The sequence below is a fragment of the Archaeoglobus sp. UBA230 genome (assembly GCA_002507545.1).
Classification (GTDB): domain Archaea; phylum Halobacteriota; class Archaeoglobi; order Archaeoglobales; family Archaeoglobaceae; genus Archaeoglobus.
In genome coordinates this window covers 1-43,586 of the sequence record DAVR01000019.1, presented here as the reverse complement: position 1 = coordinate 43,586, position 43,586 = coordinate 1, and the positions used below count along the sequence as shown (strand labels likewise).

The window sequence follows — 43,586 nt, the reverse complement described above, 5'->3', positions numbered from 1 at the left end:
CAACCATTTCTAACCACCTCCTTCAATCCTCCAAAAACTTTTTAACTCTCCCGAATGGAGAGTACTCCTTTCCTCCACCTTCAAAAAACTTAGTGAAGAACTCTACATAGTGCAATCGCAGTGACTGTAACCCAGGATCGAGTATTCCGAGCAACAGGTTTCCTGCATGTCCTATCAGCAGCAGAATTATTGCAACTGGTAGCAGCGCCATTCCTGGTGGTGTTCCTATTTTAACGCTGAGATAGTTTATAACAAAGGCTATGTAAACCGATGATAGACCAATAGCGAGCAATCGAGCGTAGCTGATAATCTGTCCAAACCACGTCAATAGCTCTACTGCCATTATAATTCCAAAAATGCCCATCTTCGGTATCTCTGCCTTCAGAAATATCACGAACCAGACGATGAGCAGGGGTAGTGCCAATACATAGAAGATATTGACTCCTGCCTGCCATCCATCCACCAAACCCGGAATTGGCAGTGGAACTTCTTTTCCTTCCTCAACCGTGTAGCTTCCCAGCATGTAGAGGTTGTCTGGAAGCAGATGTCCGAAGCCCTCTTCTGGTGGAGATGTGAAAATTCCGAGGTTGTAGCTAAATCCGAATATAAGCATCACCAAGCCAAGAACACCGATGAACCAGCACCCCTTTTCATAAATCGCCTCCTTCATTCCATGTTCTACGTAGACATTGTAGAAGCCAAGTGCGAAGCCCCATAGCATCTTGAACATACCGATAAGAAGCACAATGAAGAGCAGCGCCTTGACGCCGAATTCCTCCACTCTGTCGAACAGTGGGTGGTGGTGATTGAACGTGTAGAGCGCTGAAAGGGCGTCACCGAGGAAGTGTATCTTTGATGGTTCCTCTATTCCGGGAATTATGAACGGTCCAAAGAACTCTCCGTAGATGAAACCGAAGAGAATGGACGAGAGCCCACAATAAATAGCAATATTCAGCAGTTTCTGCCAGCCCTCTGTCCTGAAGACCGTTTTGAGATAAAGAGCAAGTATTGTTATTAGCAGGCCGTAACCCATGTCTCCGAGCATCATTCCGAAGAATATTGTGAAGAAGACAGCCATTATTGCACTTGGATCAAGCTCTTTGTACTTGGGTGTCGCATACGTTGTGGTAAGCAACTCGTAGTCCCTGACTATCGCAGGATTGTCGAGTTTGGTTGGCGGAACATCCTCCTCTTCTTCCTCAATGACTTCAACCACGATTTTGCCGTTCCTTTCTACTTCACTCCTGAATTCATCCAGCTGTTTGGCTGGAACGTATCCGACGATTACAAATGCGTATTTTGAAACGAGTGCCCTTAGGGGCAGCTCAGACTTGTCGAGTTCTGAACTCAGATACTCTTCAATGGCGAGTAAGAGCTCGGCTTCTTTCACCTTAATTTCCTCAATCTCTGTCTCAAGCTGCTTCTTCCTGTTTAGAAGCTCCTCTTTCTCCCTCTCAATCTCATTTATTCTGACATCGTAGTCGTCAATGTCCGGAACTGGCAGCTCTCTATACCCAAAGCCCTGAAGTGTTCTGAAGAACTCATCCCCGTATTCTGCCTTTACGAAAATTGCAACCAGCAACTCCTTCTGGTATTCTTTGATTACAGCATCAAACTGGTCTGTTATTTTACTCAGTTCCTCAACTGGATTCTCTTTGACGAGTCCAACAAAGCACCGCAAGTTCTTGTAGCCCTTCAGAAGTCTTGAGGGTATTCCCAGCACCTTTAAAGGTTCGATTATTCTCAGTTCGTCCTCTAATCCTCTTATTTTCTCATCAATGCTTCTGTTCTCTTCAATTTTCCTTCCAATTTGTTCTTGGTATTCCTCAAGCTTTTTGCTGAGCTTATCTTCAATTTCTTTTGACCTATACTTTCTCTTTGGAACAATTCTGCTTGGATCAATTTTCAGATAAGATATGTAACTCCTGAGCTGCACCAAACTGCGAGATATCAGAGATGCTTTTTCAAGCGGCTCGCCAATTCTGAAATACTCTGCCTCTTTTGGGTCTTCAATGTGGAGAAGGTTTACTTTGTATAAGGTTTCTGACGCATACTCAAGCTGCTCCTTTGGTCCCACTACTGAAATTTTAACCATCTTTTCCGGCTTAAGCATGCTCCACCATCCCTACAAACTCGTTATAGAGAAAATCTACAGCTTTCATTATGTTGTCTTTTCCGCTTTTCTCGAACTCCTCTATTTCCTTTGCTTTCTTTTGCTTTATTTCTTCTTTCTCTTTCTCTATCTCTGCTTTTACATTGTTGAGTATCTCCTCTTTGACTTTAGCAGCTTCAGCCTCGGCACTCTCAATAATTTCCCTTGCCTTCATCTTTGCTTCGAGAATTTTGTTTTTCTTTTCTTCCTCAGCAGCCCTGATACTTTCTTCAACTTTAATCTCTGCATCTTTAATTCTCTCAAGAATTTCTGTCCTATCCATGGTAACCACCTTGACTAAATTCTACACTTCAAAGACATCGAAAGCCTAACCGTAGCCTATTTAAGTTTTGTTATTTTTACGCAGGTTCTATTTGTAATTAAAAACGCATATTAATTATTTCATAAATTAGAAACCGAAAACGGAATATAATGGAGGAGATAAAAAATACCATGAAGGTTCTCGTGGTTGATGCTGGTGGTAGAGGTAACGCAATTGCTCATGCTTTCTCAAGAAGTGCAAGAGTTAAGGAAGTTTACGTCGCTCCCGGAAATGGTGGGAGCGAGTTTTTTGAAAAATGTAAAATTGCGAAGCTGAATGGAGAAAAGATACCTTCAATCAGGGCCATCAGCGAAATCGTAAAATTCGCCAAATATGCTGAAGTTGACCTTGTTTATATTGGACCCGAAGAGCCCCTCAGCCTCGGTTTGGTTGACAGGCTTGAAGAGGAGGGAATTGTCGCAATAGGGCCAAAAAAAGAGGCTACAATACTTGAGGCGAGTAAGTGCTGGGCAAAGGACTTTTTGAAAAAAATTGGAGTTCCAATCCCAGAATATACGAACTTTGATGATCCAGAGGAGGCTAAGGAGTATATCAGGGAAAACTTCGAAGATGGAATCGTCGTAAAGGCTGATGGGCTTGCAGCAGGAAAGGGTGTTTACGTCTGCGAGTCCATCGAGGAAGCTTTTAGGGCTGTGGACGAGATAATGGTTCAGAAGAAGTTTGGAGAGGCTGGAAACAGAATCGTCGTTGAGGAGAGGTTGAGGGGGATAGAGGTAGCCTTTACTGCTGTTAGTGACGGAAAAACCGTTAAGCCCTTTGGACATGCGAAGGACTATAAGAGAGCCTTCGACAGTGACGATATAGAGGGTCTGAGAGACTTCTACATTGGCCTTACAAGAAAATTCTACACGAAAGCACAGATCGAGCAGCTTTTCAGGGAAGGAAAGCTTGTCAATCCTAACACCGGGGGTATGGGCGCAGTAAGCCCTCATCCAGATGTGGATGCGGAGATTGAGAGCAGGATAATGGAGATTGTGGTTGAGCCAATAGTAACAAAATTCAGGGAGCTTGAAGGGGTTGAATTCAGAGGTGTGCTTTATCCGGTCATAATGCTTGTGGAAGAGGAGGGGGAGCTAATCCCAAAGGTTTTGGAGATAAACGTAAGGGATTGTGATCCGGGTGCTGAAGCAAAGCTTCCGAGACTTGAGAGTGATATAGCTGAGATTTCGATGGCGATAGTCGAGGGAGAGCTCGAAAACGCTGATATAAAGTTTAGTAGCGACTGGTGCGTTGCTGTGTGTGCTGTGAGCGGTGCGTTGAAGGGTAGAGAAGGGTTGAAGCCCGGTTATCCTGCTAATCATTACACGAGCCAGCCGATAAGTGGTTTGGAGGATGCAATGAAGGAGGCGATAGTTTATGCAAATGGTATCGAAAAGACTAACGGGTATGTTACTACGGGGGGTAGAGTTCTGACAGTGGTAGGGATGGGGAAGAGTATAGAGGAGGCGAGAGAAAGGGCATATGCAGCTTCGAGCAAAATCAGCTTTCCGGGTATGAGATATAGAAAAACGATCGGTCTTGATGTTGAGGAATGACTAAATTATCTTCTTTAAGTCTCTCAAGCTTCCGAGGTATAACACCTCGTCTTCAACAGCGTAGATTTCAATTCTTTTTGCTTTGTTTAACACAGGAGAAAGAAAAGAATTTTGAAGGACATCGCTACCACTCATTAGCGGTGAGAAGGCAGGTAAGACTATTTTGGCATCATCTGCAACGAGATAGCACGGGAAGTTATACAGACCCCCTCTTACCCTGACCTTGATCGCAGGATGCTCATGCCCTATTATAACTCTTTCAAATTCCAAATCCTTGTGACCATGAATAACGTAGTATTTGTCAACCTTAACGTGCTCCCTCAACTCTATCCCATACTCTGCCAGAATAGCAGCCAGAAAATTGTCGTGGTTCCCTCTCACGACTTCAAGTTCTACATCAACAGACTCAATGAATTCTCTCACATCCTCCCACTCGTATGGTAAATTCTTGCTAAATTCGTGTTTGAGGTCTCCCGCAACTATCAGTCTATTGATGTTGTGTCTATCAATTATTTTCTTTACATTCCTTACAATCTCCTTAACTTGCATTCTCGGAATGGCAACGCCTTTATTCTGCATCACATTTTCAAATCCAAGATGAAGATCAGCAATAATTGCAGTGTTACCGATAATCGCGGCTTTTTCTGGAGTTAGAATTACGTCATTAATAACAACTCTTCTCATCATAAAATATTGAATCGCAAAAGTTTAAAATCCCTTTGAGCACCATAGTCAACATTTACGCGGGGAGTACCAAATGACTCATTTACTGATCAGTGGACCACCGGGAACTGGAAAATGCAAAATACTTGAATCAGTGTCAAATGAATTTGACAATGTAGTGTGGGTTACAACATTATCCAGTGCCGAGTTTGTCAGAAAAAGGCTTGGAAGAGAGGACGTATGGATTATTGACACCTTCACTTGGGGCAAAAAAAATGGTGGAGGGGAGAGAGATATTGTAGTTTCCAACCCGCTAAACCTGAACGAGGTCAGCCTTGCAGTGAATAAGGTCCTTGACAGTATTGATGGGAAGTATCTCCTCGTTATGAACTCGATTTCTGGTCTTTTGATCTATCACAGCTACCAGAGGCTTTTACACTTTTTAAGGACAATCCTCGTAAGGGTTGAGAATGAGGAATCTCACAGCATATTCTCTCTCGTTAAATATGCCCACGAAAAAAGTGTTGAGGTCTCAATCTCCATGTTTTTCCCGAATATTGTCGAGAATGAGGGCAATTCTGTCAGGGTCGTCAAATCAAGCATCCCGCTTGAGAAAAACGAATTTGGTTTTGAGGAGGCGAAAGATATTATAAGGAGGATGTTGCTTGAAAGTTTATGAGCAACGTTTTTTATGTAAATCCAAGGGCGGAAGTTACCGACCCTGCGAAGTGGTATCAGCCTCAGCTCAGCATGGTTAGCAAGCTCAATAGGTTGATTGATGAGAGTGGCGTTCTTGATATAATTTCAAAAGGCGATCTGGTGGCTGTAAAAACACATTTTGGTGAGAGAGGAACTACGAAAACAGTAAGGAGTGTTTTTCTCAGGGCGGTTGTTGAGAAGGTTAGAGAGTTGGGAGGGCGACCCTTTGTCACCGAAACAACGGGGTTGGGGCTGACAAGGCTGAGAAGTTCAGCATTTGGCAGGTTGGAGATAGCAGAGGAAAACGGATACACCCAGCAGACAGTTAAAGCTCCGATATTGATTGCAGACGGATTGTTGGGGTTTGATTTTGTTGAAGTGCCTGTAAATGGAAAATATATCCGTAAAGTTTGCGTGGCGAAGGCAATTGCTGAATGTGACGCAGTGATTTGCGTTACACACTTCAAGCTCCACATGCAGGCAGGGATTGGGGGGAGCATTAAAAATGTTGGCGTGGGGTGTGTGGCAAAACCATCAAAATTTGACATACACATGTCGAGATTCCCGGAGATAAACGAGAATTGCACGAAATGTGACAAATGTGTTGAAATCTGCCCGACAAAGGCAATCGAAGATTACAAGATCGTGGAGGAAAAATGTTTGAAATGCACAGGCTGTGCGGAGGTATGTGAGGATGATGCCGTCAATCTTTACTGGGTTTTTGGCAGAGAGGTTGGAGAGAGGGTGGTTGAATGTGCAAGGGGCGTTCTGAATGCCAACAGCAAATTTGCCTACCTGAATTTCCTTGTGGAAATTACACCCCACTGCGACTGTCACCCCTTCAGCGATATCCCTGTGGTTTCTGATCTGGGTATAATGGCATCAAAGGATATGGTGGCAATTGACAAGGCAAGCGTTGACCTGTATAGAAAAGCGGAGGCTGTCAGTGGTGCTCTGCTTGAAAAGGAAAGGTTCTGGCCATGGACTGATGTTGACAGGATGCTGGAGTATGCAAGCGAGATGGGGCTTGGAAACCTCGATTACTCGCTTGTAGAGGTGGAGTAAGAATCAAAAACATCTATAACGTCGAGTTTTTCAACCTTACAGTTTATTCCAGTAACCGAAGATAGACTTGGACGAGTCCTCCCTTCATCTCCACTTACCAATTCCTTAATGTACAGTCCGGCATCGGCTTCAATCTCCATAACCGCAACTTTTTCCCTGTGGAAAAGGAGCTTTATGTCGTAAACTTTCCTCACCCTCACCTTATCCGCTCTTCTGTGAGCAACCCTCTTTGGTGTTCTCTGCCTGATTTCCACTCCCCTAAGCCCTTCAATAGCATTCAGCAGGTTTTCAGTATCAATGTCATCTTCAAACACGACCTTGGCTCTATACTTCTTCCTGTGCCTTTCCATCTTAACCTCTCTAACCCTTTTCGAGTCAGCATATTCCAATCCAAAAACCTTAACCTTCCCTCCTGCATACTCGTTGATCGCCTTCTCTACCTTACTCAGCTCAACAAACCTCTTTCTTGGCTCTATCAACTCAAGCACGAAGGGTCTACCTCTGCCAAGCATTCTGGCATCAACATCTTCACGCCCGGCACCATGCAGCTTCGCATCCTTTGCCTCGAAAATTCTGGTAGCTGGAGTTGAGATTATTTCCTCCACAGATGTTCCATACTTCTTTCCCGTAAAGTTGCACATCTCACATCCCTTACCCCCACAAAAACCACATATCCACCTTGTCTGCGAGATGTTCCTGACTCGCTTGATGTACCTTCCATAAATGTAAACCGATCCTATCTGGAGTTCGAAATCGAAAGTTTCCAGATCGAAAATTACATTTATTTCCGGGTTTAGGCTTCTGACTTTGCCACTCAACTCTGAAATTTTTCTTCCAAGACGCTCGTTAAATTCCTTCTTTAGGTCGTATTCAACCCCTTTCCTCTCCATCAGCTCGTGTAAAGCCTTTGCACTTCCCCATTCTCTACTTCCAATGTTGAAAGTCCTAAACTCATACTCTGAGAGCTTTTGCACTATTTTTTCTGCAAACTCATTGATCCTGTTGAATACGTTGCAGCATGCCTCACATTCTTCCGAAAGTTCTCCTTCTCCAATCGCTGAGAGACAGTGCCTGCAGAGGCGCACGTGTTTAGTTTGGAAAATGAATTTAAAACTGCTTTTATCAGATTGGACATGGGGTTGAAAGAAACGCTGCTTGACCTATACGATATAGCGAATTCCAAAGACTGGAAGCCATGGGAGCTTCAGAGCAGATTGAGGGAGAGTTGTGGGAATGTTATAGCCGTGGGCGATGATCTATCTTTCACTGTAAAGCTGGACAAAAGTTTGAGAGAGAGTGATCTCAGGAGCTTTGGTGGAAGAAAATGCAAAGTACATCCCTTCAAAACTGCTTGGCGATTTAGCAGAGGATTCGTTGCCTTTGAAGGAAAATTTTTGAGGATAAGCAGAAATATTGACAAAAAATTGCTTTCAGAAATCCTCAACGCTATCCTGCCTGAGGACTGAGCATACTCTGGAGCTTCTTCTGCGTTTCTGCAAATCTCTCTCTAAGCTTTTCCTCCTGTCTCTGGAGGGTCTTTATCCTTATCTCGTAGGTTTCCTTTTTCTCAGTTAGCTCCTTTATCACATCTTCTCTCTTCTCCTTAACCAGCACGTTGCCAACTGCCTTGTAAACCGGCGAGTCATCATCTACCTTCTGAAGCTCCTCTAAAGCCTGCTCAGCATCCCTCAGCAATGCTTCAACCTGCGCTCTCTGAGTGATTACAGCCTGTAACTGCTGCTGCAACTGCTGGAGCTGTGCAACCAGATTCTGAACCTGCGGGGGAAGTTCACCCATTTCTCAACACCTCGTTTATCTCTACACACATTTTGATTAGTCGCAGCCAAGAGTTTATGGCTGCTCTTAAATCTGAAACATCCTCAGCTTCAATTTCTAATATCAGCTTTTCTCCAGATTGATAAACCTTTGCCCTGCTTATGGATCTCTTTTCCTCCTGCCTTATGCTTTTAAATATAGCCTCATCAATCCCGTCAATTTTGATCTCAGCTTTCACGTTCGACCTTGGTTTTTGGGTTTTAAAGGTTTAGCTTTGATTTAACTCACTTCCACCCCATGAACTTTTCCGAAAATGGCTCTGAGTTCCACCAGTCTATCTCGTCCATAGTCCACTTTGGATAGCCGGGGTACATTATGTCGTTCATGAAGCTGATCGCTTGCCCCGGATTCTCGTACAACTTTGGAGGATTGTAGTAATAGCTGTTCTTAGCGTCAATGATCCCCGGAGGGTTGTAATGGTTCTTCGTCAGCATTGTAGTCTCAACAGCAATCCGATCACCGTTATCAAGTTCGACTGTATGTGCTTTCGGTGCACAATCTCCGGCAGCCTCGTAGTAGCCTTCCGGAAGAAATGCCTCGCCGCTTATATTATAGTATTATTTTATAGTATTAAGGTGTATAACATGAAAAGAGTAAATTGACACCAGAAGTAAATATTTAATACCCCTTATAATATCCATAATACTTGTTTACGAGATTATATTTAAAAATTTATTTTAAAAATTTATCTGGGTTAAGGGTAAAAGAAAGGGTAAAAGAGTGGGGTAAAGAAGCAGCGGAGTCGGTTGAGCTAAAAAAGCAGCTTAAACGCTAATTTCTGAATCCCTTAAGTTTGAAGCTGGATAGAGTGCAAGTTGGAGGTGGGAATTAACACAATGATGGAACGGCCAAGTTTTTATACTCTCCTGAAACTTTAATACTATGGCGGATGAGGTTGAAGTTAAGATACCAAGAGATGTTTACGATAAAATTGAGGAAAGAATAAGAGACACAGAGTTCAGCTCAGTTGACGAGTATGTAACTTACGTGCTCAGAGAAGTTCTCGCAAGCTTGGAGGAAGAAGAAGAGAAAGTATTTACGGAAGAGGAGGAAGAAAAGGTTAAGGAAAGGCTTAGAGCCCTTGGATATTTGGATTAAGCATGAAACTCCTCGTTGCCGGTCTGGATTCCGCCCCACCTGACTTGCTTTTCAGCAGGTTTATTGATGATTTGCCCAACATAAAGAAGCTCCTGTCAGAATCAATCTACGGCCCGATGAAAAGCAGCATTCCGGCAATAACGATTCCTGCGTGGATGTGCATGGCTACCGGAAAAACACCGGGTGAGCTTGGTCTTTACGGTTTCAGGCACAGAAAGAAGAACGACTACAAAGACATATGGATCGCACACAGCTTAACTGTGAAGGAGAAGACTGTGTGGGACTATCTGGGGGAGAAGGGGTATAAGTCAATAGCCATAGGCATCCCTCCATCGTATCCTCCAAGAAAGATAAACGGGATAATGGTTGGCTGCTTCATTACTCCCGACTCATCCGTTAACTACACCTATCCCCAGAACGTTAAGGGTGAAATTGAGAGGGTTGTTGGGGACTACATTTTCGATGTGGTCTTCAGGAAAGATGAGAGGGATGAAGTTAAAGAGAAGATATGGGAGATGACTGAAAAGCGATTTGAGCTGATCAGACACTTTATCCAGACTCAAGACTGGGATTTACTTTGGTTTGTAGAAATTGGACTTGACAGAATTCATCATGCCTTCTGGAAGTATTTCGATGAAAATCACCATCTGCATGAGCCAAACAGCAGATACAAAAATGTCATCCCCGATTATTACAAGTTGCTGGACAGGGAGCTTGGTAAGACCTTAAAAATGCTCGATGAGGATACAGCAGTGATGATTGTTTCCGATCACGGCATTAAGGCGATGAAGGGTTGCTTTGCCGTCAATCAGTGGATGATTGATGAGGGCTTGCTTAAGGCCGAGTATGGCAATGGAGTTAGGAAATTTGAGCAGCTTAACGTCAAGTGGGACGAAACAATTGCATGGTCGTGGGGTGGGTACTACGCAAGGGTATTTCTAAACGTTAAAGGTAGGGAGAAGAAAGGAGTGGTTAGACTTTCGGAATATGAGAAAATTAGGGATGATGTGGCGGAGAAGATAAAATCCATCAGAGGGCCAGAGGGAGAGAAATGGAGAACTGAGGTTTACTATCCTGAAGAATTATATCCTATCGCTAATGGTGATAAGCCCGATATCATGGTCTACTTCGACAATCTGTCGTGGAGGTCTGCTGGAACAGTGGGCTGGGAATCGTATTACCTGCTGGAAAACGACACCGGTCCAGATGATGCCGTCCACTCTCAATACGGCGTTTTTTCCCTGAAAATGCCCGGTGTAGAGGCTGGTAAGATTGCGGAATGCGAGATATACGATGTTACTCCCACCATACTTAAGATGTTCGGCATTAAAGCGGATTTAATGGGCAGGAGTCTCGTATGAGCTTCGTTATATGGTTAACTGGGCCGAGCGGAGCGGGAAAGACAACTCTCGCTAAGGCGCTCGTTGCAAAACTGCAGTCCATGGGCTACAATGTTGAACACCTCGACGGAGATAAGGTGAGGTCGAAGCTCTATCCTGATCTCGGATTCAGCAAGGAAGAGAGGGAGATGCACAATAAGGTTGTTGTCGAGATGGCGAATTTGCTTGCAAAAAATGGTGTTATTGTTGTCGTTTCTGTGATCTCACCATACCGGGATTGGAGGGAGTTTGCGAGGAGAGAAATCGGCAGGTTTGTGGAGGTTTATCTGAGATGCTCACTTGAGGTGAGGATTAAAAGAGACCCAAAGGGCCTCTATGCCAAGGCGTTGAGGGGAGAGATCAAAGACCTCACAGGTTTTGATGGCGTTTACGAAGAACCGGAAAATCCCGAAGTTGTTCTCGATACCGATAAGATGAGCGTTGAAGAGGAGGTTGATGCAGTCGTAGGGAAGCTCAAGGAGATGGGATATTTGTAAATTTCAAATTAACCCCAAAACTTCCTTGTCCTGACGTAATTTCTCTCAGCCTCGATCAGAGCCTTGAAGAAGTCATCTTCTGTTGGATAAAACCTCGACAGAATTCTTGCTGCAGTATCAGCCCCTATCCCGTAGGTTGAAAGGGCGTAAACAGCCCTCTTTCCATGACCCATAACAAGATTTGCCAGTTTAAAAAGCTCCTCCTTCCTGAACTCTTTGATGTCTCTCCTTGAGTTGAAAACCGCAATCATCCTTGAACCACATCTTATACACTTAAATTGATTGAAATTTTCCACTTTTTCTGTGTAACTCGCCTTGCAGTTTAAACAGTGAATCCTGCAAGTCTCATTCTGGAGCCTTTTCTTGAAGGCCTTCAGTATAGCCTCAGATGATCTGACTGCGAGTATATCTGCAACTCTATGCCTCGATGCCGTGCTAATGGGACTCAGTTCATTGTAAAGGGATATGTCTATTTCTCCGCTTCGTATGTCCTCAAAAATTTTTTCTGCCCTTTCAATATCCATCTTTTCAAGGAAAATCTCTCTGAGTGCTTCTCTGTAAACCGGGGTGTCTCTGAGCTTCAGAACGAGATTCCTCAGGTTGATCCTGCTAAGTTCTTCCTCCTTGTCAATGAGCCCGAACTTCCTCGCAGCATTGATGATTTTCCACTGCATCAATCTGGTATCGAAAACAGCCCTTTCACCCAGAAACTCCACGCTTTCTGGTTCTACAACTTTAAGGACATTCAAAACCTCATCAGGCTTTGCAGGGGATAACTTTATCCGATAGGGATCAATCTCAACTGATACACTACCTCCTCTCCTTGCTGATAGCAGCAGAGCGAGTATTCTACCGATTGACTCGTTAACCTTGTGCCCAAAGCAGGCATTGATGACAGTTACGCCTTCCGAACCGTCTATAACGATGTGGGAGTCGGTTGGAATGGAAAAGCCCTTCTCCATATGTCTGGAGATAACATCAACGACAAATTTTGCGGCATTCTCATTCGTGAATTCTCGGATTGCCTCAACCGCTCCTTTCTCTCCTTTAGTTCTGATATTTCCTGCAATCCAGTTCCTCAGAACTCCGACATCCTGAGCAACCTCAAAGGGCACAGGAATCTCTTCTCCTGCCCATGAGGGAATCTCGCCCTCAACTGCTACTGGTTCAACTTTCACCACATCCTCAACGCTGAGAACTCTCCAGAGTTCTCCCTTCATCGCAAAAATCTCGCCACTGAAGGTTGAGAGAAAACTCTCGTCGAGAGAACCTATTGTTCTGCCGGATGCGACATCAACAACCTTGTATCTTTTTTCATCGGGAATCATCGAGATGTTGCTGTAGAAGTATCTCCTCGTATTTCTCCTTGCCCCGATTTCTCCATCATCGTAGAAGATTTTTCCGATCTTGCCCAGATACTCACAGATTTTCTCAAAATCCTCAAAACTCAGATTTCTATAGGGGTAGGCTTTTCTTATAATTCTGTAAACTTTTTCAGCGTCAATTCTTCCGTATTCGAGAGCTATGGCACATATCTGGTTGGCAAGAACATCAAGGCTGCCGAAGTGTATCTCAGCATCCTCAAGCAACCCTTCCTTAGCCCTTCTGAGTATCACAATAGACTCAAGAATATCGTCGAAGCTGCTTGCCACAATATATCCTCTCGAAACCCTCCCCAAGCCATGTCCGCTCCTCCCAACCCTCTGAACGAGTCTGACAGCCTGTCGCGGGCTGCCGTATTGCACAACCACATCCACATGTCCGATGTCAATTCCGAGTTCCATTGATGACGTGCAGATGAGAGCTTCAAGCTCACCCCTTGCGAACTTATCCTCTGCCTCAACCCTTGCCTCTCTTGAGAGGCTTCCATGATGAACTTCAGCCTTGACGAGCTTTTTCAGCTTTACACCCAGTGCCTCTGCCGTCTGGCGAGTATTCACGAATATCAAAGCCGAACCGTACCTTTTCACAACATCAGCTATGAACTTAAGTTCTGCCGCAATCTCCTTTTCAACCTCAAGCTCATCAGCAATCTCACCATCATATTCAGGCTTTACGACCCATACATCGTATTCCTTCTCAGCTTTCCATTCCACAACCTCTGCATGTGACCCAAGAAATCTCGAAACAACCTCTGGCCTGCTGACCGTCGCTGAGAGGCCTATGGTCTGGAACTTTGCAACCTCTCTCAGCCTCTCGATGGCGATGCTCAGCTGCACGCCTCTCTCGCTGTCTATAATTTCGTGAATCTCGTCTATGATCAAAAACTTAACATTTTTCAGAGCCTTCTTCAGCTTTTTTCCGAGAAAGAGAATCTGGAAGGTCTCAGGTGTTGTGATGAGCACCTGAGGCGGCTTCTTTGACTGCTTTACCCTCACACTTTCTGGTGTGTCACCGTGTCTAACGTCCACTGTTATCCTGAGCATCTCTGTTATCCTCTTTATCCTTCTTAGCATATCTCTGTTCAACGCCCTCAGAGGAGTTATGTAAATGGCAACAATTCCTTCTCTCCAATTCGTCTCGATGATTTTGTCAAAAACGGGAATTAAAGCTGCCTCCGTTTTCCCGCTGCCTGTTGGAGCTACGATAAGCACGTCCTTTCCCGTGACTATCTTTCTGTATGCCTCTCTCTGCAGATCGGTCAGCCTCCTAATTCCTGCAGCCTTCAGTGCATCCATTAGCTCCTTACTAACCATCGCAGAGGTAAGCTTGGTCAAAAGGGAAAATAAATTTTTGGCATCGGCAAAAATTATAAACATTGCACCCATACTGCAAGCATGGGTGAAAGAACGGAAGCTCTCCTAAGAATTCCTCTTGGCCTTTTTTACGGGATAATTCTGGATGTGCTCGGAATAGCTGTGGTTTTTGTCTGGATATTCAATTTCTTCTATACCCTGATTCTCGGAAAAAGACATAAAGGGGTTGTGGAGTTTATGAACGGCTATGTCTCTCTTATGTATCGCGTTTACAGATACATGGCTTTTGCGACAAACGAGAGGCCGAGATTAAACCTTCAGCCCCTTGAGCCATGCGATTTCGAGATGTAAGCAATCTCTCAAAACAGTGAAAAAGGACGAACGATAGTTAACTTTTTAACGATATATGCCATTCTGAATTTGTGCAGGCAGTAATTCTCGCAGCCGGAGAAGGGACGAGAATGCGTCCCCTCACATACACAAAACCGAAGGTAATGCTACCCGTTGCGAACAAGCCAATTCTCGAGCACCTTATAATCGAGCTGAAAAAGGCTGGGATTGATAACTTGATTCTCGTTGTCGGGTACAGAAGTGAGACCATCCGGGGTTATTTTAGTGATGGCAGCAGGTGGGGAGTAAAAATAAAATACATCGAGCAGAGGAGGCAGCTTGGTACAGCAGACGCTCTAAAGTCTGCCACTCATTTGATAAACTCAGACTTTATAATGCTGAATGGAGACAACATTGTGAGTGCAGAGGACATTGCAAAAATTGCTTCCAGTAAAAGGGCTCTGGGAGTTTACAGCGTTCCCAAACCACAGGATTTCGGTGTAGTTGTTGTTGAAGATGGAAAAGTCAAAAGAATAATTGAAAAGCCATCGCAGCCACCAACCAACACCATAAACGCCGGTGTTTACAAGTTCGATACAGCCGTGCTGGACTATCTGGAGAAAACGGGAGTTTCTGAGAGGGGAGAATACGAGGTGACAGACACAATTCAACTTGCCATCAGCGATGGCATTGTGTTTGAGGCTGTAGAGCTAAATCGCTGGATTGACGTGGGCTATCCTTGGGACCTTTTAAGGGCAAACGAGGCCCTTCTGAAGGATGTAAAGCCGGAGATTAAAGGAGAGGTTGAAGACGGTGCTGTTATAAAAGGAAATGTTTTCATTGATGAGGGGAGTGTTGTGATGTCTGGCAGCTACATCATTGGACCCGTGGTTATAGGAAGGAATTGCAGAATTGGTCCGTGCTGCTTCATTCGCCCCTTTACATCAATTGGTGATAACTGTCACATTGGAGCCTTTGTTGAGGTAAAGAATTCAATCGTAATGTCCAACACCAATCTGCCCCATCTCAACTATGTGGGCGATTCGGTGATTGGAGAGGGATGCAACTTTGGTGCGGGAACAAAGGTTGCCAATCTAAGGTTGGATGAGAGGGAGATTAAGGTTCCTGTGAAGGGCAAGATCGTTTCAACGGGTAGAAAAAAGTTTGGGGCAGTGGTGGGCGATGGTGTTAAGACTGGTATAAACGTTTCCATAAATGTAGGAGCGATGGTGGGTAACGATGTCTTTATCGCGCCGGGCAAGGTTGTTGGAGGCACTGTTGAGCCCGGCACCTTTCTGAGGTGATTTTATGCAGGCAGCAGTTCTTGCAGCAGGAGAGGGACAGAGACTGAGGCCATTCACAGTGAACAAACCGAAGGTGATGATAAAGATCGGAAACAAGCCAGTTTTGGAATACGTCATTGAATCTCTCAGAGAGGCTGGAATCAGAGATATCGTTCTGGTTGTGGGATATAGAAGAACCAGAGTTATGGATTATTTTGGAGATGGAAGCAGGTGGAGTGTAAATATAGAATATGCGATTCAGGAAAAGCAGCTCGGGACTGCACATGCACTAAAGCAGGCAGAGAAATTCTTAAGCGACGATTTCGTTGTTGTTTCGGGAGATAATATCTTTGATGCTGAAACTTTAAAGAGGCTTGAAAAGTGGAGCGTAGCATTCAAGAGGGCGGATGAGGTTTCGAAATATGGGGTTCTGGAAGTTGTCGAGGGCAAGGTAAGGAGAGTGGTTGAGAAGCCTGAGAAGCCCATTTCCGCCTTAATTAATACGGGGATTTACAGATTTGGCAGCGAAATTTTTGAATTCATCAATGACATCACTGACATACCCACAGTCATAAACAGAATGACTGAAGCTGGGTATGAATTTTCGGCCGTAGAAGCTGAAAAATGGCTCGATATTGTGTATCCATGGGACATACTGAAAATAAATGAGATTGCAATGGATTTCAGAGGGGTAACAGTTTCTGGCAAAATTGATGACGCTGAAATAGTAGGGGATGTTTCGATAGGGATGAACTCTATCGTAAAGCACGGTGCGTTCATCAGAGATGCTGTGGTTGGTAGAAATTGTGAAATAGGGCAGAATACCATCATTAAAGGCCGAACGTCAATAGGAGACAATGTTAGAATTGGAGCTTTATGTTATATTGAGAATTCCGTTATCGGAGATAATGTTGTAGTCGGTCCTCAATCGTACATCAAAGATTCGGTTATTGACAACGGCTGCGTGATCGGAGCAAAGTTTACGACGATAAGCGATCAGGCTTCGGTAATCGTTGAAGGAGAAGTGCATAAAATCGAAGCAGGGGCGTTCATCGGTGAAAACTGTAGTGTTGGCAGCAATGTTGTAATCGAGGCAGGGAGCATAATTGGTAACAGGTGCAAGATATCTCCCGGCAAGGTAGTCTTTGGAAGAATTCCGGACGACTCGATGGTGGTATAGCCTATGTGTGGAATAGTTGGCTACGTCGGCTTTAGGAATGCTGATGAAGTTGCGATTTCAGCACTGAGAAGACTTGAATACAGGGGTTACGACTCGTGGGGAGTGGCTATCGCGAAAGATGGCGAGATTGTGGTTAAGAAGAATGTTGGAGCTATAGGGGACATCAAAGACTTCAGTCTCGGCGGGGGGAAAATTGGACTGGGACACACAAGATGGGCAACTCACGGAAAACCTTCTGAAATAAACGCCCATCCCCATCTCGACTGCAAGGGCAGAATTGCTGTTGTTCATAACGGGATAATATCCAACTTTAGGAGTCTGAGGGAGAGACTGGAGAATGAAGGGCATACGTTCAGGTCAGAAACGGATACAGAAGTAATTCCGCACCTGATAGAGAGTTGGGTTGAGAGAGGAGAGGACTTTGCCGATGCGGTAATGAAGACCGCCGAAGAGCTTCAGGGATCGTATGCCTTTGTCGCAATGAAGGCGGATGATGCGAGGCTTGTGGCAGTGAGATACAAAAGCCCCCTTGTTCTTGGCGTGGGAGATGGAGAATTCTTTCTGGCGTCTGATATACCGGCAATGCTGGAATACACGAACAGGGTTGTCTATCTCGACGATGGAGAGAGTGTTATTGTCAGTAAAGATGGATACAGAATACTCAAAAATGGTGTTGAAGTCGAGAAGGGGATTGAGATAGTTCCATGGAGCATCGAGGACGCTGAGAAGGGGGGATACGAGCACTTTATGCTGAAGGAAATTCATGAGAATCCGAGGGTTGTTGAAGATACCCTTCTTGAGTATCTGGGAGAGGATATAGAGATAGACAGCAGAATTTTTGCAGGAATATCGGATATCCTGTTTGTTGCATGTGGAACCTCCTTCCACGCATGCCTTATAGGTAAATACCTCATCGAGGAGCTCGCCGGAATTCCGGTGAGGGTGGAGTATGCATCAGAATTCAACTACAGCAATCCTCCTCTGTCCAGAACACTCGTTGTGGGAATAACCCAGAGTGGAGAGACTGCAGATACGCTTGAGGCTATGAGGAAGGCTAAAAAGCTCGGAATGAGAGTTCTTGCGATAACAAATGTTCTCGGGAGTACTGCAACAAGGCTGGCAGACCATGTTATTTACACGAGAGCGGGACCCGAGATAGGAGTTGCTGCTACCAAAACCTTCATCGCTCAGCTAACAGTCCTGTATCTCATTGCAGCCAAGATTTCCAACCTGCCGCCAAAGGAGATAGAGGAGCTTTTGAATGAACTCAGAAGCATTCCGCAGAAGATCAGACAGATACTTGACATGGAGGATGAAATTTCATCCATCTCGGAAACCTTTGCCGGATACGAAAACATGATGTATGTGGGCAGAGGTATTGGCTATCCGATAGCTCTCGAAGGTGCTTTAAAGCTCAAGGAAATTTCCTATATTCACGCCGAGGGCTATCCTGCCGGTGAGCTTAAACATGGTCCATTTGCCCTATTGGGGGAAAAAACGCCAGTGGTTGCATGTATTGTTAGAGATAAAACCTATGACTCAATGCTGGGGAACATCAAGGAGATCAAAGCCAGAGAATCTCCGGTAATCGCAGTTGCGAATGAGGAGGATGACGAGATAGAGAAGTTTGTAGATTATACCATCCGGGTTCCATCAACTAATCCAATTCTAACACCATTAACCTACTCCGTTGCATTACAGCTTTTTGCCTACTATGTCGCAAGATTGCGGGGCTGCGAGATTGATAAGCCAAGAAATCTGGCAAAGAGCGTGACGGTCGAGTGACCGAGAACTTTATATTTTTCCTGCAAAATTCGTAACATGAAGGTTGCAGCGATCAAAAATCATCCGGCAGAGGGGCTTGGCTACTTTGAGGAAGTTTTTGGAAACAGGGGTATTGATTACTATTACGTTGAGGCATACAGAGAAGCGAGAGTAGGGGAGTTCGACGCTCTTGTAATTCTCGGTGGCCCAATGGGTGTTTACGAGGCAGAGAAGTATCAGTTTCTCAAGTGGGAAATGGACTTGATTAGAGAAAATTATAGAAATAAACCCGTTCTTGGTGTATGCCTTGGAGCACAGCTTATCGCAGCAGCACTCGGTGAGAAAGTTTATCCCTACATCAAGGAGATCGGATGGAGAAAAGTGAAGAAGGTAAGCGACAGATTCCAATTGCCGGATGAGATCGAGGTTTTTCAGTGGCATGGTGATACTTTCGACCTTCCTGCTGGTGCTGAGCTGATCTACGTTGGTGATGAGGTTAAGAATCAGTGCTTTGTCGCGGGAAAGGCAATTGCAATGCAGTTCCACGTAGAGATGACACTTGAGCTTATTGAAAAGTGGATTTCTGATCCAAAAGCGGGATTGAGTGAGGAAGAAAGGAAAAAGATTCTTGAAGAGAGTAGAGAAAAAATTGAGGATCACAACAAGCTGTGTGAGAAATTCGTTGACTTCTTTTTGAAGGTTTAACTTAAACTTAGCCCCTACCTTCCCTCACTTCAAGCTCCTTTATCTTCTCATATAGTAGGGGGAGAAACAAACCAACATCTGTAACAACTCCAATGGCCTGGTGCGTCCCCCTGTCCATGAGCTTTGTGACCGTTGCCGGATTCATGTCAACACAGATCGTTTTCACGGTTGAAGGTAGAAGATTGCCCACAGCGATGCTGTGCAGCATTGTTGCGAGCATTATAACCATGTTTATCCCTCTCAAAGCCCTCTTCATCTCCTTTTTCGCCATCATAACATCCGTTATGACTTCAGGCAGAGGTCCATCATCTCTTATCGATCCTGCGAGGATGAAGGGAACGTTCCTTTTCACACACTCATACATTATTCCGTCCTTAACTATTCCCTTCTCCACAGCCTTCTTTATACCTCCAGCAGCGATAATCTTGCTTATCGTATAAAGATGGTGTCTGTTCCCTCCTGGCACAGGTCTGCCCCTACTCACATCCATACCGAGAGATGTTCCGAAGATTGAGATTTCTATATCGTGAACGGCAAGAGCATTGCCCGACAGCAGCAAATCAACATAGCCGTCTCTTATCATGGCTGCAAGTGCATCTCTTGCGGAGGTGTGGTCAATTGCCGGTCCAGCTACGACAGCGATCTTACCACCGCTGAGTTTGAGATCGTAGATTTCCTTTGCGATTGCCTCTATCATTCTCTCAGTCGGTCTCTCCGAAGACACTCTACCTCCCATGAACTCGAAATATGTGGACTTCCTCGGCCTCTCAGGTGGGACTACCCTCACACCTTTTTCGCCAACAACAACCAAATCTCCCTTAACTACTTCATCTATGGGCACACAATAGGCTTTACCATCCCTTATCACGATTACCCTGTCCATACCTATGTCCTCAACCTCAAGCCACTCTCCCTGATACCTAACAAAGGTTGGATGATTTGTTGTAACATAGAACCCATCTGGCAGAACTTTATCTGCCGGTGCTTTTGCAACCTCAACCTCCTCAACCTCGATTACTCTCGCGCCTATTCTGTGCAACTCCTTCAGAATTTGGTCAAGGTGAGCATCATCTTTACCAAAAACTATCATTCTCGCGTAACTGTGATCCTGCTTTTTCTTTCCAATCCTGAACTCTAATATCTCGAACTCACCTTCGAGATCGAGTATGGTGTCGAGAGCCTTGGGTAGTATCATCGAATCAATCAGATGCCCTTCAAACTCAAGCTCCTTAGCCTTCACAACCATCACCCCACATACTTAGAGATGTAATCTTTACTTTCGAGTATCGCATTTTCCTCCCTCGTCTCAATGGTTAAAAAACCTACGTACTCATTAAGTCTGAATTTTCCAAGATCAACATTTCCTCTGCCCATGGCAAGATGCAAGTCCCTTTTACCGTCATTGTCGTGTAGATGCATGTTGACAACTCTCTCAAAGTTCTCCATAAAGAAGGGATTCTCCCGAATGTTGTAGTGCCCCACATCAATCGTCAGACCGAGATCGGTTGACTCAAGAATATCTGTTAGCGCTCTCTCAAGTCCATCCTCTATCAAAATCGTGTTCTCCAGTGCAAGGGTTACCGGGCAGGATTCGACGAAGGGCTTGAATTCCGTCAGCAAAACCGTCTCATTATGTTTGTCGAAAAGTGATTTATTAAAGTAGAACTGGCCATTGCTGATGAACGCCGGATTCCAGCCTATGTGAAAGGTCACCACTTCAGCACCGCATTTATCTGCGAAATAACATACTTTCCTCATCTCCTCGTAACTCGCTTTCCTCATGTCCTCGCTGAGAGAGATAAAATTCGTGCTTGTTGCAGGAGCGTGAATGAGCAAATCGAGATCGTAACTCCACTTAAGCTCAATTACCTCTACATAGCTCAGATTTTTGAGGGAATAAAGAGGATGGTCCATTAGTATTTCGACATGTGTAAAACCATTGTTTGCAGCAAATTCAAAGGCCTCTTTCGGGCTGTGCCTAACATCAGGTTGAATTCCAAGCTTGTTCACGGTTCCACCATCGTCCCTATGCCCTCTTTTGTGAAAAGTTCGATAAGTATCGAATGAGGCTTGGAGCCGTCAATTATGTGGGCTTTTTCCACTCCATTCTTGAGTGCCCTCACAATCGCCTCGAATTTTGGTATCATTCCTCCCTTCAGCACACCGCTGCTCCGCATGTCCTCAAGTTCGGAAAGGGTGATCCGAGAAATCAACGAGCCTTTATCTTCGGGGTCTTTAAGAATTCCCGGAACATCTGTGAGCATTATGAGCTTTTTTGCCTTCAATGCTGCAGCAATCTCGCCAGCAACTATGTCCGCGTTAAGGTTGTATGTATTACCCATAAGATCGGTTGCAACAGGGGAAACTACGGGAATGAACCCATACTCAAGCAAAATTCTCAGAATATCTGGATTTATGTATTCAGTTTCACCAACAAAACCGAGATCAACAATTATCTCTTCCTCTCCCTTTCTCATTCTCATCTCCTTTTTTTTCGCAACGACAAGCAACCCATCTTTTCCGCTCAATCCTACAGCTTTTCCACCGTTCCTTATGAATGTTGTGACGATTTTGGAGTTAACTTTTCCATCAAGAACCATCTCAACGACTTCCATCGTTTCCCTATCAGTCACTCTCAAACCCTCGACGAACTTTGGCTGCAATCCGAGTTTCTCCATTTTCTCTGAGATTTCAGGACCGCCACCGTGAACCACTACTGGCTTGATGCCAACAAAATATAGGAGGACTATATCCTTTATCGTTTCTTCCAGAACCTTATCATCCACCATCGCATGACCGCCAATCTTTATAACCATCGTGGTTCCGTGAAAATCCTTTATGTATGGCAGAGCTTCAATCAGCAGCTCAACATTTTCCATGCCGATTCTCTCAAGCATGGGGTACTTAAGGGTTATCAGATCGGTTAGCGTCCACTACCTACTCCAGCCTGCAGAAGCTCTGTTCGACTAAAAGCTTGATTTCTCTGCTGATGCCATGCCAAGGATAATAAAGCTGCTGTGATTATTCTGGATGGTGAAAGTTGAAAAGTTCCGAAAGAGGCTAATTGATCTTACAGAAATTGAAAGAAGGGCACAGATTGATGCGATGCTCAATGAAATCCGTAGGCTCAGTGGAGAGAAGAGAGAGAAGAAGGGAAGAGCGATTCTTGGCTTGAGAGGGAAGGTTGTGGGTGAGGAGTTCGGATACAAGCTTGTCAGATACGGCAGGAGAAGACTAATCGAGACGGAGATATCTGTAGGAGATGAGGTGCTGATAAGCCGGGGAGATCCGCTGAAAAGTGATCTGAGGGGAGTTGTGGCTGAAAAAGGGTCGAAGTATATCACCGTCGCTCTTGAATCCGTCCCTGACTGGGCTCTTAAAGATGTTAGAATTGACCTCTATGCAAGCGACCTGACCTTCAAAAGGTGGATCGAGAACCTAAACAATCTGAGCGAGAGCGGATTGAGAGCTTTGAAATTTGCTCTCGGAGTGGAGACACCATCTGAAATTGAAGAAGTCAGTTTTGAGCCATTTGACAGTATGCTTAACGCCAGTCAGAGAAAAGCGGTATCTCTCGCTCTCGCAACGGAAGATTTCCTCCTCATTCACGGACCTTTTGGAACTGGTAAGACGAGGACGATAGCCGAGGTGGTCAGGCAACTTGTTAAACGGGGTCAAAAGGTTCTCGTCACCGCTGAAAGCAACACTGCAGTTGACAACCTCGTTGAAATTCTCTCAGACTTGAAAATCGTCAGATTAGGCCATCCGTCGAGGGTTGATGAGGAACTCAAGTGCTTTACACTATCTGCCAAAGTTACTGAGCACGAGCGCTACGTAAAGGTGAAGAAGTTGAAAAATAAAATCGAGAGGTTGGAAGAGGAGATGCAGAGACTTGTCAAACCCTCTCCCGCCATGCGAAGAGGTTTGAGCGATGAAGAAATCCAAAAGCTCGCCAAGACTGGGAAAGGAACGAGAGGGGTTTCAGCAGCAAAAATCAGATCAATGGCAAGATGGATTGAGTTCAGAAAAGAGCTGAATTTACTTTACGACGAGATGAGGAGAATTGAGGATGAGATAGCGATGGATATCGTGGAAGGGAGTGAGGTTGTGCTCGCAACCAACTCATCAGCTTTTCTTGTCGAAGACTCCTTTGACGTGGCTGTTGTAGATGAGGCAAGTCAGGCAACGCTTCCAAGCGTTCTGATACCAATAAACAGGGCTAAAAGATTTATTCTGGCTGGAGATCACAAACAGTTACCCCCAACGGTTGTGAAGGCTCAGGAACTTACCAGAACCCTTTTTGAGATGCTTATTGAGAGATACCCCATCAAATCACAGCTTCTTGAAGTGCAGTACCGGATGAATTCAGCTATAATGGAGTTTCCAAACCGAGAATTTTATGGAGGGAAGATAAAAGCCCACAAAAGCGTTGAAAATATCACTCTCAGAGATTTCAGAATCAAACCTAAGTCAAATGGTTTCTGGCGAGTTCTTGATCCTGATGAGCCGCTCGTCTTTATTGACACCTTTCGCTGCCCTGATAAAGGAGAGGGAAAGCTTGCAGATTCAACATCAAGATATAACGAGCTTGAGTGCAGGATAGTTGAGAGAATTGTTACTGAACTGCTCAGGATGGGGATTAAGAAGGACTGGATCGGGGTGATTACACCCTACGACGATCAGGTTGATTTCCTGCGGAGAAGGGTTGATGTTGAAACGAGCACGGTGGATGGATTTCAGGGCAGGGAAAAGGAGGTGATAATTATCTCCTTCGTCAGAAGTAATCAGAATAAGGAGATTGGGTTCCTCGAAGATTTGAGAAGATTAAATGTCTCATTAACGAGGGCGAAAAGAAAGCTAATAATGGTCGGTGATTCGGAAACTCTCAGCGTTAATGGCACCTACAGAAGACTGGTAGAGCATGTTAAGAGAAAAGGATTTTATTTTAAATACTGTTAATCTAAAATACCCATACAGAGCTTCTCAAACTTCTCGTGCTCCAGCAGGTCATTGGCTTTTCCGCTGAAGGCAACTCTACCGCTGACAAGTAGATAAGCATCGTCACTGATCTCTAAGGCTCTCTGCACGTTCTGTTCCACAAGCAGAATTGTCAGCTTCAGATCATCTCTAAGCTTGACAACTCTGTCGAAGATAAGTTCGGCAAACTTTGGCGCAAGCTGAGCAGTTGGTTCATCAAGCATCAGAACATTTGCCTTTCTCACCAACGCAGTTGCCATTGCGAGCATCTGCCTCTCCCCACCGCTAAGCGTGCCAGCTTTTCTTTTCATGAATCTTTCGAGTTCAGGAAAAATATCCAGAGCAGTATTTATTCTATCTTTGACCTCATCTTTGTCCACGGTATAAGCTGCAATTCTTAGATTTTCCTCAACAGTCAGGTTGGCAAAGACGTTGTCTGTCTGGGGCAGGTAGGCTATCCCCATCTTTGTTCTTGCATGGGGCGGATACTTTGTGATCTCCCCACCGTTGAAAAATACCTTTCCTGAATGGATTGTTGCAAGGCCAAAGATGGATTTTAGCAGTGTTGACTTACCAGAGCCGTTAGGGCCGACTACTGCGGTAATCTTGTTCTTTTCCATCTCCGCATCCACGTCAAAGAGGATATGGAGTTCTTTATACCCCGCATTCAACTTCACTGTCCGAAGCACCGAGATACACCTCCACAACTCTCGGGTTATTCAGTATATCCTCCTCCTTGCCCTCTGCAATCACACTGCCATTGGCCATAACATAGATGTGGTCTGAGTATTTAAGCACTATGTCCAGTCTGTGCTCCACTATGAGAAAGCTTATCCCCATCTTTTTGAGTTCAACGAACCTGTCAAGCATATCATGCGATAGCACTGGGTTAACACCAGCTATCGGTTCATCCATAATGATCAGCTTTGCATCCTTCATCATCGCTCTCGCCACTTCAAGCAGTTTCAGCTGCCCCCCACTCAGGTTTTGAGCTTCTGAATCCCAGAGATGGTCTATCTTTAGAAATTCAAGTATCTTGAAGGCCTTCTCCACTATCTCCTCCTCCTCGTTCATCCATTTTCCAGTAATCGTATTCAGGACACTCTCTCCGTAGCCATCCGGGGCTATCAGCAGATTCTCAAGAACTGTCATCTTTTTCAGTGGTTGAGGAATCTGAAATGTTCTCACTATGCCGAGCTTGCTGATCTCGTAAGGTGGCTTATTTGTTATATCTCTGCCCTCAAAGAAGACCTTTCCCTCGTCGGCCCTGTAAAATCCTGAGACGGTGTTGATGAAAGTCGTTTTTCCGCTCCCGTTTGGACCTATAACAAGGGTTATACTACCCTTCTCTACTCCTATGTTAACCCTGTTTAAGGCTTTAAGACCGTCAAAAAATTTAGAAAGATTTTGAGTTTCAAGAACTTTCATGGTTCACTGCCTTCTCCTTATCAAGTAAGCTCCTGCCAGCACACCCACAACTGCAAGTGCAAACTCGAAACCGGGAGTCCTTTTCTGTTCTGCAGGTGTTGTGGCTGGTGGTGCTGGAGCCTCAGGCTTGTGCGCCCACTCAATCTTGTTATCGTCGAATATCCAAGTTCCCGCTTTATCCCACTTGCACTCTTCGGTGACGTAGTAAATCGCGTAGTCACCACTTGCTCTATCATTCCACTCGTTTAGCTTTATCGTTCCTGTGACAGGATAAACTCCGTATTTACCCTCACTGTAATCAACTGTAACCTGTGGAATCGTTTCAGCCATGGTATCTGCATCGTAACTTCCCTTTTCTTCAATGACCTTGACGTAACTCAACGCCAGAACCCATGCTGCATCATAGGCATTCATTGCATACTGGTAGGGCTCTTCACCAAAGCCCTTCTCCTTGTACTTTGCCTTCAACTCGTCAAAGCTCTTGCCTTTGGACTCGAATAGTGTCGAATATAAACCTACTTTGGATGCGCTGTTGCATACATCAAGTGCTTTGCCGCTCAAAGCCGTTCCATCACACCCAAACCATACGACATTGAGAAGTGGACTGTCACTCTTCGTCTGAGCGAGGATCGTTGCAGCCTCCTCATAGCTGAAGGCTACGACGGCAACCTCAGAAGGCTTGTAAGTCTTCAGAAGTTCAGACACGGATTTCTCCATTTCCGCTATGTATGGTGAGAAGTCCGCGGGTGGTGGGTCTGGGTACTCCACATAACTCTTGACCTCAATCCCTGCTGCATCAAGTTTGGGCTTGATCGTCTCATAGAGACCCTTGCCCCACGCATTTCCAATGTAAGCAATAACAACTGCTTTAATTCCAGCATCTTTGAGTTCAGCTGTTATTGCATCTGTTTGCAGATCATCTGTGCCAACAAACCTGAAGATGTATTTCTTCTCCTCCGGCTTCGTCACGCCGATAAGGCTTGGCAGAGCAGTTGAGGATGGTGAGATTATGATTATCTTGTTTGATGTCACAAAGCTCTTAATGTTGGACACTTCACCACTGCCCATGGGACCTATAACAAGTGTTATGCCCTTTGCATACAGGTCTTGTACCTTCTGAAGGGCAATGTTCGGGTCTACCTTTGTGTCTTCAACGTAAAACTCCACAGTATAGGGCAGATCGTTTGCCTTGAAATACGAGTTTATGTCCTCTTTTGCTATTTCAAGTGTGTTCTTTATGTCTGTTCCGTATGTTGTTAGCGGTCCGGACAGATCTACCAGCACTCCTATCTTTATCTCTTCTGCAGAGACTACAGCCGTGGCCGACAGCAGTGTCAGCACAGCTACCAATACGCACAGTTTCCCGCGAATCATGATATAAAGGAATCGTTAATATTTTAAAACTTTACCCATTGCAACGCACATGAGCGTCATAGAGGGAGCAATTGTTTACTCAAATCTTCTTGTCCTTCTAAGTGTTGGTTTGACACTGACTTACATTACTACAGCCGTACCGAACTTTGCACAGGGATCTTTTGCAGTTTTCGGCTCTTACATTTCTCTCACTCTTTTGAGGTTATACAATCTTCACCCCTACTATTCTCTCCCCTTTACATTCGTTCTTGGCGGCCTTCTCGGTCTCACAGTCTATCTTCTAATGTTAAGACCCTTGATAAAGAGAGAAGCCTCTGTTGTCATTCTCATGATCTCGACCTTAGCTCTTGATCTAATACTTCTCGGGATTATTGGCTCCTACTCCGATTCACTTGCCCAGTTTACACACAAATCTGCTTCTAGATTTATATTTACACCTTATGATTTTAACTTGGCAGGCTTGTCAGCAATTCTTCTTGTCTCCAGTCTTGTGATCTTTTTATCTCTGTTTGGTCTTTTTCTCCTCCTATACAAAACCAGATTTGGTGTTGCGCTGAGAGCATCCATGGAGAATCCTGATTTGGCTGAAGTTATGGGTGTAAATGTAGAGTACACGAGATTGTTCTCGTGGTTTCTTTCAGGTGCCTTGGCGGCAATGGCAGGCACACTTTTGCCCTTCAGACAGGAAATTGTCCCCTCAACAGGAGCAATCATCATCGTTTCAATATTTGCAGCCAGCATAGTCGGAGGTTTGGCTAACATAAATGGAGCGTTGCTTGGAGGATACATCATCGGATTTTCAGAGTCCTTTTTAACCTACAACCTCTCAGCCATATTGGGGACGGGAATACTTCTCTACAGCAAGGTGATTTCCTTAGTTGTTCTTGTAATTGTGCTGATATTAGCTCCAAGAGGTATAACGGGGGTTAACTGGAGGAGAGTATTATGGAAGAAGTCATCGTCACAATAGCCCTGTGGTTCGGTTTTTACACGATAGTATCGCTGAGCCTGAATTTGGAATACGGATTTGCAGGTATACCGAACTTTGGCAGGGCTCTGGCAGTCCTTATGGGTGGTGTTGCTGTAGGCGGGATATTCAACAGAATTCTCATCTACGCCTTTGGGGTGAGTGGAGACATAATAACGGCGAGTGCTCAGATCAGATCAATGACAAACGATTTGATAGCCTCTAATCCTGTCTATGGCGTGGGGTTACTCCTTCTCTGCTTGGCTCTGGCAGCAATTCTCGGCGCTGTAACCGGGGCACTATTCATTCTACCGAGCGCAAAGCTTTCTGAAGATTACCTTGCCATCACATTGCTGGCAATAAGTGAGGTTGCGTTCATGGTCTGCAATTACAACACAGCGATCATTGGAGGATACTATGGTGTATCAACTCCAGATGTGCTTGCCTTCGTGCCGGGAGAGGAAAGGATGGTTGCTTTTACTGTCGTAACCCTTCTTATTGCATTTTTGGTATATGTTATTGTCAGGAGGCTCACAAACTCGCCCTTTGGAAGGTTGCTGAGGGCAATGAGGGAGAACGAGAGTGTGGTTGAGGCAACGGGTAAAAGTGTTATGGTTCTAAGGATTAAAACCGCTGCTATCGGCTCCGCACTTGCATCTTTGGCTGGAGCGCTGTATTCTTTATATTCAGTTAACGTCATAGCTACAAGTTTTTCGAGAGTTGAATGGACGTTTTACCCCTTCCTGATGCTCTTGCTTGGAGGGGCTGGGAATAACAGAGGCGTCGTTGTCGGCACCTTCACCTTCGTGATAGTCAAAATACTGCTCACGATCTATAAGCACGAAATAAGAACTTTTCTCCACCTTCCATTTGAAGCAGTCTGGCTTGAGTATATTCTATTCGGATTGCTGATGTACTTCGTGCTGCTATATCGCCCAGAGGGGTTAATTAAGGAGAGACCAATTTTCACAGCGCCCATCAAGAAAGTCGTAGCAAAAATCAGAGCATGAAATGGCTTGAAGAGAAAGGAGTAAGATTGGAGAAGGATGAAGGGGTTGAATTAGAGCTTGATGGTAAAAAATTTTTGGTAAAATGCGCTTATCTTGGATTTTTTGGAAGTAAACTCCTTTTGTGTGTTGACTTTGCTTCTCCAACAGCTTCTGAACCCGTGAAGAGGTTTATGGAGAGCTATGCAAGAATAAGGAGAGCGAGATACGCAGTCGTTGAGACTGGGGAAGAAGTATGGATTTACGATGTGCAGAGAAAAGAGAGGTCTAAGGATGTTGAGTTGGAAGAACGTTCTGAGAGAAAAGTTGAACCCGACAGCAAGGATTTTAGAGTCGCGGTAGCTTACTACAATTTAATACACTGTCAGTGTGGTGTTGACAATGAAGGTAATAGCGTTTGTAGGTTATCCTTTGAGCGGTAAGAGCACAGCTGCGCAGATTGCAAGGGAACTCGGAATTCCAGTCGTGGTTATGGGGGATGCTGTGAGAGAGGAGGCAATAAGGAGGGGGTTGGAACTAACAGACGAGAATCTGGGAAGAGTGGCATCGGAACTTAGACAAAAAGAGGGAATGGACGCTATTGCAAAGAGATGCATTCCGAAAATAAGGGATGAGGCAAGGAAAAGTGGAGTTGTGGTTGTTGACGGAATTAGGGGTATAGCTGAAGTTGAGAGGTTTAAAAAAGCATTTGGAGATGATTTCGTTCTTATATCCATTGAAAGTCCACTTGAGGTGAGATTTGAGAGAGCAAAGACGAGGAAGAGGAGCGATGACGTTGAGAACCTCGAAGATTTGATGAAAAGGGATAAAAGGGAAGAATCATGGGGGTTAAAAGAGGCAATGGAAATTGCAGATTTTACTATAGAGAATAAGGGAAATTATGAAGATTTTATTGAGACTGTAAGGCAAATTTTGCTCAGCATCGCCAGAAATGTTGAGATTAAAATCGAGACCGACATTCATCCGACAGAGAGTGAGGAAAAAGTTGTTAACGCGATTAAAAATCTATTCCCGGATGCTGAAATCAAAATTGAAGACGGTAAGTTGGTGGGCAAGGCTAAAAATCTTGAAAGATTTAGAGAGTTGCTCCGAAGGCAAAGGATTCTCGACACAGCAAGGAGTGAGATACTGAAGAGCAGGAGTGGAAATGAGGTGACTGTTTACCTCAACAAGCAGACAGCTACTGTGTCGAGGATTAATTTCTGTGATGCCGATGCAGTCCTCTCACCGTTGAGAGTTACATTCAGACTGAACAACATCTCGTTTCAGCGCTTCCTCGACTATGTGGCTCCTGAGACAAAGGATGGCAGGCCTGTAAAGGAACTTGAAAGGTTATGAATGCCATACATCGTATTTTGATGACAACAGATGGGTCTGTGACAGCAATAATCGAAGCTATAACACAGAAAAGGGTTCAGATTGAGACCTTGGAACAGAGAATAGTCAAGGCAGACAGAAATCTTGCAGAGCTTCTGAAAATTGATGAGGGGGACGAGGTTAATTATAGGGTGGTGTATCTGAAGGCTGACGGAGAGATTTACGCGAAAGCTATTTCGTATACACCGCTGAGGAGGCTCAACAACAGTTTTAAAGAAGATTTGATGAGGGCCGACATCCCAATTGGCAGGATAATGAAGAAGCATGGGATCGAGGCAAGAAGGGAGATAAGGTGGAGCAAAGTTGTTGATGCCGACCCTACAATAGCTGAAGAACTTGGTATTTCGGAGGGAGAGAAACTCATAGTCAGGAACTACGACGTAATAAGGAACAGAGAGGTTATGATTAACATTACTGAATACTTCCCAATGAAAAAATTTGAGAAGACAGGTTGACTATCGTGTGTGGTACTCGGGAAGACAGTACTTGCACCCGTCGTAACCATCTTTGATAGCATCCATTAATGAATAGTAACCTACCTTGTTCTTCTCGTATACTTTCTTGACATAAATGCAGTCCGCTCTGTGGACTTCAAGTGAAAGTGGGTCGCGATTCGCAACGAACCTCGGAACAGGTACGATGAATCTGGGAATCCCCTCAAATTCAATGTTAGCCCCGATAACTGCCTCAAAATCGTCGGTTGTGAACTCCTCTATATCAACTTTGAGCGTCAGAGATGTGTCCGGTATTTTGGTAGATATGATAGATGGTGAGAGGGGGAAAGGAGGTATTCTATCTTTAATCAGCTCTTCAATTCTTTCTATCAACCAGTTTACTGCAACCTCACCTAAATTTTCTATCCAAGAGTCGCCCAGACCTATTGTTAAATGCACTTCTTTTAATTTTGCCATAATCCTGTTCTCGTCGTCAAGGTAAACTTCGGCAATCGCCCTGTTAACTACAACATCGAGATCATTGACTGAGACATCTGCAAGTGGAAGAGTGACTTCCTGCTCGTCAATAGTTATATCGTCTTCCCACGGAGTCCATGAGTCTGGAATAAACCCGCTCGTGTCAATTTCCTCTGTGATTTTAATTCTTACCTTTGCAACAGCCTCTGCATCCAGTGAAAGACCGAGGTTGCTAATCTCGATTACGTTTCCAGGTTTTAAATCAAAATCTGGCTTGCTTGTAATCCTAAACGCTACGCTATAATCCATCCACGATTCAAGCACGTCAAACTCCACTTCACCAAATCCGAGTGTCGCAACCTTTACTGCAATTCCCGGGATACCTCCAATAGCCTCCAAGATACTGTCTATTATTTCGGGCAAATCACATCTGCCAGATGTGCTCCCACTTTTGGGATTGGTAGTCCTACTCCACCAAAAGTCGAATATTCTGTGCATGGCGTTCTCAGAAATACCGCAACAAAAGTCAAGGCCATTTGTAAAATCCATAATCTCGGCGATATTACCACCGCTGTAACCAAGGAAGTTTAAGCAAATTGCTCCAACCCGGTCGTTGAGTATCTTCACATTACCAAGACCGATCGTAAGTTCTTCTCCAGGTGGCATGTCTGGGAGTTTAGCAGAGTGTAGTATAGGGGCAATCTCTATTCTTCCAACATTTCCAAGCAATTCAGAATCGAGGGTTACTTTAATGGCTTTGTTGATTATTTTGAGGACGTTTTCGGGAAGGTCGTACTTGTCGTTTATCGTCAGTTCATCAACCTGGGCTGCTTCGAAGTCAACTGACAGAATTCTTGTTTCCTGGTTATAAGTTAGTGAACATTGTGCTGATGCTGTGACGTCGAATTCGAGCCTCAAACTTCCCAACACTTTTAGAGATGCCTCTATGTTGAAAAGAACCCTAACGACATCTTCCTTCATGAAGTCAACAGTTGGAGGATACTTTAAGTGGAGTTTACAGCTCACTTTTGCGTACTCTTCGAGTTCTGAAGGAACGTTTTCGGGTTCATACTCAGCCTCTAAAGTATGGGGGATTGTCGTTGTGTAAAACGCTGCCGCCATTGCTCGGTTCAAAAATTCCTCGCCTATTTCACCAACAAAATCATATCCAGCGGTTTTCATACACACACCTTTAGCAATTTGTTAACATTGCTCTTACAACGACATATAATCTTTTCGTTAGAATATTTTATTTTAAAATAAAATTAAAACAGAAAAATTAGAGTATAATCTCAATACCGAGCTTCTCTGCCAGTTCCTTGTAGCGATTCCTTATTGTGACTTCAGTAACTCCGGCAACCTCTGCAACCTCTCTCTGAGTCCTTCTCTCGCCCAAGAGGATAGAGGCAACATAGATTGCTGCTGCAGCAACTCCAGTTGGTCCTCTCCCACTCGTAAGCTCTCTTTCCTCAGCCTTCTTTATTATCTCGATTGCCTTCTTCTGCACCTCACCGCTCAATCCGAGAGCAGCACAGAATCTTGGCACGTAGTCAGCAGGGCTTGTCGGCATCAGCTTAAGACCAAGCTCCCTCGTGATGAACCTGTAGGTTCTGCCGATCTCCTTTCTATCAACTCTTGAGTATGTCGCAATCTCATCGAGGGTTCTGGGCACACCTGCCTGTCTGCATGCTGCATAGAGAGCTGCAGCTACAACGCCCTCAATGCTTCTTCCTCTGATCAGATTCTTCTCTACGGCTTTCCTGTAGATGACAGCTGCAGTTTCTCTCACACTCTTTGGCAATCCGAGAGCGGATGCCATTCTGTCAAGCTCGCTGAGGGCAAAGGCGAGGTTTCTCTCAGTAGCATTGCTTATCCTAATTCTCCTCTGCCACTTCCTCAGTCTGAAAAGCTGCGCTCTGTTTCTGACGGAAATTGCCTTGCCGTAGTAGTCCTTGTTACTCCAGTCAATGATGGTTGATAAGCCCTTGTCGTGGATGGTGTAGGTTACGGGAGCACCAACTCTGCTCCTCTTGTCCCTCTGTTCACTGTCAAATGCCCTCCATTCTGGCCCCGCGTCTATGTATCTATCCTCGATCACAAGCCCACAATCCTGACAGATGAACTCGCCCCTGCGGTAATCACGAATAAGGCGAGGACTACCACACTCCGGACAAACTTCAATATCCTCTTCTCTTTCTATCTCCTTTCTTTCTACTTCCTTTTCTACTTCCTTCTCCCTTACCTTTTCTACCTCCGCCATACTCTTTCACCACAAATAAATCTTCAAATACTATTTTCTCAGGGTTTTTTGGTCTGACGAGTGCATAGGGCGATGAAACCGGGCCTATTATATCATTGATAGTGCCAACATATTCCATTTTTCTTGTAACAATCTTATTCCCGATTTTGGGGAGATGTGCAGGATTTAAAGCAACTACAAGCATCCCAGATTTCGACATGTGCTTTACTTTCCCAAGTGCCCTGAGCTTTTTCATGCAGTATATAAGGTTTTCGCAAGAGTATATATATTTTTCGCTGAACTCATTTATAAAGTTAGCGGTTAATTCAGTAGTTCACAAAGTAAATAAGTTCGGAGATTGAGTATTACTTGATTTAATCGATATTTAGTGTTGTCTTGTCTTGAATTTTGTTAACTTTTGATGGGTGAACTGTTAAATATCGCTTGATTTTAAATGTTTTGTTAATTTTTGTTTGTTTATTTCACAACTTCTCTTTTTGTTCACTCCAAAAGTTAAACCAGTTCAAGAACTCTTCAAAATCTTCTTCATTGTATACCCAAAGCAACTCCAATCTGAATATAGCAGCTAAAAACCAAACCTTGCGGTTCTACACAAGTTTCTCTAAATCTAGCTACCTTTGGATGTGGTAAAAGTATCTTTTTCTATTTCTATTAATATCTTCATGTGGTTTCAGTTTCAAGACTTTTCGAATTGTTTATCTTCAGTTCGTGAGGTGCCACTTCAAAAATCAGTGAGTTCCTTCTACCTTTCTCAGCCATTCTAATCCATCCTTTCGCATATGCGTATACTACATAAGCCATAGCTTTTTTCTCGAACCTATATGCTTTTCTTAAATCTGATTGTGTAAATCTTCCGCATTCTCTAACAATCCTGCCAATCTCGTTAATTTCATCTTGGCTTATGTTTACTATTTCTCTACCGTACAACAAAACTTTAACATTGTCTTCTTTTTCACTTATTACTTGACTAGTTTCAAGTAGTTTCGGTAAACCAACGTCCATTTTTGGTTCTTCTGAAGAGTAAGTTCTAATAAGGTGTTTGATTTTTGCATCATTTAATATTCTCTCTTTTAACTCAATTAACTTCTCAAACTCTTTGGAACCATCTACTATTTTTTTGCCTTCGTCTTCTGAACAATACAATCTATCAGCTCTCGAATTTACGACCGTTATACTCTTCACGAGCCCTTTTTCCTCAAGTTGTCTCAGAAAATAATATCTGTTAGGATAATTTTTTCTATCTTCCATACCTATACACCTCAAAATTTCAAAAACAAGAGATGCTGGAACGGGCTTATTTAGTATAGATTCTGCGAAAACTGTAGCTGCAAGATACATAAACTGTTTCTTAGTGATTGATCCTCTTAACTCTGCTCTGACTTCAGCTAAACTCTCTCTGAATCTCTTCTTTAATGAGTTGTAGTACTCTTTCTTGAGTTTCCTAACAAGTTCGTTCAGATCAAGCTTTAATCGCTCAACTTCGTCTCCAAGAGTGCGCTTAAGAGCCTCAATCAAAATATCATCATCTTCGCTGGCGATATCTAAATCAAACACCCCACACAATTCATGAACAAGTGTTTCTTGAATTCTATCCGAGTGTCTCATCTATACACTAACTTAAAACGTCTATACATATATAACTTACGATGAGGTGATTGAATTGGAAGAGTTCTGGGATGAAGTTTACGAGGCAATTGGCGAAATGATGTTTACGGACAAGATTTACGTCTTTAGGGAGATCGTGGATGAACCTAAAACCATACGAGAGATTGCTAATGCTACGGGGATGCCATACGTTACTGTTAGAAAGTATATTCGATGGGGAGCAGAAAAGGGTCTTGTTGCAGTAGTTGGAACCAAGAAAGTAGGTGGGGCAATTTCGGAGAAGTGGTTGATGACAATAATCCCGGAGGTTGAAAGTGTTGATGAAGACAATTTAGTCATCAAGGTCAAGTTGAAGATTAGGATGCGAAGAGAGTTCTGCGAGCAAGTTTGTCCATTCAAGAAAGATTGTCCTGTGTATGCTGAAATAAAGAGCGGAAAAGATGTCGCACCTTATAGAGAAATTGAAATTGAAAAAAGAACTTTTAAAGGAGTAAAAGCTGAGGTATGTGAACCGTTGGAAAGTGTGTAAATTGAAAAGAAATTTATAGGGAAGATATGAGAAAGAATATTGTGAGGGATTAATATGAATTTACACAAAGTATGGGGGGCAAACATAAGAAAAATCACTCCTGAGGAGCTTTTGGGTCGAAAGTTAAATGAGTTCGAGAAGAAATATGCTCCAAAAATACTTTACATTGCTGGTTCAATGAGAACACCGCTACCAGAGCCACGGGTGGCTGTAATTGGAACAAGAAAACCATCATCTGAGGGGATCAAAGCTGCATTAAAAATAACGAAAGTACTTATCGATAACAAAGTTATAGTGTTAAGCGGTCTTGCAAAGGGAATTGACACGATTGCACACAAAACGGCAATAGAACATGGAGGAAAGACTATTGCGGTGTTAGGAACCCCTCTAAACAAATTTTATCCTGCCGAAAATAGACCTTTACAAGAGCTAATTATGAAAGAGCATTTAGCAATTAGTCAGTATCCTATAGGACATATTACTAAACCAAAACACTTTGTTCTTAGAAATCGAACGATGGCGTTAATCTCCAATGCAAGTATTATTGTTGAGGCAGGAGAAAGTAGCGGGGTAATTTCTCAGGGTTGGGAAACCTTAAGACTTGGTAGACCCCTCTTTTTCTGGAAATCGCTTGTAGAGAAGGATTTTGAATGGGTCAAGGAAATGATGAAGTATGGTGCTTGTGTTTTAAAAAATGTCAATGATTTGAAACGTGCCATCAGAGAGATGATGCCGCCACCAACAGAATTCCCAATATCTGAGTTAAAAGTAGTAGACATTAGTAGTTTTCAGTAGGGGATTTATGGATGCAAAAAATGTTAGATAAACTCGCATTCTGCTCAATATTCTCCTACTGTCCTAGAGATAATTCTAAAGAAGGTGTGTTTGCGAAGAAAGTAAGGGATTGGATAAAATATGATACTATTATAAAAGTAAAAAAACCAGTACTTAGAGAGGGAAAAGTGATAACGGTTGAAAAAGAAATGTCTATGGCATATTATGTTGCAGAACGATTGAAAAGTTTAGTCGATGAAGGATATTTCGCAGATTTTTTCCAAGAAGATACGATTTTAGTTCCCATGCCTAGATCAACACCAATTAAAAAAGGACAGCTTTGGCCACCATATCAGATAGCAAAAGCGATGGAAAACAAAAAACTTGGAGTTGTTGTGCCATTAATCCAACGAATGGTGGCCATTCAAAAGTCATCATATGCTCCACCAAGCCAGAGACCAAAACCTGTAGACCACTACAATAGCATGGGAATTAACAAAATGGTAGATTTAGAAATAGGGTATGTAGTATTTGTCGATGATATCGTGACTAGAGGTCACACGTTTATGGGTGCAGCTTGGCGACTTAAAGAGGTATATCCAGATGTTGAGATAAAAGCATTTGCAGCAATGCAAACCATTAGTGATAAATCCAAATTTAAAAGGTACTTCTACCCAGCCAAAGGAACAATAACCTATTGGGCAAATTCTGGAACTTGTAGGCGAGATTGGGAGTCTATTGGATAAATTAAAAATTTAAAAAACTAAATATTAATATTTTTATATTGATTTTACTTCTATACCTCCGCTATCTTTCAGTGCTGTTGTGATTACGTATGGAACCTCTTTTCTAATGTATTCAAGGACTTTTCTTCCTCTTTCCTCATCAAAGGAGATTAAGACCTCGTCTAAGACAATCAAAGGGAACTCTGGAATATATATCTCTCTGGCAATCAGCATTATCAAAATTGCAAGAGCATATCTCTCGCTTGTAGATAAAGTGTTCAATGGCTGGCTTTCAGTGGGGGTTTTATAAACAACCAGTTTCTGAGTGTTTGGGTCTATTAAAACCCTGTGGAAGTTCTTATCGAATCCAAGGATTTTCAGAAATTCATTTACTCTTTTATTGAACTCCTTAGCCTCACCATATAGCTGTCTTTCATAAATCTCACTATATTCCTTGTACTTTTTCTCAAGCTCCTCAATTTCTCTCATCCATTCTTCTTCAAGTTCGGTAACGGATTTTTCTGGGTCGAACTGCTTACTTATCTCTGCAATCCTTCTCTCAATCTCTTTCACTTGTCTGGTCTTCTCCGCAATTTCAGCCTCTATTTTAGCTCTCTTCTGGTCTTTGTCCGTTACAAGTTCTTTTATCTTGTCCTCCAATGCTTTAATGTCTTCATTCTTTAATTCCTTCTCATTTTCCAGGTTTCTGATTTCATTGTCAATTCTGTCTATTTTGTCTTCTATCTCACGGATGTTTTTGATTTTCTGAGAAATCTGTCTGTTAATTTCGACAATCTCGTTCTGCTTCGCTTTGAGCTTTCTTATCTCGTCTGTATATTTCTTATACTCCTTGTTTAGCTCCTCATACCATGCTTTGAGGTTTTCAAGCCTCTTTTTGTCTCCCTCCAGAATAGTCTCCAGAACTTCCTTAGTAAACCTACTACAAGCTTGCTTATCGAAGGGACAATAACCGGCTCTTTCCTCTCCTTTAGTTATCTTTTCGAGCTCTTTAGTAAGTTTTGAGACGTCAGCCTGGGTTTTGTTCAATTCAGGTCTGACTTCGTGGGCTATTTTTTCTCTGACTTCATCTGCCCTCTTTTGCAGCCTCTCAATAATAGGTTCAAATTTGAGCTCAGGAATTTCCTTTTCAAGCTGTTTTATCTTGTTCTGGAGCTCCTCTATCTCTGCTTGCAGAGTGTCAATTTTGCCAAGCTGGAATTCTTTCTCCCTCTGTTTCTCAATTATGTCGCTCTCGATTGCATCCCTCTCAGCAATTAGCTTATTTAACTGTGCCTGTAACTCCTTTGCCTCATCTGAAACAGTTGCCTCTTCAAGCCTCTTTCTGAGTTCGCTAATCTCTCCTTCAAGCTTAGATTTTATCTCTCTTAGTTTTGGGACTTCTTTTGCACTCTTCCTCAAGACTTCAAGCATCTCTTTTCTCTCTGTGAGCTTCTTCTTCACTTCATCCCTGAGCTTTTTGTATTCGTCAGCCTTGCTTATTCTGCTGAGAAAATCTCTCAAATCCCCGTCTTTCAGGATTATGTCTTGAACCACCTTAGAATCTGGAAGGATGAACGAGATTAAAGAAGCTCTGGGGTCTCTGATGTCTGGATACATTCCTTCCACTTCTACCCCTGTTGGTGTTTTCTGGAAAGTGAGGTCAGATACTTTCCCGTTATCACTTACGACTATCCTCGCCTTTGTTTTCGAGATGTTGATTACTTCTCTTGGATTCACTTCTGCAAAAACAGCCTGTAAACCCCTGACAAAGCTTGTTTTACCAGCCGTATTCGGTGCTATGATGTATGTCACTTTGTTTGGTTCTATCTTTGCTTCAAAACTTTCCAACCCTCCAATATTTTCCATTTTTATATACATCTAAACACCTCCAAAACCAAATTTAACCTTCTTTTCAGCTTTCCGCACCTCATTCCAAAGCTCCCCATTGGTTTTTCCTTCCAAGTCAATGTAGGAATAGCCCAGTATTTCCCATACATCCGAGTAATCTGTTGCATTGAAAGAAAGCCACCTTGAATGCCTGAAATCTCCTTTGTTGAATGCTCTTTCTACGAAGTGGTAGTACTTCCTTGGGATATCTGATGCCATTATAACATCTGAAATATAGTAAACATTTATTTTTCCTCCAAATTTCTGGAAGAGTCTTGCGAGCAAAAGAGCTCGGAATGAAATTCGTAATGCCAGCGATAAAGAATCCAAGGGTTAAGAAGTTGATGAAGGAGTACGATGCTCCCACTATTGTCAGATATAGAATGGGAAGTACCAAGGATGGCAGAGTTGCTCACTTCAACTTATTCATTGTAGAGGCGGAGGACGGACAAAAGATTGTCTTCGCCTCCAACCATCCTTACTACTACGAATCCATTATAGCGGAAAAATACAGAAAGAGGTGGGGAATTGAGACATCTTATAGAGTAAAGAGTGAATTAAGATTGAAAACTTGTTCGAGAAAGTATGTGGTCAGGTTTTTCATGTTCTGTTTTTCTGTATTGCTTTACAACGCTTGGGTTCTTCTGAACTTGTTATACAGATTTATTAATTTCTTTGATGTTTTTGTTAGTCCGTTCATTGAAGTTCAAACTTTCCTTGTTTTTGTGCTGGCTAACAAGCTTTGATTGTCTTGCAACTGTACCGGTATTGTATTTTGTGTCTGACGTTAAATTGTATTTGGTTCTCTAAGTTTTGTTTCACTCACCAAACGCAATTTAACTAAAATCTGAGGGATTTGGTATACAAACGAAAGTTAACTATGCCTTTTGTATTTTATTTGTTAATATTATTAGTTGTAAATGTTATTATCCATCATCACTTTGTGAAGAACTGTAGTTAGTTGCTGTTTGATCGCTACAATCTGGAGTGACCAGCTATTTGGGGGTTAACAAACCCATATACCCCACACACCAATTAAGCTTATTTGATAAGGCATCCACATGTTACCGTGACTAACCCACCTGAAGATAGAGAACTTGAGATAACAGAGCATATAGCTGAGTTGAGAAAAAGGGTTCTCAGGATCAGCATCGTATTTGTCTCTTTAATTTCTGTAATGTTTTACGTTTCTTACAGTTTCCTTTTGAATTTCTGGTATAATCTCGTTGGAGACAAACACCTTTACATCTTCACCCCCATCGAGTGGGTTGTGATAAGGCTAACTTTCTCAGCCCTGCTCTCCCTCATCATCCTCTATCCTTACATAATCTACGAGTTTTACCTTTTCGCCAAACCCGGACTTTACGAACATGAAAGAAAATTCCTGAGGTCTATTCTGATACCGAGTTACCTGATTTTCATTCTCGGCCTCTTATTCGCCTACGAGTTTGCCGTTCCGTTTCTGTATAAGATTGCCCTAAGCAGTTCGATCGAGCCCTATCTGTCGGCGGAAAGAACGATAACCAATGCCTTTAAACTCCTCCTCACCTTTGGAATTTTCTTCCAGATTCCTCTTGCAATGGTTCTTGCAGATCGCTTCAAAATCGTTGACTACGATACCTTCAGAAGCTTCAGGATTCCCGTTTACATCGTCATTCTTCTGCTGGTTACAAACCTGACCATGGATTTCACCGGATTAACCCAGTTTGCAAGTCTTGCCTTATTTGTAGTCATGTATGAGCTTGGATTATTAATGTTGAAAATTATAAGAAGCTTCATAAGAAATGATTAAATATGGGTTAAATGTTACATAAAATATGAATAGACCTTGGTTCAAACACTGGCCTCCACTGCTGACAAAAACCCTTGAGTATCCGAGAGTTCCACTTTTTGAGTTTGTTGAGACCTCTGCAAGAAGATTTGGAGAAAAAGCAGCGATAATTTACTATGGTAGGGAGATTACATATTCTGAACTGCTCGATGCAGTTGAGAGATTTGCCACCTATTTGAGCAAATCGGGTATAGAAAAGGGAGATAGAGTAGCGATTTACGCCCAGAATTCCCCGCAATTCGTTATAGCCTTTTTCGGCACAATGAGGGCCAACGCGGTGGCAGTTCCACTAAACCCGATGCTCGTTGAAAGGGAGCTTGAATATGTTCTCAGCGATTCTGGGAGTAGGATGGTGGTTACAACATCAGAACTCGCAAGCAGAATTCTGCCTGTAGCTAAAAAGCTTGGAATTTCCGTTATCTGTGGTAACCTTTCGGATTACATTCCGGAGCAGCCAACGCTACCTATCCCGGACTTTGCAAAGCTCAGACTGGATGTTGAGGGGACAGTTAGCTGGAACGAGGTTATGGGAGAGAGAGGTCCACCGGACGTTGAGGTGGGAAGCGACGACCTCGCCCTGATTCCATACACAGCAGGGACTACAGGGATGCCAAAGGGATGCATGCACACCCATTTTACCGCAAGTGCTAACACCCTAAGTTCCGTCCACTGGTTCAATCTAACCCCCGCTGCGATTGGATTAGCCACTCTACCCTTCTTTCATGTAACTGGAATGATTCATTCCATGCTCGCTCCAATTTACACTGGAGCAACGATCGTGCTGATAACAAGATGGGATAGGGAGACAGCACTACAAGCGATTGAGAAGTATCGCTGCACGCACTGGGTAAACATAACCACAATGGTTGTTGACTTGCTCAGTGACCCAAAGATTACGGAAAGGGACCTCAGCTCACTGCTCGTTGTTGGCGGTGGTGGAGCGCCAATGCCCAAGGCAGTGGCAGAAAAACTCTTCCAGCTTACAGGTATTAGGTATATGGAGGGTTATGGGCTGACAGAGACAATCTCGCAGACGCACATGAACCCTCCGCAGAATCCAAAGCTGCAGTGCCTTGGAATCCCTGACTTTGGTGTGGATGCCCTTGTAGTTGACATCGAGACTGGCAAACCTCTACCGCCAAATGAAGAGGGTGAAATAGTTGTTTCGGGACCAGAAGTTTTCAAGGGATACTGGAATAAGCCCAAGGAAACAGAGGAGGCTTTTGTCGAAATTAATGGCGGAAAATACTTTAGAACCGGAGATTTGGGATACATGGATGAGGATGGCTACTTCTTCATTGTTGATAGAATAAAGAGGATGATAAACCGTTCTGGCTTCAAGGTCTGGCCAGCTGAGGTTGAATCTGTGCTCTACAGGCATCCGGCAGTGAAGGAGGTTTGCGTTATAGGTATTCCAGATGAGAGGGTTGTTGAAGAGGTCAAGGCATTTATCGTCCTGAACCCTGAATACGAGGGCAAGATTACTGAAAAGGAGATTATCGAGTGGGCAAAACAACAGATGGCTGCTTACAAATATCCGAGAGTGGTAGAGTTCGTCAAGGAGCTGCCGAAGAGTGGAGCAGGCAAGATTTTGTGGAGGTTGCTGCAGGAGAAGGAAAAGGAGAAGAGAAAAGGGTGAACTTGTAGGAGGTGAGGAAGATGTATAAGATAATGCCCTTAAAACAGGCTGAGATCAGTGTCCCTCTTGGAGTTGTCCAGATGATGGGGGACATGAGGTTTTTAGCCACTGGCCCGGTTTACGTGTGGGTTATAGATGGGGGAGATGAAAAGATAGTTGTTGATTCTGGGGTTGAAGAACCACAGAATGGATTGGTTCATGGATTTCCAGGAAAGGGTGGCGGAGAGAAGGGCCTGAGAGAAGCTCTGGAAAGGGCTAACTTAAAACCTGAAGACGTGGACAAACTTGTCATCACCCATCTGCACTTTGATCACGCTGCCAATGCAAGGCTTTTCACCAACGCGAGAATTTACGTTCAAAAGAGAGAGTGGAAGTCTGCCCTTAGTCCTCCACTGCATTACCGACAGACCTACGATCTCAATATGGTTCTACCACTTGAGGAGATGGACCTCTGCTTGGTTGACGGAGATGTTGAGATTGCTGAAGGTGTTAAAGTCGTTCTGCTACCAGGTCACACAAAGGGATTGCAGGGGGTGGCGGTGGAGACCGAAAGAGGCACATATCTGCTTGCCGGAGACCACTTCTACACATACTTCAACTTCTTCCCGCCGAAGCAACCTATTCCCATGACAGATTCTGCAGGAAATACGGTAGAAATCCCAGCTTCTCCACTCCCCTTCGTACCACCCGGCTTGCATGTTGATCTATCTGAGTGGTATGACAGTTGCTTCAAGGCTCTGAGTATTGCAAGGAAACAGAATATAATACCCGGACACGACCCCAGCTTGGAGGGCAAAGTCTTTCCCTAATTTTTATTATTCCTGATTTTTTCTCGACTTATTAATCTTTAATAAATGGAAAGATTTATCATTACGTGTTCATACGCTTTAATATGGGTGGTGCTTTCGCTCAGGGCGGATCAGCGATGACGCCCGATATGTTTATCCATATTGGTCCCTTTGAGGTGTTGTTTCTGTTAGCTCTCGGTTTCTTCGGTGGAATGTTGAGCGGTTTTATTGGCACGGGCGGAGCTTTCGTGTTAACGCCGGGAATGATGTCCATCGGCACTC

At 43.7% G+C, this 43,586-nt stretch carries 45 protein-coding genes and 1 pseudogene; 26 read left to right on the top strand and 20 right to left on the bottom strand.

From position 1 onward, the window contains the following. Positions 1-22: 22 nt before the first annotated feature. Positions 23-2,113, bottom strand: a complete 2,091-nt coding sequence (locus BP688_RS05090; protein WP_290596926.1) for a V-type ATP synthase subunit I — start codon at positions 2,111-2,113, stop codon at positions 23-25. Further along, on the bottom strand, positions 2,106-2,435 hold the full coding sequence (gene ahaH, locus BP688_RS05085; RefSeq protein ID WP_290596927.1) for an ATP synthase archaeal subunit H: 330 nt from the start codon (positions 2,433-2,435) through the stop codon (positions 2,106-2,108). The genes BP688_RS05090 and ahaH overlap by 8 nt, the downstream gene beginning before the upstream one ends. Positions 2,436-2,605: 170 nt before the next feature. Here ahaH and purD point away from each other — a divergent pair, with 170 nt between their 5' ends. After that, entirely contained in the window at positions 2,606-4,030 is a 1,425-nt protein-coding gene (gene purD, locus BP688_RS05080) for a phosphoribosylamine--glycine ligase (RefSeq protein WP_290624013.1), read from the top strand. Here the strand turns inward: purD and BP688_RS05075 are convergent, their stop codons facing one another. Beyond that, positions 4,031-4,717 carry a metallophosphoesterase gene (locus tag BP688_RS05075; RefSeq protein WP_290596929.1) on the bottom strand — a complete coding sequence of 229 codons (687 nt, stop codon included), beginning with the start codon at positions 4,715-4,717 and terminating at the stop codon, positions 4,031-4,033. Positions 4,718-4,787: 70 nt separating this feature from the next. Between BP688_RS05075 and BP688_RS05070 the strand changes: the two genes are divergently transcribed. Both BP688_RS05070 and BP688_RS05065 read left to right on the top strand, forming a co-directional pair. Then, positions 4,788-5,372, top strand: coding sequence for a hypothetical protein (locus BP688_RS05070; RefSeq protein WP_290596930.1), 585 nt, complete (start codon positions 4,788-4,790; stop codon positions 5,370-5,372). Then, positions 5,369-6,457: a DUF362 domain-containing protein gene (locus tag BP688_RS05065; protein WP_290624017.1), complete on the top strand. Its 1,089-nt coding sequence runs from the start codon at positions 5,369-5,371 to the stop codon at positions 6,455-6,457. The genes BP688_RS05070 and BP688_RS05065 overlap by 4 nt, the downstream gene beginning before the upstream one ends. On the opposite strand, the gene BP688_RS05060 is transcribed toward BP688_RS05065, so the two are convergent. Then, on the bottom strand, positions 6,433-7,542 hold the full coding sequence (locus BP688_RS05060; RefSeq protein WP_290596932.1) for a tRNA pseudouridine(54/55) synthase Pus10: 1,110 nt from the start codon (positions 7,540-7,542) through the stop codon (positions 6,433-6,435). The two genes, BP688_RS05065 and BP688_RS05060, sit on opposite strands and share 25 nt — an antisense overlap. Positions 7,543-7,590: 48 nt before the next feature. Between BP688_RS05060 and BP688_RS05055 the strand changes: the two genes are divergently transcribed. Continuing rightward, the gene (locus BP688_RS05055; RefSeq protein ID WP_290596933.1) at positions 7,591-7,923 is read left to right on the top strand and encodes a hypothetical protein; all 333 of its coding nucleotides are present in this window, start codon (positions 7,591-7,593) and stop codon (positions 7,921-7,923) included. Here BP688_RS05055 and BP688_RS05050 read toward each other — a convergent pair. Genes BP688_RS05050 through BP688_RS05040 form a run of 3 tightly spaced genes read right to left on the bottom strand, consistent with a single transcriptional unit; the run spans position 7,904 to position 8,727 of the window. Next, positions 7,904-8,254 carry a prefoldin subunit beta gene (locus BP688_RS05050; RefSeq protein ID WP_290596934.1) on the bottom strand — a complete coding sequence of 117 codons (351 nt, stop codon included), beginning with the start codon at positions 8,252-8,254 and terminating at the stop codon, positions 7,904-7,906. The two genes, BP688_RS05055 and BP688_RS05050, sit on opposite strands and share 20 nt — an antisense overlap. Beyond that, a complete protein-coding gene (locus BP688_RS05045) occupies positions 8,247-8,471 on the bottom strand; it encodes a KEOPS complex subunit Pcc1 (RefSeq protein WP_290596935.1) in 225 nt (74 codons plus the stop codon). The genes BP688_RS05050 and BP688_RS05045 overlap by 8 nt, the downstream gene beginning before the upstream one ends. Positions 8,472-8,517: 46 nt before the next feature. After that, positions 8,518-8,727: a hypothetical protein gene (locus tag BP688_RS05040; RefSeq protein ID WP_290596936.1), complete on the bottom strand. Its 210-nt coding sequence runs from the start codon at positions 8,725-8,727 to the stop codon at positions 8,518-8,520. Between the two features lie 448 nt (positions 8,728-9,175). Here BP688_RS05040 and BP688_RS05035 point away from each other — a divergent pair, with 448 nt between their 5' ends. From BP688_RS05035 to cysC, 3 genes are read left to right on the top strand one after another with little or no spacing between them, the layout of a single operon-like run. Then, complete coding sequence (locus tag BP688_RS05035) at positions 9,176-9,391, top strand: CopG family transcriptional regulator (protein WP_290624019.1); 216 nt, start codon at positions 9,176-9,178, stop codon at positions 9,389-9,391. A gap of 2 nt (positions 9,392-9,393) precedes the next feature. Further along, positions 9,394-10,752, top strand: coding sequence for an alkaline phosphatase family protein (locus tag BP688_RS05030; protein WP_290596937.1), 1,359 nt, complete (start codon positions 9,394-9,396; stop codon positions 10,750-10,752). Beyond that, positions 10,749-11,267, top strand: coding sequence for an adenylyl-sulfate kinase (cysC, locus tag BP688_RS05025; protein WP_290596938.1), 519 nt, complete (start codon positions 10,749-10,751; stop codon positions 11,265-11,267). The genes BP688_RS05030 and cysC overlap by 4 nt, the downstream gene beginning before the upstream one ends. Positions 11,268-11,275: 8 nt before the next feature. On the opposite strand, the gene BP688_RS05020 is transcribed toward cysC, so the two are convergent. Beyond that, positions 11,276-13,963 carry a DEAD/DEAH box helicase gene (locus tag BP688_RS05020; RefSeq protein ID WP_290596939.1) on the bottom strand — a complete coding sequence of 896 codons (2,688 nt, stop codon included), beginning with the start codon at positions 13,961-13,963 and terminating at the stop codon, positions 11,276-11,278. Between the two features lie 81 nt (positions 13,964-14,044). Here BP688_RS05020 and BP688_RS05015 point away from each other — a divergent pair, with 81 nt between their 5' ends. The 5 genes from BP688_RS05015 (at position 14,045) to BP688_RS04995 (ending at position 19,225) form a co-directional block, all read left to right on the top strand. Then, positions 14,045-14,314 (top strand): DUF4389 domain-containing protein, encoded by a 270-nt coding sequence (locus tag BP688_RS05015; protein ID WP_290596940.1) that lies wholly within the window; start codon positions 14,045-14,047, stop codon positions 14,312-14,314. A gap of 71 nt (positions 14,315-14,385) precedes the next feature. Beyond that, a complete protein-coding gene (gene glmU / locus BP688_RS05010) occupies positions 14,386-15,597 on the top strand; it encodes a bifunctional sugar-1-phosphate nucleotidylyltransferase/acetyltransferase (protein WP_290596941.1) in 1,212 nt (403 codons plus the stop codon). Between the two features lie 4 nt (positions 15,598-15,601). Then, on the top strand, positions 15,602-16,756 hold the full coding sequence (glmU, locus tag BP688_RS05005; protein WP_290596942.1) for a bifunctional sugar-1-phosphate nucleotidylyltransferase/acetyltransferase: 1,155 nt from the start codon (positions 15,602-15,604) through the stop codon (positions 16,754-16,756). Between the two features lie 3 nt (positions 16,757-16,759). Then, positions 16,760-18,541, top strand: coding sequence for a glutamine--fructose-6-phosphate transaminase (isomerizing) (glmS, locus tag BP688_RS05000; RefSeq protein WP_290596943.1), 1,782 nt, complete (start codon positions 16,760-16,762; stop codon positions 18,539-18,541). A gap of 36 nt (positions 18,542-18,577) precedes the next feature. Further along, a complete protein-coding gene (locus BP688_RS04995; protein ID WP_290596944.1) occupies positions 18,578-19,225 on the top strand; it encodes a type 1 glutamine amidotransferase in 648 nt (215 codons plus the stop codon). Positions 19,226-19,232: 7 nt separating this feature from the next. Here BP688_RS04995 and BP688_RS04990 read toward each other — a convergent pair whose 3' ends face one another. Genes BP688_RS04990 through argB form a run of 3 tightly spaced genes read right to left on the bottom strand, consistent with a single transcriptional unit; the run spans position 19,233 to position 22,104 of the window. Continuing rightward, positions 19,233-20,465 carry an ornithine cyclodeaminase, nickel-pincer nucleotide-dependent gene (locus BP688_RS04990; RefSeq protein ID WP_349681801.1) on the bottom strand — a complete coding sequence of 411 codons (1,233 nt, stop codon included), beginning with the start codon at positions 20,463-20,465 and terminating at the stop codon, positions 19,233-19,235. A gap of 5 nt (positions 20,466-20,470) precedes the next feature. Then, entirely contained in the window at positions 20,471-21,235 is a 765-nt protein-coding gene (locus tag BP688_RS04985; RefSeq protein WP_290596946.1) for a sugar phosphate isomerase/epimerase family protein, read from the bottom strand. Then, the gene (gene argB, locus BP688_RS04980) at positions 21,232-22,104 is read right to left on the bottom strand and encodes an acetylglutamate kinase (protein ID WP_290596947.1); all 873 of its coding nucleotides are present in this window, start codon (positions 22,102-22,104) and stop codon (positions 21,232-21,234) included. Before argB ends, BP688_RS04985 begins: the two co-directional genes overlap by 4 nt. Positions 22,105-22,255: 151 nt before the next feature. Here argB and BP688_RS04975 point away from each other — a divergent pair, with 151 nt between their 5' ends. Continuing rightward, the gene (locus BP688_RS04975; RefSeq protein ID WP_290624023.1) at positions 22,256-24,184 is read left to right on the top strand and encodes an IGHMBP2 family helicase; all 1,929 of its coding nucleotides are present in this window, start codon (positions 22,256-22,258) and stop codon (positions 24,182-24,184) included. Here the strand turns inward: BP688_RS04975 and BP688_RS04970 are convergent. Genes BP688_RS04970 through BP688_RS04960 form a run of 3 tightly spaced genes read right to left on the bottom strand, consistent with a single transcriptional unit; the run spans position 24,181 to position 27,004 of the window. Continuing rightward, positions 24,181-24,891, bottom strand: coding sequence for a branched-chain amino acid ABC transporter ATP-binding protein (locus tag BP688_RS04970; RefSeq protein WP_290596949.1), 711 nt, complete (start codon positions 24,889-24,891; stop codon positions 24,181-24,183). The two genes, BP688_RS04975 and BP688_RS04970, sit on opposite strands and share 4 nt — an antisense overlap. Further along, positions 24,857-25,630: an ABC transporter ATP-binding protein gene (locus BP688_RS04965; protein WP_290596950.1), complete on the bottom strand. Its 774-nt coding sequence runs from the start codon at positions 25,628-25,630 to the stop codon at positions 24,857-24,859. Before BP688_RS04965 ends, BP688_RS04970 begins: the two co-directional genes overlap by 35 nt. A 3-nt stretch (positions 25,631-25,633) precedes the next feature. After that, complete coding sequence (locus BP688_RS04960; RefSeq protein ID WP_290596951.1) at positions 25,634-27,004, bottom strand: ABC transporter substrate-binding protein; 1,371 nt, start codon at positions 27,002-27,004, stop codon at positions 25,634-25,636. A 49-nt stretch (positions 27,005-27,053) separates the two neighbouring features. Between BP688_RS04960 and BP688_RS04955 the strand changes: the two genes are divergently transcribed. Genes BP688_RS04955 through BP688_RS04935 form a run of 5 tightly spaced genes read left to right on the top strand, consistent with a single transcriptional unit; the run spans position 27,054 to position 30,810 of the window. Further along, positions 27,054-27,974, top strand: a complete 921-nt coding sequence (locus BP688_RS04955) for a branched-chain amino acid ABC transporter permease (protein ID WP_290596952.1) — start codon at positions 27,054-27,056, stop codon at positions 27,972-27,974. Further along, a complete protein-coding gene (locus BP688_RS04950) occupies positions 27,950-28,981 on the top strand; it encodes a branched-chain amino acid ABC transporter permease (protein WP_290596953.1) in 1,032 nt (343 codons plus the stop codon). Before BP688_RS04955 ends, BP688_RS04950 begins: the two co-directional genes overlap by 25 nt. Beyond that, complete coding sequence (locus BP688_RS04945; protein ID WP_290596954.1) at positions 28,978-29,400, top strand: hypothetical protein; 423 nt, start codon at positions 28,978-28,980, stop codon at positions 29,398-29,400. Before BP688_RS04950 ends, BP688_RS04945 begins: the two co-directional genes overlap by 4 nt. Continuing rightward, positions 29,360-30,316 carry an AAA family ATPase gene (locus tag BP688_RS04940; RefSeq protein ID WP_290596955.1) on the top strand — a complete coding sequence of 319 codons (957 nt, stop codon included), beginning with the start codon at positions 29,360-29,362 and terminating at the stop codon, positions 30,314-30,316. Before BP688_RS04945 ends, BP688_RS04940 begins: the two co-directional genes overlap by 41 nt. Further along, positions 30,313-30,810 (top strand): chorismate--pyruvate lyase family protein, encoded by a 498-nt coding sequence (locus tag BP688_RS04935; protein WP_290624549.1) that lies wholly within the window; start codon positions 30,313-30,315, stop codon positions 30,808-30,810. The genes BP688_RS04940 and BP688_RS04935 overlap by 4 nt, the downstream gene beginning before the upstream one ends. Here BP688_RS04935 and BP688_RS04930 read toward each other — a convergent pair whose 3' ends face one another. The 4 genes from BP688_RS04930 to BP688_RS04915 form a co-directional block, all read right to left on the bottom strand. Further along, entirely contained in the window at positions 30,811-32,448 is a 1,638-nt protein-coding gene (locus BP688_RS04930) for a hypothetical protein (RefSeq protein WP_290596957.1), read from the bottom strand. A gap of 97 nt (positions 32,449-32,545) precedes the next feature. Next, positions 32,546-33,526 carry a transcription initiation factor IIB gene (locus tag BP688_RS04925; RefSeq protein ID WP_290596958.1) on the bottom strand — a complete coding sequence of 327 codons (981 nt, stop codon included), beginning with the start codon at positions 33,524-33,526 and terminating at the stop codon, positions 32,546-32,548. Then, a complete protein-coding gene (locus tag BP688_RS04920; protein ID WP_290596959.1) occupies positions 33,444-33,761 on the bottom strand; it encodes an H/ACA ribonucleoprotein complex subunit GAR1 in 318 nt (105 codons plus the stop codon). Before BP688_RS04920 ends, BP688_RS04925 begins: the two co-directional genes overlap by 83 nt. A 425-nt stretch (positions 33,762-34,186) precedes the next feature. Further along, the gene (locus tag BP688_RS04915) at positions 34,187-35,131 is read right to left on the bottom strand and encodes a hypothetical protein (RefSeq protein WP_290596960.1); all 945 of its coding nucleotides are present in this window, start codon (positions 35,129-35,131) and stop codon (positions 34,187-34,189) included. Positions 35,132-35,186: 55 nt separating this feature from the next. Here BP688_RS04915 and BP688_RS04910 point away from each other — a divergent pair, with 55 nt between their 5' ends. From BP688_RS04910 to BP688_RS04900, 3 genes are read left to right on the top strand one after another with little or no spacing between them, the layout of a single operon-like run. Next, positions 35,187-35,660 carry a helix-turn-helix domain-containing protein gene (locus tag BP688_RS04910; RefSeq protein WP_290596961.1) on the top strand — a complete coding sequence of 158 codons (474 nt, stop codon included), beginning with the start codon at positions 35,187-35,189 and terminating at the stop codon, positions 35,658-35,660. Positions 35,661-35,714: 54 nt separating this feature from the next. Continuing rightward, positions 35,715-36,455 (top strand): DNA-processing protein DprA, encoded by a 741-nt coding sequence (locus tag BP688_RS04905; protein WP_290596962.1) that lies wholly within the window; start codon positions 35,715-35,717, stop codon positions 36,453-36,455. Between the two features lie 11 nt (positions 36,456-36,466). Next, positions 36,467-37,180, top strand: coding sequence for a hypothetical protein (locus BP688_RS04900; RefSeq protein WP_290596963.1), 714 nt, complete (start codon positions 36,467-36,469; stop codon positions 37,178-37,180). Positions 37,181-37,213: 33 nt separating this feature from the next. Here BP688_RS04900 and BP688_RS04895 read toward each other — a convergent pair whose 3' ends face one another. Next, positions 37,214-39,037 (bottom strand): coiled-coil domain-containing protein, encoded by a 1,824-nt coding sequence (locus BP688_RS04895; RefSeq protein WP_290596964.1) that lies wholly within the window; start codon positions 39,035-39,037, stop codon positions 37,214-37,216. Continuing rightward, positions 39,038-39,265 carry a hypothetical protein gene (locus tag BP688_RS04890; RefSeq protein WP_290596965.1) on the bottom strand — a complete coding sequence of 76 codons (228 nt, stop codon included), beginning with the start codon at positions 39,263-39,265 and terminating at the stop codon, positions 39,038-39,040. It lies immediately after the preceding gene. 56 nt (positions 39,266-39,321) lie between these two features. Here BP688_RS04890 and BP688_RS04885 point away from each other — a divergent pair, with 56 nt between their 5' ends. From BP688_RS04885 to BP688_RS13515, 5 genes and pseudogenes are all read left to right on the top strand, one after another. After that, on the top strand, positions 39,322-39,792 hold the full coding sequence (locus BP688_RS04885) for a transposase (protein ID WP_290596966.1): 471 nt from the start codon (positions 39,322-39,324) through the stop codon (positions 39,790-39,792). 323 nt (positions 39,793-40,115) lie between these two features. Next, positions 40,116-40,838: a twin-arginine translocase subunit TatC gene (gene tatC, locus BP688_RS04880; RefSeq protein ID WP_290596967.1), complete on the top strand. Its 723-nt coding sequence runs from the start codon at positions 40,116-40,118 to the stop codon at positions 40,836-40,838. Between the two features lie 25 nt (positions 40,839-40,863). Beyond that, a complete protein-coding gene (locus BP688_RS04875; RefSeq protein WP_290596968.1) occupies positions 40,864-42,516 on the top strand; it encodes a long-chain fatty acid--CoA ligase in 1,653 nt (550 codons plus the stop codon). Between the two features lie 20 nt (positions 42,517-42,536). Continuing rightward, positions 42,537-43,325: an N-acyl homoserine lactonase family protein gene (locus BP688_RS04870; RefSeq protein WP_290596969.1), complete on the top strand. Its 789-nt coding sequence runs from the start codon at positions 42,537-42,539 to the stop codon at positions 43,323-43,325. An 83-nt stretch (positions 43,326-43,408) separates the two neighbouring features. Further along, positions 43,409-43,586, top strand: a pseudogene (locus BP688_RS13515) (sulfite exporter TauE/SafE family protein); the annotation flags it as partial.

Excerpts from the sequence above, each read along its gene's own strand:
- BP688_RS04920 (WP_290596959.1), bottom strand. The coding sequence starts at position 33,761 with ATGAAAAAGCTCAGGGCACTTGGGAAAGTAAAGCACATGTCGAAATCT.
- BP688_RS05075 (WP_290596929.1), bottom strand. The coding sequence starts at position 4,717 with ATGATGAGAAGAGTTGTTATTAATGACGTAATTCTAACTCCAGAAAAA.
- ahaH (WP_290596927.1), bottom strand. The coding sequence starts at position 2,435 with ATGGATAGGACAGAAATTCTTGAGAGAATTAAAGATGCAGAGATTAAA.
- BP688_RS04870 (WP_290596969.1), top strand. The coding sequence starts at position 42,537 with ATGTATAAGATAATGCCCTTAAAACAGGCTGAGATCAGTGTCCCTCTT.
- BP688_RS05065 (WP_290624017.1), top strand. The coding sequence starts at position 5,369 with ATGAGCAACGTTTTTTATGTAAATCCAAGGGCGGAAGTTACCGACCCT.
- BP688_RS05040 (WP_290596936.1), bottom strand. The coding sequence starts at position 8,727 with ATGCTGACGAAGAACCATTACAACCCTCCGGGGATCATTGACGCTAAG.
- BP688_RS04890 (WP_290596965.1), bottom strand. The coding sequence starts at position 39,265 with ATGGCATCAGATATCCCAAGGAAGTACTACCACTTCGTAGAAAGAGCA.
- BP688_RS04875 (WP_290596968.1), top strand. The coding sequence starts at position 40,864 with ATGAATAGACCTTGGTTCAAACACTGGCCTCCACTGCTGACAAAAACC.
- BP688_RS04950 (WP_290596953.1), top strand. The coding sequence starts at position 27,950 with ATGGAAGAAGTCATCGTCACAATAGCCCTGTGGTTCGGTTTTTACACG.
- glmU (WP_290596942.1), top strand. The coding sequence starts at position 15,602 with ATGCAGGCAGCAGTTCTTGCAGCAGGAGAGGGACAGAGACTGAGGCCA.
- BP688_RS04975 (WP_290624023.1), top strand. The coding sequence starts at position 22,256 with ATGGTGAAAGTTGAAAAGTTCCGAAAGAGGCTAATTGATCTTACAGAA.
- BP688_RS04945 (WP_290596954.1), top strand. The coding sequence starts at position 28,978 with ATGAAATGGCTTGAAGAGAAAGGAGTAAGATTGGAGAAGGATGAAGGG.
- BP688_RS04895 (WP_290596964.1), bottom strand. The coding sequence starts at position 39,037 with ATGTATATAAAAATGGAAAATATTGGAGGGTTGGAAAGTTTTGAAGCA.
- BP688_RS05020 (WP_290596939.1), bottom strand. The coding sequence starts at position 13,963 with ATGGTTAGTAAGGAGCTAATGGATGCACTGAAGGCTGCAGGAATTAGG.
- BP688_RS04935 (WP_290624549.1), top strand. The coding sequence starts at position 30,313 with ATGAATGCCATACATCGTATTTTGATGACAACAGATGGGTCTGTGACA.
- argB (WP_290596947.1), bottom strand. The coding sequence starts at position 22,104 with ATGGAAAATGTTGAGCTGCTGATTGAAGCTCTGCCATACATAAAGGAT.
- BP688_RS04940 (WP_290596955.1), top strand. The coding sequence starts at position 29,360 with ATGAAGGTAATAGCGTTTGTAGGTTATCCTTTGAGCGGTAAGAGCACA.
- BP688_RS04925 (WP_290596958.1), bottom strand. The coding sequence starts at position 33,526 with ATGGCGGAGGTAGAAAAGGTAAGGGAGAAGGAAGTAGAAAAGGAAGTA.
- BP688_RS05035 (WP_290624019.1), top strand. The coding sequence starts at position 9,176 with ATGGCGGATGAGGTTGAAGTTAAGATACCAAGAGATGTTTACGATAAA.
- BP688_RS05015 (WP_290596940.1), top strand. The coding sequence starts at position 14,045 with ATGGGTGAAAGAACGGAAGCTCTCCTAAGAATTCCTCTTGGCCTTTTT.
- BP688_RS05090 (WP_290596926.1), bottom strand. The coding sequence starts at position 2,113 with ATGCTTAAGCCGGAAAAGATGGTTAAAATTTCAGTAGTGGGACCAAAG.
- BP688_RS04915 (WP_290596960.1), bottom strand. The coding sequence starts at position 35,131 with ATGAGACACTCGGATAGAATTCAAGAAACACTTGTTCATGAATTGTGT.
- BP688_RS05050 (WP_290596934.1), bottom strand. The coding sequence starts at position 8,254 with ATGGGTGAACTTCCCCCGCAGGTTCAGAATCTGGTTGCACAGCTCCAG.
- purD (WP_290624013.1), top strand. The coding sequence starts at position 2,606 with ATGAAGGTTCTCGTGGTTGATGCTGGTGGTAGAGGTAACGCAATTGCT.
- BP688_RS05055 (WP_290596933.1), top strand. The coding sequence starts at position 7,591 with ATGGGGTTGAAAGAAACGCTGCTTGACCTATACGATATAGCGAATTCC.
- BP688_RS04900 (WP_290596963.1), top strand. The coding sequence starts at position 36,467 with ATGCAAAAAATGTTAGATAAACTCGCATTCTGCTCAATATTCTCCTAC.
- glmS (WP_290596943.1), top strand. The coding sequence starts at position 16,760 with ATGTGTGGAATAGTTGGCTACGTCGGCTTTAGGAATGCTGATGAAGTT.
- cysC (WP_290596938.1), top strand. The coding sequence starts at position 10,749 with ATGAGCTTCGTTATATGGTTAACTGGGCCGAGCGGAGCGGGAAAGACA.
- BP688_RS04930 (WP_290596957.1), bottom strand. The coding sequence starts at position 32,448 with ATGAAAACCGCTGGATATGATTTTGTTGGTGAAATAGGCGAGGAATTT.
- BP688_RS04995 (WP_290596944.1), top strand. The coding sequence starts at position 18,578 with ATGAAGGTTGCAGCGATCAAAAATCATCCGGCAGAGGGGCTTGGCTAC.
- BP688_RS04965 (WP_290596950.1), bottom strand. The coding sequence starts at position 25,630 with ATGAAAGTTCTTGAAACTCAAAATCTTTCTAAATTTTTTGACGGTCTT.
- BP688_RS05070 (WP_290596930.1), top strand. The coding sequence starts at position 4,788 with ATGACTCATTTACTGATCAGTGGACCACCGGGAACTGGAAAATGCAAA.
- BP688_RS05030 (WP_290596937.1), top strand. The coding sequence starts at position 9,394 with ATGAAACTCCTCGTTGCCGGTCTGGATTCCGCCCCACCTGACTTGCTT.
- BP688_RS04905 (WP_290596962.1), top strand. The coding sequence starts at position 35,715 with ATGAATTTACACAAAGTATGGGGGGCAAACATAAGAAAAATCACTCCT.
- BP688_RS04955 (WP_290596952.1), top strand. The coding sequence starts at position 27,054 with ATGAGCGTCATAGAGGGAGCAATTGTTTACTCAAATCTTCTTGTCCTT.
- BP688_RS04960 (WP_290596951.1), bottom strand. The coding sequence starts at position 27,004 with ATGATTCGCGGGAAACTGTGCGTATTGGTAGCTGTGCTGACACTGCTG.